Consider the following 56829-nt stretch of genomic DNA (forward strand, 5'->3'; position numbering starts at 1 on the left):
GCCGCCGTGGCCGGCAACGTCGTACCAGTCCAGCCCCGCCGCATCGTCCTGCCCGTTGGCCGCGTTGACCAGCGCCTGCGCGGCCACCGCGCGCTTGCCGCTGTCGTGCCAACCCAGCACCGTGATGCTGTCGGGCGTGCGGCGGCGCTGGCGCACCAGGGCCTGCACGGTGTCGCGCGATTCCGTGGCGCTGGCGCGCTGGAACCGCACGCCGCCGCTGGCCGATTCCGCGTCTTCGGCCAGGCTGCGGCTGTCGGCAAAAATCTGCACCACGTGGCGCGCCGGCACCTCGGCGTCTTCCAGCACGGTCCAGCCCAGGCCGGCCTCGGCCAACAGGCGGCTGATGAAGGCGTAGTCGGTCTCGCGGTACTGCGTGGTGTAGGGGCGCGGAGCCAGGTCGGCCAGCGCGCCTTCGACGTCGGCCGCGATGCGATAGACGTAGCCTTCGTAGGTGTCCAGCACGTGGCGCACGATGTCCAGCACCGGCTTGTTCTCGAACAGGCGGCTGGCGCGCCGCTGCGTGGCCAGCCACAGCCAGGGCGCCACCGTCAGCCGGTAGCGCGCCAGGCCCGCATCGCCAGCCAGCAGTTCCGCTTCGCGCACCACGCCGCTGCGGCCGCTGCGGCTGCCGTCGGCGCGGGTCGTCCAGAGCGTGACGGGACGCGAGATCATGTCCTGCAGCGGCAGGCCGGCGTCATCCGACAGGGCCACCACGCGCAGTTGCGCCACGCCCGACAGCGCCTCGCGGCCGGTCCAGCCTTCGACATGCAGCGACGCCAGCGCGCCCTCGCCTTGCAGGCGGTAGAGGCGGGCGTCGGAATTGAACAGGCCGCTCATTGAAGCGGCCCGACACGCAATAGCACCAATGTCAGCATCAGGGATCTCCCATGTCGCATTGCACCTGCGCGCCGACAACGAGTGTCGATACGCCCCGGGGTCAACATCCCCGGTGGACAGGAAGAAATACCACGACGATCTGGCGTCAATGACAACCAACGTCGCTCAAGTTGCAACAAAAATTGAAAAAACGGCACGAGAATGAAAAAATCGCAGGCTTCCTATCCGTCGTGCCGCCCCCGCGGCGCTTGCCCCACGCCATGCGTCTGCTTGCCGGCACCGCTTCCTGGACCGACCCCACGCTCTTGGCTTGCGGCCGCTTCTATCCGCCCCACGCCAACAGCGCCGAAGCGCGCCTGCGCTTCTACGCCTCGCGTTTCGGGCTGGCCGAGGTGGATTCCAGCTATTACGCCCTGCCCAGCGCGGAAAACGCCTACCTGTGGGCGCAGCGCACGCCGGACGACTTCGTCTTCAACATCAAGGCGTACCGGCTGTTCACCGGCCACCAGACGCCGCTGACAGCATTGCCGGCCGATATCCGCCAGGAACTGGGCGACTGGCCCGAACCGGTGATCTACCACCGCGGCATGCCCGACGACCTGCGCGACGAACTGTGGCGCCGCTACACGCTGGCGCTGGAGCCGCTGCGCATGGCGGACAAGCTGGGCGCGGTGCATTTTCAGTTTCCGCCGTGGGTCCAGCGCGATGCGCGCGGCATGGCGCTGGTTGCCGACTGCGCGCGGCGCCTGGAAGACCATCTGGTGTCGGTGGAATTTCGCCATCGCAGCTGGTTCGCCACCCCCGCGGCAACCGCGGCGACGCTGGCGATGGAACGCGAATTGGGGGTGGTGCATACCGTGGTCGATGCGCCGCAGGGCTTTGACAACAGCGTGCCCGCGGTATGGGAATGCACCCATCCCGACCTGACGCTGCTGCGCCTGCACGGACGCAACACGGCCACCTGGAATGCGTCGGGCAGCGCGTCTTCAGGCCGTTTCCAGTACGAATATTCGGAAGAAGAACTGGCCGAACTGGTGCGCCGATTCCAGCAGGTGGCGCAGCAGAGCGCGCAGGCGCACGCGGTGTTCAACACCAATTACGAAGACCAGGGCATGCGCAACGCCGCGGCGTTCAAGGCCGCGCTGGATGGCCCCGGCGCGCCAGGCGGCTTGCTGTGAACGGGCGTGCGCCGCGCGATGCGCGGCGTGGCGGCGGCACGCGCTAGCCGCCCACCTCGGCCAAGGCCAGCGGCGTCGGCGTGGTGCGCGCCACTTCCGCCAGGCTTTCCAGCAGCACTTCGAATTTGCGCGCGATGTCGTGCTCGGGCACGCAGGCGTAGCCCAGCAGCAAGCCGGGGCGGCGCCCTTCGGCGCTGATGTAGTAGCGCGACAGCGCCCGGGTCAGCACCCCCTTGCGGCGGGCCACGTCCACCACGCGCAGGTCGTCCATGTGCATCGGCAAGGTCAGCACCAGGTGCAGGCCCGCCAGGCTGGCGTCGCGATGCAGCCAGTCGGGCCCCAGGCGCCGTTCGATCAGGTTGACCAGCATGGCGCGGCGGCGGGCGTACAGCATGCGCATGCGGCGGATGTGGGCCGCGTAGTGGCCTTCGGCAATGAAGGTGGCCAGCGCCGCGTGCGTCATCAGGTGGCCTTCGCGGTACAGCTCGGCGTGGGCCGCCTGGAACGCGGCGGTCAGCGGCTTGGGCAGCACCAGATAGCCCACCCGCAGGCCCGGATACAGCGTCTTGCTGAAGGTGCCCATGTAGATCACGGGCGCATCGGGTTCCAGCCCCAGCAGCGACGCGATGGGCCGGCCCGAGAAGCGGAATTCGCTGTCGTAGTCGTCTTCGATGATCCAGCTGCCGTGCTGGTGCGCCACGGCCAGCAGTTGGCGGCGGCGCGCCAGCGACATGACCGGCCCCAGCGGATACTGGTGCGACGGGGTGACGAAGATGAAGCGCGGCGGCGCGCCACCGGGCAAGACGCCGCCTTCCGGCAGGCGCATGCCTTCTTCGTCGACCGGCAGGTGCACCGTGCGCAGGCCGTTGGCCTGCAGCACCGTGCGCGCGCCCCAATAGCCCGGGTCTTCGACCCAGGCGGTTTCGCCCGCTTCGCCCAGGATGCGGGTGGCCAGGTCGATGGCCTGGTGCGACCCTTCGGTGATCAGGATCTGGTCGGGATCGCAGTCGATGGAGCGCGTCAGCGCCAGGTGCTGGGCCAGCGCCTCGCGCAGCGCGGGCAGGCCGCCGCCGTAGGCGTAGGTGAGCAGATCGGGCGTGGGGTTGCGCCACAGCGCGGAAAAGATGCGGCCGAATTTCTTGTGGGGGAATTCGGTCAGGTCGGGCACGCCGGGCATGAAGGCGCCCCACTGATAGGGCGAGGCCGACACGCCGTCGACGATGGCGGCGCCGCGCGCGGACAGCGCCGGACGCGGCTGCGGGGTGGGCGCGCGGCGCGACTGGCGGCCGCTGGCCAGGTACGAATCGGGCAGCGAGGCGTTGACGAAGGTGCCGTTGCCCTGGCGGCTGCGGGTGTACCCCTCGGCCAGCAACTGGCTATAGACGTGCACCACGGTGTTGCGGGCGATGCCGAGTTCGGCGGCCAGGTCGCGCGAGGCGGGCAGGCGCGAGTCCGCGGCGATGGAACCATCGAGGATGGCTTCTCGAATACCCTGGTAGAGCCGCTTGTTCATCGGCCCGCCGGCGGCATCGGCCAGGCGCAGCAGCAGCAAATCCCCAACGATGGACCGCAATTGGTTCTACCTGATTTATAAAAGTGGTTCCCAACAATGGGGCCATAGTAGCATTAAATAAGCTTTTTCCCGCCCACTTGCCATCCGAGGCTGAGATGAAGAATCAGGACCTGAATACCCGCCGTTCCCTGGCCACGCCGCGCGGCGTCGGCGTCATGTGCGATTTCTATGCCGTGCGCGCCGAAAACGCCACGCTGTGGGACGCCAACGGCAAGGAATACATCGATTTCGCGGGCGGCATCGCCGTGCTGAACACCGGCCACCTGCACCCCAAGGTCAAGGCTGCTGTCAGCGCCCAGCTCGACAACTTCACGCACACCGCCTACCAGATCGTGCCCTACGAGGGCTACATCTCGCTGGCCGAACGCATCAACCGCCTGGCCCCCATCGACGGCCTGAAGAAGTCCGCCTTCTTCACGACCGGCGTCGAAGCCGTCGAGAACGCCGTCAAGATCGCGCGCTCGGCCACCGGCCGCTCGGGCGTCATCGCCTTCTCGGGCTCGTTCCACGGCCGCACCATGCTGGGCATGGCGCTGACCGGCAAGGTCGCCCCCTACAAGCTGTCGTTCGGCCCGATGCCGGGCGACATCTATCACGTGCCCTTCCCCAACGCCACGCAGGCCATCACGGTGGCCGATTCGCTCAAGGCGCTGGACCTGCTGTTCAAGGTCGACATCGACCCCAAGCGCGTGGCAGCCATCATCATCGAACCGGTGCAAGGCGAAGGCGGCTTCAACATCACCCCGCCCGAACTCATGACCGCGCTGCGCAAGGTCTGCGACGAACACGGCATTCTGCTGATCGCCGATGAAGTGCAGACTGGCTTTGGCCGCACCGGCAAGCTGTTCGCCATGGAACACCACTCGGTGCAGGCCGACCTGATCACCATGGCCAAGAGCCTGGGCGGCGGCTTCCCGATCTCGGGCGTGGTCGGCCGCGCCGACGTCATGGACGGCCCGGCCGCGGGCGGCCTGGGCGGCACCTACGCCGGCAACCCGCTGGCAGTGGCCGCGGCCCACGCCGTGCTGGACGTGATCGCCGAAGAAAAGCTGTGCGAACGCTCGGTCACCCTGGGTGACAAGCTGCGCGCCCACCTGGAAGGCCTGCGTGGCAAGGTGGCCGGCATCGCCGACGTGCGCGGCCTGGGCTCGATGGTGGCGCTGGAACTGAACGACGCCAATGGCAAGCCTGACGCCGAAGCCGTCAAGCGCGTGCAGGCCCGCGCCCTGGAACGCGGCCTGATTTTGCTAAGCTGCGGCGTATACGGCAACGTTCTGCGCTTCCTGTACCCCTTGACCATTCCCGATGCCCAGTTCGATCGCGCGCTGGCCATCCTGACCGAGTCGCTGGCCGCTTAAGGCCAAGTCGGCCCAGGTCAAGTCGGGTCCCGGCCCGATGATCCGGTTTTCCGGCCGCCGGGCACGGCGATTGCGGGCGTAGCGGATTTCCGCTGCGCCCGCGTCAATTCCGCCCCGGCGGCCGCGTTCCTATTAGGAGACTTTTGCAATGACGTCTTTGACCCATCCCCTTTCGCGTCCCGACCTGCTGCGTGACGCCTGCTACATCGACGGCAAGTGGGTTGCCGCGGGCAATGGCCCGTCGATCCCCGTCGACAACCCGTCCACCGGCAAGACCATCGTGTCCGTGCCCAAGCTGGGCCGCAAGGAAACCGAACAGGCCATCGCCAGCGCCGAGGCCGCCCTGCCCGCCTGGAGCGCCAAGACCGGCAAGGAACGCGCCGCGATCCTGCTGAAGTGGTCCCAGCTGATGATGCAGAACCAGCAGGACCTGGCCGCCATCATGACCTCGGAACAGGGCAAGCCCGTGACCGAGGCCGCCGGTGAAATCGCCTACGCCGCGTCGTTCCTGGAGTGGTTCGCCGAAGAAGCCAAGCGCATCGACGGCGACGTGCTGCAAAGCCCCAAGGCCGGCCAGCGCCTGCTGGCGCTCAAGCAGCCCATCGGCGTGACCGCCGCGATCACGCCCTGGAACTTCCCGGCCGCGATGATCACCCGCAAGGTCGGCCCGGCGCTGGCCGCCGGCTGCACCATGGTGGTCAAGCCTGCCCAGCAGACCCCGCTGACCGCGCTGGCGCTGGCCGTGCTGGCCGAAGAAGCCGGCGTGCCGGCCGGCGTGTTCCACGTCATCACGGGCAGCTCGCGCGACATCGGCGCCGCGCTGTGCGAAAGCGACGTGGTGCGCAAGCTGAGCTTCACCGGTTCGACCGAAGTCGGCCGCACGCTGATGGAGCAATGCGCCCCCACCATCAAGAAGCTGTCGCTGGAACTGGGCGGCAACGCGCCGTTCATCGTGTTCGACGATGCCGACCTGGACCGCGCCGTGGACGGCATCCTGGCGTCCAAGTACCGCAACGCCGGCCAGACCTGCGTGTGCGCCAACCGCATCTACGTGCAGGCCGGCGTGTACGAGGAAATCGCCAAGCGCCTGGTGGCCAAGGTCAACGCCATGAAGGTGGGCGACGGCTTTGCCGACGGCGTGACGCAGGGTCCGCTGATCGATGCCAACGCCGTGGAAAAGGTGCAGGAACACATCGCCGACGCCACCTCGCACGGCGCCAAGGTCATCGCGGGCGGCAAGCCGCATGCGCTGGGCGGCACGTTCTTCGAACCCACCGTGGTACGCGACGTGACGCAGTCGATGCGCTTTGCCACCGAAGAAACCTTCGGCCCGGTCGCGCCGCTGTTCCGCTTTGAATCCGAAGACGAAGTCATCGGCATGGCCAACGACACCATCTTCGGCCTGGCCGCGTACTTCTTCACCCGCGACTATGCCCGCATCTGGCGCGTGTCCGAAGCGCTGGAATACGGCATCGTCGGCATCAACACCGGCCTGATCTCGAACGAAGTCGGCCCGTTCGGCGGCGTCAAGCAATCGGGCCTCGGCCGCGAAGGCTCGAAGTACGGCATCGAAGAGTACCTGGAGATCAAGTACCTCTGCGTCGACCTGGGCGCCTGAGCCCCGGTATCCCACGAGCGCCGCTCGGCGCCCGTCCTGGCCGGATAAACGGGGCTCGGGTCCCGTTTATCCCCAGGAATTGTGGACAACCTGGCAGATAACTCCTGCACAGGTACAAAATTCCCTTTAAGTTCATACGGTTATAAATCGCGATCAATTGCCGCCCAGGCGTGATAGATTTGCGCGTTCCCTGGACGAGCGATTATGAGCAGATCATTTACCCGCGAGGACACCCGCCGGCTGGCGAGCATCCTGGCAGACGCGGCGCAGGCGGAAGTCATGCCGCGCTTTCGCAACCTGCCCGAGGGGTCCGTGCGCGACAAGACCTCGCCGCGGGACCTGGTCACCGACGCCGACGAGGCCGCCGAACGCCTGATCGCCGCGCGCCTGTCCAAGCTGCACCCCGGCGCCGTGCTGATCGGCGAAGAAGCCTCGACCCGTAACCCGGCGCTGCTGAACATGCTGGTGGACGCCGACCTGGCGTTCCTGATCGACCCCATCGACGGCACCCGCAACTACGTCGCCGGACTGCCGCTGTTCGGCATGATGATCGCCGCCTGTCATCGCGGCGACGTGATCGCCGGCGTGATCTACGACCCCGTCAATCGCGACAGCGCGCTGGCCGTGCGTGGCGAAGGCGCGTGGATGGAATATGAAAACGGCAAGCAGGCCGCGCTGGCCGTGGCTGCCCCGGCGCCGCCCGAGGACATGGACGGGCTGATTTCCACCGGCGCCCTGCCCGAGCCGCTGCGCACGACCGTCAACAGCAACCTGTCGCGGCTGGGCAGCACGGCCAGCCTGCGCTGCGCTGCGCACGAATACCGCATGCTGGCCGCCGGCCACAGCCATGTGGCGCTGTACAACCAGCTGACCGCGTGGGACCACGCCGCCGGCTGGCTGCTGCACCGCGAAGCGGGCGGCTACGCGGCGCGCTTTGACGGGTCGCCCTACAAGCCCACCCACCGCAGCGGCGGCCTGCTGTATGCCCCGGACGCGGGCAGCTGGCACGCGGCCCGCAAGGCCCTGCTGGGCGACGCCATCCAGGACGCCGAGGGCTGAATCCCGGCGATCACGGCCTTAAAAGTCGCTAAAAATCGGGGTTATCCCTAGGATTTATCCACAGTATCTGTGGACAACCCTATGGAAAGCTCTGTAACCGCGAGAAAAAACCCTTACAGGGCAGGGACTTGGTTAAACCGGTCAAAAACCGGCCGGTCTCTGTCCCCGTTATAGGGCGTCCAGCGCCACGGCGCAGGGCAGTTCCACCTTGAGCGTGAGCAGGTTGTCGGCCCGGGTGCGGCCCAGGTTGATGGCGGCGATCGGCATGCCGTTGCGCGATGCCGCCGTCACAAACCGGTAACCGGAATAGACCATCAGCGACGAACCAGCCACCAGCACCGCGTCGGCAGCCATGAGGCCGGCGTTGGCCCGGTCGACCCGGTCGCGCGGCACGGTTTCGCCGAAAAACACGACGTCGGGTTTGACGATGCCGCCGCAACGCGGACAGGGCGGCACGCGGAACGACGCGAAATCCACGCCATCGAGGTCGGCGTCGCCGTCGGGCGCATCGTCGGCCTCGAAGGCGATCCAGTCGGGATTGCGTTCGTGCAGGGCTTCCTGCCAGGCCTGGCGGCCGCCGCGCCAATCACAATTCATGCAGCGTACTTCGTCCAGCCGGCCGTGCAGGTCGACCACGTCGCGGCTTCCGGCTGCCTCGTGCAGGCCGTCGACGTTCTGGGTCACCAGAATGGACACCAGGCCGCGATGCTGCAGCCGCGCCAGCGCGCGGTGCGAGGCATTGGGCTGCACCTGGCCGAAACGGCGCCAGCCGACCATGCTGCGGGCCCAGTAACGGGCCCGGGCCAGGTCGTCGCCCATGAACGTCTGCAACGTCATGGGCGGTTTGCGCTTCCATTCGCCGTCGGTGTCGCGGTAGTCGGGAATGCCGGAATCGGTGCTGACGCCCGCCCCGGTCAGGACGAACAGCCGCGGGTGGCGGTCGACGAAGCCGCGCAGCGCGGCCAGATCCGAAACTCGTGTGTCCATCGTGGCTCCGAGGGCGTTTGGGCCGCGGGCGTCAGCCGCCCAGGCCGCAATCCGGCATGTCGCTGACCAGGCTGGCCTGGGTGACGTTGCTGCCCGGCGGCACGCTGCGCGTGAGCCAGACGTTGCCGCCGATGGTCGAGCCCTTGCCGATGGTGACGCGACCCAGGATGGTGGCGCCCGCGTAGATCACGACATCATCTTCGATCAGCGGATGGCGCGCCAGGCCTTTCTTGAGCTCGCCGTTTTCGCCCGGCGGAAAGCGCTTGGCGCCCAGCGTGACCATCTGGTAGAGCCGCACGCGGTCGCCGATGATGGCGGTTTCACCGATCACGACACCGGTGCCGTGGTCGATGAAGAAGCTGCGGCCGATGGTGGCGCCGGGATGGATGTCGATGCCGGTGTCGGCATGGGCGATCTCGGCCACGATGCGCGCCAGCATGGGCACGCCCAGCCGGTACAGCACGTTGGCCAGGCGGTGGTGGATCATGGCGGCCACGCCGGGATAGCAGAGCAGCACTTCGTCGACGCTGTGCGCGGCCGGGTCGCCCTGGTAGGCGGCGGTCACGTCCAGGTCGAGCGCGGCGCGCACGCGCGGCAGCTCGGCACCGAACTGGCGCACGATGTCGATGGCGCGCTGCTGCGAGTCGGCCTGCTGCGCCGGATCGTGGCGCCCGACGTATTGCAGTTCCAGGCCAACCTGGTGCAGCAAGGCGTCCAGCGCGGCGCCGATGGTGTGGCCGACGTAGAAGTCTTCGACTTCCTCGCGCAGGTCGATGGGCCCCAGGCGCATGGGGAACAAGGCGCCACAGAGGTCCTTGATGATCTGGCGCAGGCTTTCCTGGGACGGGAATTCACGCAGGCCGGCGTCTTCGCGCAGGCGGCCGCGCGGGCCGCGCCAGGCGACGCGGGCCTCGCGCAGGCCGGACACGATGCTGTCCAGGTTCCAGTGGGCGGGCGGCAGATAGGACGGGCCGCTCATTGGGGCCGTCCCGTCGGGATGGAAAAGCCGGCGCGCAGGCCGGCCTGGGAATGAGAGTCGAACATGAGGGTGCCTCGCTGACGGTGCATCGCCGGATGACGGCCGGGCCGCGCGGCGATGCTGCTTCGCAATATATCCGTCAACTGTAACCGCTTGCGCGGCATTCGCGGAATTCGTCCGACAGGCTGTTGGGGTTATGCCGCAGGCGGATCGGCGTCGTAGCCTTCGGGGTTGCCCTGCTGCCAGCGCCAGCCGTCGGCGCACATGGCGTCCACGCCGTGGCGGCTGCGCCAGCCCAGCAGCGAGGCGGCCAGCGCCGGGTCGGCCCACATGCGCTCGATGTCGCCCGGCCGGCGCGCCACGGTGCGCAGCGGAATGCGGCACTGGTTGACCCGTTCGAACGCGCGCACCAGTTCCAGCACGCTGGTGCCCTGCCCCGTGCCCAGGTTGACCGCGACAAAGCCGGGATGGCCGGCCGCATAGGCCAGGGCCCGCACATGCCCCTGGGCGAGATCCATGACGTGCAGGTAATCGCGCACGCCGGTGCCGTCCGCGGTGGCGTAGTCGTCACCGAACACGTTCAGGAAGGGCCGCCGCCCCACCGCCACCTGGGTGATGAAGGGGAACAGATTGTTGGGCACGTCGCGCGGGCTTTCGCCGATCTGGCCGCTGGGATGCGCGCCGATCGGATTGAAGTAGCGCAAGGTCACCGCGCCGAAATCGGGCTCGGCCGCGCACAGGTCGCGCAGCATCTGCTCGACCATCAGCTTGGTGCGGCCGTAGGGGTTGGCGGGGGCCAGCGGGTGGGCTTCGGTGAACGGCAGCGACTGGGGCTCGCCGTAGACCGTGGCGGACGAGCTGAACACCAGCCGCGCCACGCCGGTTTCGCGCATGGCGCGCAGCAGCGCCAGCGAGCCCGCCACGTTGTTGTCGTAGTACTTGAGCGGGTCGGCCACCGACTCGCCCACGGCCTTGCAGCCGGCCAGGTGCAGCACGGCCTGCACCGGGTCGCCGTCGGCCGCCGCCTGCGCCAGCAAGCCCTGCACCTGGCCGGGCTGGCGGATGTCCCCTTCGACCAGGGGAATCCGCGCACCGCACAGGCGTTCGACCCGCCGCACCGCCTCGGGGCTGCCGTTGCTGAAGTTGTCCAGCACCAGCGGCCGCTGGCCCGCGGCCAGCATCGCCACCAGCGTGTGGGCGCCGATGTAGCCCGCGCCGCCGGTGACCAATACCCGCATGTCCGCCATCGCCAGGCTCCGTCAGAGATGGGCGGCCACGCCGGGCACCCAGGCATGGCGCGGACGCGGCGCCTGCGCATGGCCGCGATAGCGGTCGATCCAGTACGAGGTCGAGGCATCGTGGCCCCAGTCGACCACGCCGGCCGACACGGGCACCGCCAGCTCGCGCTCGATGCCGGTGGCCAGCCGCTTGCCAAGTTCCACGCCCCATTGATCGAAGGGGTTGATGCCCCAGACCACGCTCTGCACGAACACCTTGTGCTCGTACAGCGCCAGCAGCGCGCCCAGGCCGCGCGGGTCCAGCTGGCGCAGCACGATCAGCGTGGACGGCCGTCCGCCCGGGTGCACCTGGTGGCGGGCCAGGCTCAGCGCCTTGTCCGGGTCATCGACGTGGGCGACGTCCAGCAGCGCCTGTTCCAGCGATTTGCCGCGCAAGAGCGCCTGGCGCTGCGCCAGGCAGTTGGCCAGCAGCATGCGATGGGCATCCGGGCTATCGGCATGGCCTTGCAGGCTGGCGATGAAGTCCACCGGCGCGCCCTCGGCGCTCTGGTGCAGCCACTGGAAGAAGGTGTGCTGGCCGTCGGTGCCCGGCATGCCCCAGATGATGGGAGCCGTGGGCACGCCAACCTCGGCGCCGTCACCGGCGACGCGCTTGCCCAGCGATTCCATTTCCAGCTGCTGCAGGTAGGTCACCAGGTGCAGCAGCCGGGCGCTGTAGGCGGCGATGTTCAACGAGGTATGGCCCAGCACGCTGCAGTTGACCAGCCCGGCCAAGGCAAGCTGCACCGGCGCGTTGGACGCCAGCGGCGCCTGCTGGAAGTGCTGGTCCATGGCTTCGGCGCCGGCGCGCATGCCGATCAGCACCTCGGCGCCGACGGTCAGCGCGATGGACAGGCCGGCAACCGACCAGACGGAATAGCGTCCGCCGACCCAGTCGCACATGCGGAATACCTGGCTGGACGGCACGCCCAGCGCGCGGGCCGCGGGCACGTTGGCGGTCACGGCCGCCAGGTGCGCGGACACGTCGGCCACACCGCCCTGCTTGAGCCAGGCGATGGCGGCGCGGGCGTTGTGCAGCGTCTCGGCGGTGGTGAAGGACTTGGACGACACCACCACCAGGCAGCGGCGCGGGTCCAGCCCCGCCACCGCATCATGAAAGGCATGGCCGTCGATGTTGGACACGAAGCGGATCTGGCGGCGCTGGCCCGCGCCGCCAAAGGCCTGGATGGCCAGGCGCGGCCCCCAGTCGCTGCCGCCGATGCCGATATGCAGCACGGTCGAGAAATCGGCCGTCTGGTCGGTGCGGCGCACGAAGTCGGCCATGCGCGAATATTCGCAGACCGAATCTTCGTCCTGCCCGTCCGGTTGTTCGCGGGTGCGGCCGGCCCGCAGCGCCGTGTGCCAGGCGGGCTTGTCTTCGGTCCAGTTGACCGGGCCGCCCGCGAACAGCGCCTGGCGCGCCGCATCCAGCCCGCGGGCGCGCAGCAGCGCCAGCGCGGCCGCGTCCAGCGCCGGCGATTGCCGCTGCATGGTCAGGTCCACGCACAGGCCCGCGGCCTCGATCACCTTGAGCGCGCTCGCATCCAGCGGCGCGTCGCTGGCGGCCTGCGCGTACGCCTGCCATTCGGGGCTGTCGGCCAGCCCTGCCGTCTCGCTGTCGGCCGGGGCCTCTATCGCAAAATTCGCCTTTCCCATCGCGTGATGCTCCTTAGAACGGTAAACGGATATGAGGTGCAATGCGCCGGAACGCGTTGCGAAAGTCCTCCTCGATGCGGGCCAGGGCGGCCACGGTGTCTCCTTCAAAACGCAGCACCACCGTCGACGTGGTGTTGGACGGCCGCGCCAGGCCGAAGCCGTCGGCGTAGTCGACCCGCACACCATCCATGTCGTTGATGGAGAGCGCGCCCGGGAATTCCCCGTTTGCGCGCAGTGCCTCCACCAGTTCGACGTGTTCGCCTTCGGCGGTTTCCAGCTTGATTTCGGGGGTAGCGCAGGACTGCGGCAGGCTTTCGAGCAGGGCCGAGGGGTCCGGCGCCGCGGACAGGATCTCGAGCAGCCGGGCGGCGGCATACAGGCCGTCGTCAAAGCCGTACCAGCGTTCCTTGAAGAAGATGTGGCCGCTCATCTCGCCGGCCAGCAGCGCGCCGGTTTCGCGCATCTTCGCCTTGACCAGCGAATGGCCCGTGCGGCACATGGTGGCCTTGCCGCCCGCTTCGACCACGGCGCGGGCCACGTGGCGGCTGCACTTGACGTCGTACAGGATCTCGGCGCCCGGGTTGCGCGCCAGCACGTCGCGGGCGAACAGGATCAGCTGCCGGTCGGGCCAGATGATCTGGCCGGACTTGCTGACCACGCCCAGCCGGTCGCCGTCGCCGTCGAACGCCAGGCCGACCTCGCAATCGGAATAGCGCAGGCAATAGATCAGGTCCTGCAGGTTCTGCGGGTCGGCCGGGTCCGGATGGTGGCCGGGAAACGAGCCGTCGACCTCGCAGAACAGCTCGGTGACCTCGCAGCCCAGCGCGCGGAACAGCGCCGGCGCCACCGCGCCGGCCACGCCGCTGCCGCAGTCGATCGCGATCTTCATCGGCCGCGTCATGCGGATGTCGCCCAGCAGCCGCGCGGCATAGCACGGCTGCATCTGCATCTGGGTGCGCCCGCCCGCCACGCTGGCCGATTCGATCGGCAGGCGCATGGCGTCGCGCAGCGCCGTGATGCCCTCGCCGTACAGCGACGCGCCATCGAGCACGATCTTGAAGCCGTTGTAGGCCGGCGGGTTGTGGCTGCCGGTGATGGCGATGCCGGCGCCGGTGTCCATCAGCCGCGCAGCGAAATAGACCATCGGCGTGGTCGCCATGCCGATGTCGATGACGTGCATGCCGGCCGAGCGCAGCCCGGCCTGCAGCGCCGCGGCCAGTTCCACGCTGCTCAGGCGGCCGTCGCGCCCCACCACCACGGCGCGTGCGCCCAGATCGCGCGCCCGCACGCCCACCGCCATGCCCAGGCTATGGGCGAAGCGCGCGTCGATCTCGTCCGGCACCGTGCCGCGTATGTCATAAGCCTTGAAGACCGCATCCAGGATCTGCGGGGATTCCCAGCCAAAAGTTCCATGCATGCCAGTTCTCCGCGGAGGTTACTTGGGGCCGTTCTGCTTGAAATCGCCGTAGTACGCCGCCCGCGAATATCGGTAGCCGCCGTATTTGGACCGAAAGCCGAACCGCTCGGGCATCAGCTTCAGGCCGTTGAACAGCACCCCGTCCACCGGCGCCCCCGCCTGGATCAGCCGCTTGGCCGTCTCGCGGATTTCGCCCACGGTATTCATGCCCGACCGCACCACCACCATGACCGCCGCCGCATGCGTGCCGACCACGGCGGCATCCGGCGAGGACAGCACCGGCGCGGTGTCCAGGATCACCATGTCGTACTGGCTGGACAGCTCACGCAGCGTCTGGCCGAAGATCGGCGACGCCAGCAGTTCCGACGGATCGAAGGTGACCGCGCCCGTGGCAATGAAGTCCACGCCTTCGGACACGCTGTGCTTGCGCACGCGTTCCAGCGGGATGGTGCCCGACAGCACTTCGAACAGGCCGTCTTCCTTGGGCACGCCGAAATAGCGGTTCAGCTGGCCCTTGCGGAAGTCGGCATCGATCAGCAGCACGCGCTTGCCCACGCCGCCCTGGATGAAGGCGAAGTTGGCCGACAGGAACGACTTGCCCACGCCCGCCACCGGGCCGGTGAACATGACCATGTTGTTGGCCGACTGGCGCAGCGACGCCTGCAACACGTTGCGGAACGACCGCAGGCTTTCGATGGGCGGCGCATTGCCCTGGCTTTGCGCCAGCAGCGCCGGCACCATGGCGTTCTTGCGCCGGCTGCGGCGCCACAGCTTGTCCTGCAGGTCGCTGTGGGGAATGGCGGCCAGCACGGGCAGGCCGGTGTAGCGTTCCACGTCGTCCGGCTCGGACAGGCCGCCGAACAGCGCATTACGCACGAAGGCGCACAGCACGCCGAAGATCAGGCCGATGGCCGTGGCCACGCCGATGATGATGGCGGCCTTGGGGCGCACCGGCTTGTCCGGCTGCACCGCGGCATCCAGGATGCGCACGTTGCCGACCTTGCCCGCGCGGATCAGGCGCAGCTGCTGCGCATTGTTCAGCAGCCCCGTGTACAGCTCGGTGTTCACGCGCACGTCGCGCACCAGGCGCACCACGTCCTGTTCCAGGTCGGGCAATTGCTTGATGTTGTTGCCGATGCGGTTGACGTCACCCGTCAGCGAGGCGATCTGGCGATCGATGGCCACGATGCTGGGGTGGGTCGGCGCGAAACGGGTGATCAGTTCCTGGCGCTTGGCGCGCAGTTCCATCACCTTGGTCTGGGCGTCGACCGATTGCGCCAGGATAAGCTTGGCTTCTTCGCTCAGGTCGATGGTGCCGCGCTTGTTGCGCAGCGAGTTGTACTTGGTTTCGGCCGCGTCCAGTTCCTGCTTGAGCTGCGGCAATTGCTTGTCCAGGAACGCCAGCGACTTCTCGGCCTGGGCCGACTTGCGGTTGACGTTCTGCTGCACGTATTCCTGGCCGATCTGGTTCAGCACGGCGGTGGTCAGCACGGGATCATTGCCTTCCATCGTCACGCCGATGACGCCCGACGTGCGGCCGCGTTCAAAGATGCCCAGGCGCGACTGCACGTCCTCGATGGCCGCCAGGCGCGAGCTGCGCGACACGGTGAATTCCGTGCCCGGGCGGCCGCTGAGCGCATCGATGTGCACGTCCATCGCCCCGCCGCCCGGCAAGAGGAAATGTTCCGGCTTGCCCACCGTGCCCTTGAAGGTGGACCCGGTGACCTTGTCGAACAGCGTGTAGGCGCCCTCGCCCTGGGTCGTCACGCGGAAAGGCTTGCCCAGCCATTCGTTGGGCACGTCCAGCTGCGAGATCGAAATGGATTCGCCGCCCCAGGCATAGCCGCCGCGCGGCAGGCCGGAGGGGTACGGCAGGCTTTCATGGCGCTGCGCCAGCCATTCGCCCACCACCGGGAAATAGCGCGGCTTCGCGTGGATGTACAGCATGAACTTGTCGACGGCCGGCCCCACCACCATGCGCGAACGCAGCACTTCCATTTCGCCGGAGGTCTCGGCCTTGGTGTCGAAAATGGCCGAGACGTCGCCCAGCAGGCTGCGGCTCTGGCCTTGAGGCAGTTCCTCCTCCACCTGGACGATGATGTCGGCCTGGTAGACCGATGGCGTCACCATCACGTAGAGGGCGGCGCCCAACAGCGCGACCAAAGTGATGGCGATGATCAGCCATCGGTTGGAGAAGATGGCGTCCACGTGCGAGGACAGCGGGGTTTCCTGCTGGCGAGCCGGGACGGAGGGCTCGAACGATTCGATAGGCAACGACATGCAGCTCTCCAAGAATAGGCGCCGCCGCGGTCGCGGCGCCCCCAAAGGCGTGGGTCGGGGCCCGCACGCGCCCAGCGGCGCCGGGCGGGCCCCGGGTCGATTACTTGATGGAATGCACGGTCTGCACCGTTTGCGCGCTGGGGAACAGGTTGCTGATGAAGCGGTTCCACCGCACCAGGGCCGCTGTATCCACGAACACGACGTCTTTGGGTTGCAACTCGAACTTCTCCGCCACCGCGTAAGCCTGCGGCGATGCGGCGTTCAGATGGAACACCAGCGGCGTCGCCTGCTCGGTACTGCGCACCACAAACACCTGTGACGAGTCCGCAGTCAACTGGTTGGGTCCTCCGGCCACACCCAGCGCTTCGTTCAGCGTCAGCCTTCCATCCCTCATCACAATCGAGGCGGGCGTAGTCACTTCGCCCGTCACGAACACCTTGCTGTCGTCTCGCGGCGTCACCCGGACGATGTCGCCGGACTTGAGCATGACCTGGTTCAGGTCCTGCCCGCGGTCGATCAGGGCGGGCAGGTTGACGCGGGTCGGCTTGCCTTCGCGAATGACATAGACGCTGCTGCGATCGCCGGTGGGCAGGATGCCGCCTGCGCGATTGATCGCTTCCAACAGGGTCATGGGAATGTCGTTGATCGCGACGGTGCCCGGCGTCTTGACTTCGCCCTCGACGTAGACTCGCTTGCTGCGGTAGCCCAGCACCCGCACCGTGATCTGCGGATCCTGGATGTATTTACCCGAACTGTTGACTATGAGATTGCGCGCCTGAAGTTCCGTCAAGCCCGCCACTTTCAGCAGTCCTGTATAGGGAAATTGGATGTATCCAGTGGATGAGACCGTATAGCCCGGAATGCCCGAGGCGGTATCCCCGAAGGCTAGTTCGGTCACCCCAGTGCCGATGGCGTAGGTTTGCGTCGGAAGCACGAGCTCGGGGTGATCCCACACGACGATCGAAAGGATGTCGCCGGGTCCGATGCGGTACGGCTCGGTCTTGTCGACCAGCTTGGACACGCCGTCGTTGTCCAGCAGCGCCTGACGGGCGCGGTTGTCGGCCAGCACCAGGCTGGGCGTGATTTCCCGGATCTCGGCGACCGAATTCGGATCGAGCGGATCGACGCGATGCTTGGCGTCGAAGGTCATGCCGGGGGAAAGGGCGCAAGCGCCTAGCGAGGACACGAGCGCGATGGCAGCAATGGCTCGGCTCAACGTTCCGAAAAATGTCGTCATGGCAAATCCACAGTGAATGACTTCGTTGCTTGGAAAGGAGCCCGATGCGTAACGGGTTGCGACATTCCACTCTCTTTTCCAGGCCCCGCACATTCGACGGATGCCCTAAGCCTTCTCCTACATCGTTTGGAGGTTTCGGGTGGCTCTTGCACTCAATAAGATTCCCACGGTAGCCACATGCTTTGCGGCAGTGCACCGTTGTTTTCCACGCGGCCGCAGGGCGACTCCCCCCACCCAGGAGTTCGCGATGGATTCGTCCCACTCGGACACGTCGGCAAGATTCAATCGTTCCAGCTATCTGTACCGCATGCTGGACGCCGCGATCGTCGTCATCTGCGGCCTGGCCGTCACCGAACTGAAGTTCGCCGACGAGACCCTGGCGGACCCGCCGCAGATCCACCTGTTCCTGATCTATCTGTGCGGCCTGGGCGTCATCGCGCTCTTTCCCGCCTTCCGCCTGTATGTGTCGTGGCGCGGACGGATGCTGACCGATCTGGTGGTGCGCAGCCTGGCGGCGTGGGCCACCGTGTTCGCGCTGGGCATCCTGGTCAGTTTTCTCATGCATCAGAGCGCGGCGGTATCGCGCATGTGGGCGGCCACCTGGTTCGGCACCGCCGCCCTGGCGCTGGCCGGCGTACGCCTGGCGGTCTACGCCGTGCTGGGCGCGGCGCGCGACCGCGGACTGAACCAGAAGCGCGTGCTGCTGGTGGGCTTTGGCGCGCTGGGCCATGACCTGTGGCGCCGGGTGGAACGCTACCGCGAGGCCGGCTACGAGGTGGCGGGCATCTACGCCGAACCGCACGAAAGCCTGCCGCCGCAAGTGCGCCGGCTGCATCAACTGGACGCCCTGCACGGCTTCGTGCGCGAACACAACGTGCGCGAAGTGTGGATCGTGCTGCCGATGGAGGCGGGCCAGGAACTGCGCGAAGTGCTGTATCACCTGCGCAATGACCTGGTGGACATCCGCTGGATTCCCGACGTGATGTCGATCCAGCTGCTGGGCCATCGCATCGGCGAATTCCTGGGGCTGCCCGCCATTCAGCTGAACAGCCTGCCGGCCGCCGGCGTGCGCGGCCTGGCCAAGGAGGCCTTCGACCGTACCTTCGCCTTGTGCGCCCTGATCGGCCTGTCGCCGCTGATGCTGGGCGTGGCCTGCCTGGTCAAGCTGACCTCGCGCGGGCCGGTGCTGTTCACCCAGCCGCGCCTGGGCGTGGACGGCAAGGTCTTCCATGTCTACAAGTTCCGCACCATGACCGTGCACCAGGAACACGGCGTGGTCACCCAGGCCACGCGCAACGATGCCCGCATCACCCGCATCGGCGGCTTCCTGCGCCGCACCAGCCTGGACGAGCTGCCGCAGTTCTTGAACGTGCTGCGCGGCGACATGTCGGTGGTCGGCCCACGCCCCCACGCGCTGGAACACAACGAGCTGTACAAGGACCTGGTGCAGCGCTACATGATGCGGCACCGCGTCAAGCCGGGCATCACCGGCTGGGCGCAGGTCAACGGCCTGCGCGGCCAGACCGACACGCTGCGCAAGATGAGCGACCGGGTCGAGCACGACATCTATTACATCCAGCACTGGACGTTCCGGATGGACCTGATGATCATCGCCCGCACGGCGGTCTCCGGATGGACGGGCCGAAATGTCTACTGAACCCCTGGGCTGGCCCGCCCTGGCCGGCGTGCGCGCCCGCCCTGCCCCCCGCCCCGCCCCGGCCACCCCCGGCCTGTTGCCCGAGGATGACTTTCGCCGGGCGGTGCAGATGCTGCCGCTGGTGTCCATCGACCTCTTGCTGCGCGACCCCGCCGGGCGCTACCTGACCGGGCTGCGCTGCAATCCGCCCGCCCAGGGCGCGTGGTTCGTGCCCGGCGGGCGCGTTCGCAAGGATGAAACGCTGGCCCAGGCGCTGCGCCGGCTGGCCCGCGAAGAATTGGGCCTGACGCTGCCGCCGCAGGCCTGGCGCCCCCGCGGCGTGTACGAACACTTCTATGGCACCAATTTTGCCGGCGAGAACGGCCGCTCCACCCACTACATCGTTCTCGCCTACGAAGCCCAGCTGGCGCTGGATACCGCCAGCCTGCCGCTGGGGCAGCACCGACGCTACCGCTGGCAGCCGCCGGCGGCCATTGCCGCCGATCCCGGCGCGCACCCGTACACCCAGGCCTACTTCAAGGAGTCAGCGCCATGACCAACCCCCATCCCCCGTACCGGGCTGTCATCCTTTGCGGCGGCTCGGGCTCGCGCCTGTGGCCGTTGTCGCGGGAGCTGTTGCCCAAGCAGTTCATCCGTTTGACCGATGACCGCAGCCTGCTGCAGAACACCCTGCGGCGGCTGGGGTCGGCCGGCGCCCAGGCCCGGCCGATGCTGGTCTGCAACGAGGCGCACCGCTACATCGCCGCCGAGCAAGCGCTGGAGCTGGACATCCAGGACGCCGAGATCGTGCTGGAACCCTTTGCCCGCAACACCGCCCCGGCGATTGCCGCGGCCACCCTGCGGGCGATGCGCGACGGCGAAGACCCGGTGATGCTGATCATGCCGTCCGACCACGTGCTGGAAGACGGCCCGGTGCTGGCCGAGGCCTTTGCCCAGGCCTACCAGGCGGCCCGCCAGGGCGCGCTGGTGACCTTCGGCATCACGCCCACGGCGCCGCTGAGCGGCTATGGCTACATTCAATCCGCCGAACCGGATGACCTGGCCCCAGCCCGCCGGGTGCGCCGTTTTGTCGAAAAGCCGTCGCCCGAAGTCGCCCAGCGCTTCATCGAGGACGGCGGCTATTACTGGAACAGCGGCATGTTCGCCTTCCAGGCCTCGGTGTTCCTGGCGGAAATGGAGCGGCTGGCGCCCAAGATCCTGGCCCAGGTGCGCCTGGCCGTCAGCGCCGGCCACGGCGAAAGCGCCCTGTTCCAGCTGGACGGCGCCGCCTTCGAGGCCTGCCCCAGCGACTCGATGGACTACGCCATCATGGAACGCACCGACAGCGCCGTGGTCATTCCGCTGGCGGCCTCCTGGAGCGACGTCGGCGCCTGGGACGCGGTCTGGGGCATCGCCCAGAAGACGGCGGAAGGCAATTCCACCACCGGCGACGTCATGGTCGAGGACTCGCGCAACTGCCTCATCCATTCGACCAGCCGCCTGGTGGCCTCGGTGGGGCTGGACGACATCGTGGTGATCGAAACGGCCGACGCCGTGCTGGTCGCCCACAAGACGCGGTCGCAGGACGTCAAGCGGCTGGTCGAAGTCTTCAAGACCCAGCATCGGTCGGAAATGAACCATCACCGCGAAGTGCAGCGCCCCTGGGGTTCGTACGACTCGGTGGGCCACGGCCCGCGCTATCAAGTCAAGCGCATCACGGTCAAGCCCGGCGCCCGGCTGTCGTCGCAGATGCACCACCACCGCGCCGAGCACTGGGTGGTCGTGTCGGGCACTGCCCGCATCTACAACGGCGACAAGCAATACCTGCTGACCGAGAACCAGTCGACCTACATCCCGCTGGGCGAGGTCCACAGCCTGGAGAACCCCGGCAAGATTCCGCTCGAAATCATCGAGGTGCAATCCGGCGCCTATCTGGGCGAAGACGACATCGTGCGCTTCCAGGACATGTATGGCCGGGTATGACGCAGGGGGCGAGGCCTCATCCTTTTGGCGTCCCGGCGTGGCCCGCTACTGCCTGCCCGCCGCCGCAGCATTCTTCGGCGTGCTGATCACGGTGGGCAACCTGCCGGGCCTGGCGGCCCAGATGTCCGACACCTTCGGCGACAAGCGGCTGCACCTGGCCGCCTACGCCTTCCTGACCCTGCTGATCTACGCCTCGGTGCAGCGCCGGCCCGGGCTGACGGCCCTGCTGGCGGTGACGGCGCTGGGTGCGCTGGACGAATGGATCCAATCCTTTTTTGCCTATCGCCAAGCTGAACTCTTAGACCTTTTGGCCGATATCTCCGCGGCGGGTGCGACAGTAATCTCGTTGAACATCGGTTCCGCAGCCTTCGGCTCTTTTCGTGCAATGACTAAGTCTTAAGGATAAAACCATGCCAAAACGGGCACTGATTACCGGCGTTACTGGGCAAGACGGCGCATACCTGGCGGAGTTCCTGCTGGCCAAGGGCTATGAAGTCCATGGCATCAAGCGGCGCGCCTCGCTGTTCAACACCGCGCGCATCGACCACCTGTACCAGGACCCCCACGACCAGCCGCGCAACTTCGTGCTGCACCATGGCGACATGACGGACTCGTGCAGCCTGATCCGTATCGTGCAGTCGGTGCAACCCGACGAGATCTACAACCTGGCCGCGCAGAGCCACGTAGGCGTGTCGTTCGAAGAACCGGAGTACACCGCCAACGCCGACGGCCTGGGCACGCTGCGCCTGCTGGAGGCGATCCGCATCCTGAAGCTGGAAGACAAGGCCCGCTTCTACCAGGCGTCGACGTCGGAGCTTTACGGCCTGGTGCAGGAAACGCCGCAGAAGGAAACCACCCCCTTCTATCCGCGCAGCCCCTACGCCGCGGCCAAGCTGTACGCCTACTGGATCAGCGTGAACTACCGCGAAGCCTACGGCATGTATGCCTGCAACGGCATTCTGTTCAACCACGAATCGCCCAAGCGCGGCGAAACCTTCGTGACCCGCAAGATCACCCGCGGCCTGGCGCGCATCGTGCTGGGCCTGCAGGAATGCCTGTACCTGGGCAACCTGTCGGCGCTGCGCGACTGGGGCCATGCCCGCGACTACGTCGAGATGCAGTGGCTGATGCTGCAGCAGGACACGCCGGAAGACTATGTGATCGCCACCGGCATGCAGTACAGCGTGCGCGAATTCATCAATACGGCGGCGCGCGAGCTGGGCATCCTGCTGGCCTGGGAAGGTGAAGGGCTGGAAGAAACCGCCACGGTGCTGTTCAGCCCCGTGCACGACATCAAGCCCGGCCAGGTCATCGTGCGCGTCGACCCGCGCTACTTCCGCCCGACCGAGGTCGAGACCCTGCTGGGCGACCCCACCAAGGCGCGCGAAAAGCTGGGCTGGTCGCCCCGCACCACCTTCGCGCAGCTGGTCAAGGAAATGGTCGAGAGCGATCTGAAGGACGCCCGGCGCGATGCGCTGGTGGAGCAGAACGGCTACGAAATCTACGCCTACAAGGAGTAGTGCGCCATGACCAACCTGGACCAACGCGTGTTCGTGGCGGGCCACCGCGGCATGGTGGGCGCCGCGCTGGTGCGCGAGCTGCAACGGCGCGGCTACCGCAACGTGCTGACGCGCAGCCACACCGAGCTGGACCTGGAAAACCAGAACCAGGTGCACCGCTTCTTTTCCACCACCCCGGTGGACGTGGTGTACCTGGCCGCGGCCAAGGTCGGCGGCATCCTGGCCAACCAGAACCATCCGGTGGACTTCCTGTACCGCAACCTGATGATCCAGTGCAACGTGATCCGGGCCGCGTACGCGGCCGGAGTGCGCAAGCTGCTGTTCCTGGGGTCCTCGTGCATCTATCCGCGCGAAGCGCCGCAGCCTATCCGCGAAGACGCGCTGCTGACCGGTCCGCTGGAAGCCACCAACGAGCCGTACGCCATCGCCAAGATCGCCGGCCTGAAGCTGTGCGAGGCCTACCAGCGCGAGCACGGCGCGCGCTTCATCTGCGCCATGCCGACCAACCTGTACGGCCCGCACGACAACTATGACCTGCACAGCAGCCACGTGCTGCCCGCGCTGATCCGCAAGTTCCATGAAGGCCGCGAGGCCAGCCAGGACAGCGTGACGCTGTGGGGCACCGGCACGCCGCTGCGCGAATTCCTGTACGTGGACGACCTGGCGCAGGCCTGCCTGATGCTGATGGAATCGCCGTCCGCCGAAGGCATCTACAACATCGGCGCCGGGCAGGACCTGTCCATCGCCGACCTGGCCCGAGTGGTGGCGCAGGTGGTGGGCTTTCAGGGCGCCATCGTGTACGACACCAGCAAGCCCGACGGCACGCCGCGCAAGCTGCTGGATTCGTCGCGGGTGCGGGCGCTGGGCTGGAAGCCGGAGATTTCGCTGCACCATGGCGTGACGCTGGCCTACGGCCATTTCCTGCGCGAGCAGGCCGGCCAACCGCTGCCCGTGGCCTAAGGCCGATCAACAACCGACAACAGGCTATCCGATGGTCCGATTCATCAGGAAGCACATCGCCGGCAATGCCTCGTTCTGGGGGCTGGTGGAATACGGCATCGGCCCGGTCGCGGCGCTGGTGGCCCTGCCCTTGTTGTTTCGCCAGCTGGGCACGGTGGGCTTCGGCCAGTATTCCATGATCATCGCGCTGGCCGGCTTCGGCAACGCCGCCAATCTGGGCGCCGCGGTCACCGCCACCAAGCTGGTGTCCGAACGCATGCACGAACCGGGCGGCGCGCTGCGTGCGGCCGGCGTGGCCATGTCGCTGATCGGCTGCGCGCTGGGCGTGGTGACGCTGATGGCCATGGTGCTGTGGCTGGCGGTGGACCTGGGCTGGCCGGCTGCCACCTTCGGCGGCGTGGCGGTGACGCTGCTGGCGATGCCCGCGCTGGCCATCTACCTGACCCAGCAGTATGACCAGTTGATGTCCGGCTGCCTGAAAGGCCGGGAAGATTTCCGCGCCACGGCGCTGTGCGAGGTCGTCAGCCGCAGCGGCACGATGGCGCTGGCCTGCGCCACGGCGTGGCTGACCGCCTCGCCCACCTGGACCGGGCTGGCCCAGGCTGTGGGGCTGCTGCTGGCCGGTTCGGTGAAGATGCGCGTGTTCGCCCGCCGCTATGGCCGCGTGCTGGTGCGCCCGGTGCGCGACCGTGGCGCCATGGCCGATGCCTTCCGGTTTTCGCGCTGGTCGTGGCTGAACAGCCTGAGCGCGCTGGCCTTCGGCTCGGTCGACCGGGTGCTGGTGGGCAGCCTGATGGGGCCGGCGGCGCTGGCGATCTACACCGTCGGCGTGCAGGTGGGCCAGATGATCCACACCGCGTCGGTGGCGATCTTCCAGAAGGCCATGCCGCGCGTCAGCCGCCTGTCGGTGTCGCCGCCCTACCCCGGTGCGGCCGAGGCCGAAATCCGCCGCATGATGCTGTGGAACCTGGCGTTGTCGGCCAGCGCCACGCTGGCGGTGCTGGCCGTCAGCCAGCCGCTGCTGGACCTGCTGCTGGGCGACGCCGTGGCCCACGGCCATCTGGGCACCTTCCGCCTGCTGATCGTGGCGTCCGGCCTGCTGTCGCTGAACGCGGCCGCGCATTTCTCGCTGCTCGGGCTGGGCAATTCCCGCGCGGTGGCCATTCTCAATGGCCTGGGCGGCCTGGCCATGCTGTGCGTCATGGCGGGCCTGGTCCAGGCCGCCGGAGAACATGCCGCGGCCTGGGGCCGCATGGCTTACGCGGCGATCACGCTGGCCGGCGTGGCCCTCGCCATCCGTCAATCCCGACCAGACTACCCGGGCGCATTGCCTGCGGCCACCCGGTAGCCATCATGTTGAGGTTCTATATGCGCAAGCGCAACAACGAGTTTTCGCGTCAGCTCATCGACTTCGTCAGCGAGCTGCGCCCGCCCGCGCCGATCGCCGGGGGCCTGTTGCCCAAGGTGACCATCGTGACGCCCTCGTTCAACCAGGCCCGCTTCCTGGAACGCACCATCATCTCCGTGCTGAACCAGGGCTATCCGCGCCTGGAATACATCATCATCGATGGCGGTTCCACCGACGGCAGCGTGGACATCATCCGCAAATACGAGCGCTACCTGACCTATTGGGAAAGCGCGCCGGACCGCGGCCAGTCGCATGCCATCAACAAGGGTTTCGAACGCGCCACGGGCGACTATGTCGGCTGGCAGAATTCCGACGACCTGTATTACCCGGGCGCCCTGCGCAAGCTGGGCGCGGCGGCCGCCAAGGGCCGCGCGCCGATCGTCAGCGGCAACCTGTTCGTGGCCGACGCCAATAACCGCATCTTCCGCAAGATCCACTACACCCCCGTCAACCGCGGCACGCTGACGGTGGTGAAGGCATCGATTCCGAACCAGGCCGCCATCTTCCGCCGCGACCTCTTGCGCAAGCACGGGTTGCTGCAGGAAAGCATGCGCTACTGCATGGACCTGGAACTCTGGAGCCGGCTGCTGCGCGACGGCAAGAACCTGATCGTGCCCGACGCGATGGGCGTCTACACCACACACGACGAAACCAAGACCGCGCTGATGCAGGACGTGCTGCTGGAAGAACGTTCGCAGATCGTGGACCGCATCCGCCGCACCGAACCCGGCCTGGGCAAGCTGTTCGAACTGTCGTGCCGCGCGTCCAAGGTGGCCGCCCACGCCCGCCAGGGTGACCTGTCGTACCTGTTCGAGAAGCTGACCACCAAGCTGCTGGGACGCGACGACTGGGCCGCGCATTGACGCCTGCCACCCGCCATGGAGACGCCATGCAACCGCACCGCCGCCTTTCCACCTTGCATCTGCTGGGGCTGTTCGCCTTCACCGCGCTGGCCCTGAACGATGACCGCTTCATCCTGGGCGTGGGCAGCTTCAAGCTGTCGCCCTTTGACGTGCTGTTCGTGGCCATCGTGTTCGTCAAGATGCTGCGCCTGGCGGACCCCGGCGCCTACGCCTTGCCGCGCGGCGCGCTGGGCATGCTGCTGGGCTTGCAGACCCTGTCGGTGATCTACCTGCTGCTGGTGTCGTTGCACCATCCTGGCATCGAGACCGGCGACGTGGCCCGCGACCTACGCATCGTCTTCTACTTCCTGTGCACGCCGTTCCTTTGCTACAAGGACATCGACAGCCCCGCAGCCTACGCGGTGCTGCAGAAGTACATCGTGGCGGCCTGCCTGGCGGTTGCCACGCTGATGCTGCTGGAACAGCTGCAAGGCTTCAACGTCGCCAATCCGCTGCGCAACGTACGGCTGGGCGTGTGGGCGATTCCGTTCGGCGTGGTGTCGCTGCTGTACTTTCGCAAGACGTTGAATGTATCGGGGCCCAAGGCCTACATGTTGACGCTGTACATGCTGCTGGCGCTGGTGTTTTCGCTGAACCGCAGCCAGTACCTGCAATTGGCGGTGTCCGTGCTGCTGGCCGTGATGCTGGCGTCCGGGTCGGACATCCGGCGTCGCGTGGTGCTGATCTTTGCGCCGGCCGCGGTGGCCGGGCTGCTGGTGTTCGCCAGCATCGGCTACCTGGACGTGCTGACCAATCGCGTCTTCAGCGTCGAGCGCCTGGACGAAGATTCCAGCTACGGCGCCCGCATCCAGGAGATGCAGGGCCAGATGGATTCGTTCGCCGAAAGCCCGGTGTTCGGCAAGGGCGCGGGCTTTCGCAGCTGGGTCATGGGCGAGAACGGCTTCGAGCTCAGCACCTTCGCCCACAATTCCTGGGCCTTCTATCTGATGAAGTTCGGCATCGTCGGCACCATCATGATCATGCTGCCGCCGCTGTTGATCCTGCTGCTGACGTTGTTCCGGCGCTATGCGCATCCCGGGCTGGAGCTGCACCGGCGCTACCTGCTGGCCACCGCGCCGATGTACATCTTCGTCGATTCGCTCTCCGGCGGCCTGGCGTATGCGCCCAAGACCGCCTTCACCGGTTTCCTGCTGTGCTATTGCCTGTCGCTGATGCGCAATGCCCGCGCCATGCCCGTGCCGCGGCCCGCCGCCGTGGTTCCCAGCCCTCGCCCGGACGCCGAGCGCCGGGCGCTACCGCGAGTCATGCCCCATGCCTGATGTCCTGTTCGTGGCGCCCGATCTGCACGGCGGCGTCGGAAGATGCGTTGCCTTCATCGCCGATGCCCTGCCCCAGCGCGGCGTGCCGGCCGCGCTGTTCCTGCTGCGTTCGCGCAACCGCGAATACCCGGTCGCCAATCCGCGGGTGACGCGGGCGCTGCCGGTGCTGGAATCGCCCAGCGCGCTGCGGCTGCAGCTGCCGCTGGCGTTTGCGCGCCTGGTCGCGCAGATCCGGCGCGACAAGCCCGCGGTGGTGTGTTCGCACGGGCTGTTGTGCAACATGCTGGTGGTGCTGGCCAAGAAGGTGCTGCGCGGCCAGTTTGCGACTGTCGCCTTCGAACACAGCAGCCCGGCCATTCATTACGGCGCCTCGCGCATGCGCCGCCTGAAGTGCTGGCTGGTCAGCCAGACCTACCGCCGCCATGACGCCGTGGTCGGCGTGTCGCGCGGGGTCAAGGAAGACCTGGTCAGCATGTTCCCGCCGCTGCGCGGCAAGGTGCGCACGATCTACAACGGCGTGCCGCTGGAAGATGTGCGCGAGCAAAGCGCCGCCTGGCCCGGGCCGACGCCGCCCGACGGCGCGGCAGCGCCTTATCACGTGGTCGCGGTGGGGCGCCTGGAAGCCGTCAAGGACTACGCGACCCTGATCGACGCGGCCGCCCTGCTGGACGACCCGGGCATCCGGTTCACCATCCTGGGCGAAGGGTCCGAGCACGCGGCGCTGCAAAAGCGCATCGATGCCCGCGCATCGCGCAGCCCGGTGACGCTGGCCGGCCATATCGACAACCCCTTTCCCGTGATCGCCGGCGCCGGCGCCTTTGCCCTGACCTCGCTGCGCGAGAGCTTCGGCAACGTGCTGGTCGAAGCCCTGTGCCTGGGCGTTCCGGTGATTTCCACCGATTGCCCGCATGGCCCGGCCGAGATCCTGGACTCGGGCCGATACGGCCTGCTGGTGCCGGTGGGCGACGCAGCGGCGCTGGCCGCCGCGGTGCGCCGCCTGGCCTACGACGGCGAGATGCGCGAACGGCTGGCCGCCCAGGGCCCCGAGCGCGCCGACGCCTTTTCACTCGAACGGCATTGCCACGATGTCATCGCGCTGTTCCAGCCGCTGCTGCGGCGCGGCGCGCCCTGAACAGGAAAGCACCATGTCCAAGATACCGGTATCCGTCGTCGTCATGACGAAGAACGAGGAACGCAACATTGCCAAGTGCCTGAAGGCGCTGGCCGACTTCGACGAAGTCTTCGTGGTCGACTCCAACAGCACCGACGCCACCTGCGCCATGGCCACGGCGCTGGGCGCCAGGGTGTCCAACTTCCAGTGGAACGGCAAGTACCCCAAGAAAAAGCAGTGGTGCCTGGAACAACTGCCCTTCAGCCATCCCGTGGTGCTGTACGTGGACGCCGACGAGGAAATGACGCCGGCGCTGGCCGACGAGATCCGGGCCGCGTTGCCGCGCTTCGCGGCCGGCGCGGGCGGCGCCTTCGTGCCGTTCGACTACGTGTTCTGCGGCAAGAAGCTGCTGCATGGCCACCGCGTCTACAAGCTGGCGCTGCTGGCCCGCGACCGGTCCCGCTTCCTGGATTACGACGATCTGGACGTGGCCCACATGTGGGAGGTGGAAGGCCACTACCAGCCCCAGGTGCAGGGCGACACCTTCGCGCTGCGCGCCCGCATGGTGCACAACGACCACGATTCGCTCTACCACTACTTCGACAAGCACAACCGCTATTCCGACTGGGAAGCCAACCTGCGCATCAAGGGCCTGATGAACGACCCGCGCGAGGCCAACGTGGGCGCGCGGGCGTTGCTCAAGCGCATCTTCCAGGCCATGCCGTTCAAGGCGCCCATTTCGTTCCTGCATTCCTACGTGCTGCGGCTGGGCTTCCTGGACGGGCGCGCGGGCTTTGACTACGCCGTGGCCCGCGCCATGTATTACTGGCAGATCCGCATCAAGACCGAAGAGATCCGCAAGGCCCGCCAGGCCGATGCCGGGCAGGCGCGCAGCGACGCCCTGCCGGGAGCCGCCAAATGAGCACGCTGCAACGGCTGGACCAGTTCGCGCTCGCGCCCGGCCAACGCGGCCGCTCGGCGCTGACCGTGCAGCTGTGGTGGCTGGTGCAGGGGTCCCTGTTCCGCTGGTCGCCGCAGGTGGCCTATGGTTTTCGCCGCTGGCTGCTGCGCCGCTTTGGCGCGCGGGTGGGCAAGAAAGTGCTGATCCGCCCCAGCGCCACGGTGACCTATCCCTGGAAGGTGGACATCGGCGACTACGCCTGGATCGGAGACGATGCGGTGATATACAGCCTGGGCCCCGTCCACATCGGCGCGCACGCCGTGGTGTCGCAGCGCAGCTACCTGTGCGCCGCCGACCACGACGCGGCGCAGCCCGACTTTCCGCTGCGCGAGCGCGCCGTGCGCATCGAGGATGGCGCCTGGGTCGCCACCGACGTGTTCGTCGGCCCCGGCGTCACCGTCGGCCGCGAAGCCGTGGTGGGCGCGCGCAGTTCGGTGTTTCGCAGCCTGCCGCCCGCCATGGTGTGCCACGGCAACCCCTGCCGGCCCGTCAGGCCCCGCGTGGCGCCGCCGGCATGAAGATCCTTCTGTACGGCATCAACTACGCGCCGGAACTCACCGGCATCGGCAAATACAGCGCCGAGCTGGCTGAATGGCTGGCCGCCCGCGGCCACGAGGTCAGCGTGGTCACCGCGCCGCCCTACTATCCGCAATGGCAGGTGCACGAAGGCTATCGCGCCGGCCGCTACCGCAAGGAAACGCGTGCCGGCGTCACGGTGCGGCGCGCCCCGCTGTGGGTGCCCAAGCGGCCTGGCGGCGCCAAGCGCCTGCTGCACCTGGCCAGCTTCGCGCTGTCCAGCCTGCCTTCGCTGCTGCGCGCCGCGGCCGGCCGGCCCGACCTGATCGTGGTGGTCGAGCCCGCCCTGTTCTGCGCGCCCGCCGCGTGGCTGGCGGCGCGGCTGTGCGGCGCCAAGGCCTGGCTGCACATCCAGGACTACGAAGTGGACGCGGCGTTCGACCTGGGCCTGCTCAAAGGCGCCGGGCTGCGCGCGGCGGTGCTGCGCGCCGAACGCTGGCTGATGCGGCGCTTCGACCGGGTCTCGACCATCTCCGGCCGCATGCTGGACCTGGCGCTGTACAAGGGCGTGGACCCCGATCGCGCGGTGCTGCTGCCCAACTGGATCGACGTCAACGCCATCACCCCCGACGCCGCCCACCACTTGCGCGCCGAACTGGGCATCCCCGCCGACGCCGTGGTGGCGCTGTATTCGGGCAACATGGGCGGCAAACAAGGCCTGGGCACGCTGGCGCAGGTCGCGCGGCTGCTTGAGCAGGAAGACAGGCTCTGGTTCGTCTTTTGCGGCCAGGGCCCCGAAAAAGCGCCGCTGCAGGCCCAATGCGAGGGCCTGGCGCGCGTGCGCTTCCTGGACCTGCAGCCAGCCGACCGGCTGGGCGCCCTGCTGAACACGGCCGACATACACCTGCTGCCGCAACGGGCCGGCGCGGCCGACCTGGTCATGCCATCGAAGTTGACCGGCATGCTGGCCAGCGGCCGCCCGGTAGTCTGCGGCGCGGCGCGCGGCACCGAACTGGCCGGCGTGGTGGCGCGCTGCGGGCTGGTCACCCCGCCCGAAGACGCCCCCGCCATGGCCGAGGCCTTGCGCAAGCTGGCCTGCAATGGGCAGATCCGCGAAACGCTGGGCGCCGCTGCGCGCCGTTATGCGCTGGACCACCTGCATGTGGATGCGGTGCTGGCGGCGGCCGAACGCGAGTTCGCCGCCGTGGCCGGCGGCCCCGCCCGCCTCATTCCGCGTCGCCGCCCTTGACCCCGCCCGGCAGCGCGGGCGCGCTGCCGCTGCGCACCAGTCCCATCTGCACCGCAATGTAGGCCGCCTCGGCCTGGTTGCGCGCATTGAGCTTCCAGTACAGCGTGCGGGCATGGCTCTTGACGGTGGCCACCGAGATGCCGACCTGCTGGCCGATCTCACGCATGGTCTTGCCCTGCACCAACAGTTGCAGGATCTCTTCCTGGCGCTGGGTCAGTTCCCGCAGTTCCTGCAGCGGCGCCGTCGATGACGCCATCGGCCGGCCGCTGGGCTGGGGATAGCATTCGCCGCCCGCCAGCACCAGGCTCACGGCCGCGGCCAGCGCATCCGGGCTGGATGCCTTGGGCAGGTAGCCCGCCACGCCTGCGCGGGCGCAGGCAGCCATCACCTGCGGGTCCAGCACCGAATACAGCACCAGCACCAGGCGCGGCATGAACAGCGCCATGGCTTGCGACAGCAGCCCGATGTCCGGCTCGGCCACGCCGCTGCAACCGACCACCAGCAACTCCACGGGCCGGTTGATCGAGCTGGACATATTAAGGAGATGGGCTGGCGAAATGGCCAGGATTTCCTCGGCGTTCCGGACACGTTCCAGCACATGCTGGATGGCGACACGAAGCAGAGCGTAGTCTTCGATTAGAACGGTTGTCATCCCGGGGGGAACCTTGTGACGCGGAGCCCAGACACGGTTCCCATGACCAGGCTGCGCCACACTGCAACGGCGGTTTCAGCGCGTTGCCAGACTCACGGGAATCTCGTCCACTGCGTGGCATCGCTCTGGCGGGCATTGTGATTCGCCATCTCAACCCATGCTTGCGGACACAACCCATGCTATCAGCGGCTACGTTTGCTGAATCTCGTGCAGGAGGATGATTGGAGGAGGAAGGCCGCGGCACGGCGACCGCCGATGCTGCGTTGGATGCCCTAGCCGGGATGGCCGGGTGCAGAAAGACAGCGGGCGTCCGGCTGCCGGGCCGGGATGCCGATACGCCCTTGCTATCCGAGCTTGCGTCCGTAAAGCTGACCGGCATCCACGTCGCGGCCGTTCGGTTCATGCCACTCCAGCGTCGCGCCGCGTTGCAAGGCCGCGTAAACCGCTTCGCCCTTGTTCTTGACGTGCAGGCGCTGGTACAGCGTGCAGGCATGCGTCTTGGCCGTCGCGACCGAGATGTTGAGCATGCGGCTGACGGTCTTGATGGGATAGCCCCTGGCCAGCAGCACCAGCACCTCGTATTGGCGCGGCGTGATCTGCAGCAGTTGCGCTCCCGCGCTCATCGGCATCGAACCCCTGGCCGCGCCATCATCCAGCTCGCGCGTCGGCAATGCGCAAGCCGCCTGGGCCGGCGCTTGCAGCGCCTGTTCGCTGGGAAAGCACTGCCCGCCCGCCATGACAAGGCGGATGGCCGCTTCCAGGATCTCGACCGAAGCCGTCTTCATCAGGCAGCCATAGACGCTGGCGCCCGGCAACCCCTGCACCGGCATCGGCAACGGCATGACATCCGTCAGCAGCAGGATCCGCTTCGGGCTAAGCACCCGCTGAATCTCGTGCAACGTACTCCAGGCCTCTTCGTTGTCTACCGGCAAGCCGTAGATCAACAGGTCTGCGCCGGCATGCGCGCCATCCGCCTTGGAGACGTCGGCGAGCCCCATCCCTTCGATTTCCCACACATCATCCAACTTGCTCAGAATCTGCCATAACCCCAGCCGCAAGAGCGGGTGGGCTTCAATCAGGACCATCTTGGCCATGGTGTCCTCCTGGTTGTTCAACAGGCCTAGAAGGGATCTTCGCTGTGCTGAAGACTTGTTTTTTTTCCAGCCCCGCGGGGGTGGTCCGCGTATCCCGGAATATCTAATGAAGCCGCACCGGGTCGTTTGGGCTGGGAGACTTTCGTAGCCAACATAACGGATGGCATGAAACCAATCTTATGGTTCGAAATTGGCAAAATCAAGACGCTTCGACTCGATATAATCCGACAAAAACAGAAATCATTCGTTAGCCTTAATCAGCCTCGTAAATCAGGATGAGACGGCCCCATCATCCTTTCATCCGCTAGGGTTTTCACCCCCCTTGCCCATGGGCCGGGCGGCCGTCTCCCTCTAGGGAACAGCCATAAAGGCGGGGTGTGGGGCCTGAATTCAGGCGGGTGAAAGACGGCTGCAAGCGCCGGTGGCGCAGGCCGTGGCGACGGCAAGAATCGGTCGAATTTGCCGGCAGGTCTGTCTATATGTTTCCGTGGACACATTAAGCCCCGGCACGCCGGCGGCAATCGAAATATAGGTAACATTTTTATTTTCAATTACGCCGCGTCATTTACTCCATATAGGCGAAGTCAAATACCGTGTGACCCCCCTGATGGTGCCAATGGTGCATTGAAGCATGACGCTTTCTCAGGAAGCTGGCGTAGTGAATTTCGCCATCCGTCTCGACGTAGGTGGAGGGCGACAGCTCTTCGATGCGGTTCAGCGACACGCCCTTGCCGTAGTGGCAGAAGCCTTGGTACTGCGCGCAGCGCATGACCTCTCCCCCAGGCGAGACAACGATTCCCGCGTTGCGGGCCCGCATGGGGTTGCGCACGATGGGGTTGCTGGCGTGCGGCGTCCAGTGCGTGGAGCGCGGCGAGTCGGCAAAGAAGGCGAACAGTTCGTCGCAATGATTCTGGCCGTCGGTGCGGTCGATATTGGTTAATAGCCACCAGTATTCTCCGCGTTTGAAAATAATGGTATCGACAGCCGAAATATTGGTCATCAAGGTTAAATCCAATTCCCATTTAAACGGAAATTCCGTGCATTTCCATAATTCGATGCTGCGGTTTCCGCACGTTTCCGGAACCATGTAGGTCACGCCTTCATATTCGAACACATACGGAAAGGATAAATGGTAAGGCAGGTTCAAGGCCGTCCCCAGAAAGCGGAAAGCCCCGTCCTCAAAGGTTGCCACGGAGATCGTGCCCTTGCGGGAGGTGAAATCGTAATCTTCGAAAAATATATAAGGATGCTGATCTTTGGTATATACAAACGGATCGGCAAAAAACCTGCCTTTCGGGGGCTGCAATACCATTGCCTCGGATACCACCGCTTGTTGCCTGGCCGACGGAAACATACCAATCCGCCAGCGCACATTGCGTTTCATGATGCGGCGCACAATCAAATCGGTCATTAACCAGGCCTGGCGGGCAATATAGGCCGCGCTGTCCCACTCGGCCGGATCGTCGCGGCGCTGCCCGCTCATGATCTGCATGCCGGGCGGCGTGACGCCGGGCCGCGCGCGCGCCAGCGCCTGCAAGGCGTCGTAGACCATGAAGTTGCCCAGGCTGAAGGCGCGCGTCTGGTTCTTGAGCCAGAACACTTCGGTATTGAAACTGCGCTGGTCCAGCAAGGTGTCCGCATCCGCGTCCAGGCCCACGCGCCACAGCTTCACCGTGGTGTGGTCCTCGCGCTGGTAGACCTCCCAGAAACCCGCATAGCGGCTGGTGGCAACGGCAATGTCGGAATAGCTCAGGCGCCATAATCCCAGCCGCGCCCAGCCCGCCATGCGCGCCCGCACCGGCGGCAATGCGCCCAGCAGAATCACCAGGTCCAGCCCCAGCGCGGCCACGCCATCGTCGTCGGCCGCATCCTGCGCCAACGCCAGCACCGCGGTGGATGCGGGCACGCTGGCACGCATGTCGCGGCACGTCAGCATCTGGCGCTGCCGGTTGGGCAACAGGCGCGATTCCAGGCGCGACAGCGTGCCGAACAGCGCCTTGGCGCCCAGCCGCGGCTTGCGGTCGGCCGGCGCCTTCGGCATCACCAGCAGCGCGGACAACTCGAAATCCTGGCTGCGCGCGAGCCACTCAGCCATGTCGTGGATCCACCCGGGCTGGTCCGTCCCGTCCAGCAACAGCCCCACTCTGTAGGTCTTCATGTCTCCTGCTCCTGTGTCAGGGCGAAATGGCCTCTCTGCACCGGAACGGCGATCGGGCTCGCCAGGTGCATACGCGGTGCAACGCTTTCAAGTCCTCGCGCTGATACTGAGGCGTTTCGGCGAGGGCTTCCAGACGGCTTTCATCCTAGGGCGGGCGTCCGAGGACAAACGGCTGGCTGCCATTCGGATGAGGTGCGAACCCCACAACGCCATTCGGATGAGCTTCTCGGACGTTAGGGGTAAACCCTATTCGGGATTGCCGGGATCGCATCCCTGCACCGGGACGCGCATACTCCTTTCAAACGAACGTTTGAATTCAACCCGATGCAAGAACTCAGATCCTCCACGACCCGCGAATCCATCCTGGACACCGCCGAAGCCCTGTTCGCGCAACAAGGGCACGACGGCACGTCCATGCGCCAGATCACCGGCGCGGCGGGCGTCAACCTGGCGTCCGTGAATTACCACTTCGGCTCCAAGGAATCCCTGGTGCAGGCCGTGCTCAAGCGGCGCCTGGAAATCCTGAACCGCGAACGGCTGCGCCTGCTCGATGAACTCGAAGCCCAGGCCGACGGCAAGCCGCTCAAGCCTTCGCAGATCGTCGATGCCTTCTTCGGCACGCTCTTGCGCCTGGCGGCCGACCCCGACCAGGCCGGCAGCACTTTCCTGCCGCTGCTCGAACGCACCATGACGGACCCGTCCGACTTCATCCGTGCGCTGTTCGCCGAGGAATACGCCGACGTGCTCGAACGCTACCGCAACGCGCTGTTCGCCGCCCTGCCCGACGTGCCGCGCGCCGAAATCGTTTGGCGCTTTCAATTCATGCTGGGCGCAACCTCCTACGCCATCATCGGCACCGACCTGCTGCGGTCGGTAACGGGCTGGACGCTGGACGAAGCCGAGCAACCCGACAACCCCGGCCTGCTGCTGCCCCGCCTGATGAGCTTTCTGCTCGGCGGGCTGCGCGCGCCCTTGCCGCCGCACTGCGCCACCTAGGGCGAACGCGCGCGGCAGGTCCAAAAGAACATAGAGAAAGGAGACAAGGAAATGAACGCAGTCATCGTCGCGCTGGTCGTCATCGCGCTCCTGGTTGCCGTCCTGCTGGGCGTGCGCCCGATCAGGCGGGCCTTGCTGTCCGCCCCCATCTTCAATCTCTACCGCAAGGTGCTGCCGCAGATGTCGGACACCGAGCGCGATGCGCTGGAAGCCGGCACGGTCTGGTGGGAAGGCGAACTGTTCCGCGGCCGCCCCGACTGGAGCCGCCTGCTGGCCTATCCGCGCCCGCGCCTGACGGCAGAAGAACAGAGCTTTCTGGACAACCAGGCCGAAGAGGCCTGCCGCATGGTCAATGACTGGAGCGTCACGCAAGAGCGTTTCGACCTGCCCGCTGACGTCTGGACCTACCTGAAGCGCAGCGGCTTTTTAGGCATGATCATCCCCAAGGAATACGGCGGCCTGGCGTTCTCGGCCTATGCCCATTCCGAAATCGTCACCAAGCTGTCGACGCGCTCGTCGGCGCTGGCCGTGTCCGTCATGGTGCCCAACTCGCTCGGCCCGGCCGAGCTGCTGCTGCACTATGGCACCGAAGAACAGAAGAACCACTACCTGCCGCGCCTGGCGCGCGGCGACGACGTGCCCGCCTTTGCGCTGACCAGCCCCTGGGCCGGGTCCGACGCCGCCGCCATCCCCGACAGCGGCATCGTCTGCAAGGGCGAATGGCAGGGCCGCGAAGTCATCGGCATGCGGGTCAGCTGGGACAAGCGCTACATCACGCTGGCGCCGGTCTGCACCTTGCTGGGCCTGGCGTTCCGCCTGTATGACCCGGACGGCCTGCTGGGCAACAAGAAAGACCTGGGCATCACCTGCGCGCTGGTGCCGCACGACCATCCCGGCGTGGACACCGGCCGCCGCCACTTCCCGCTGAACGCCATGTTCATGAACGGCCCCACCCGCGGCCAGGACGTGTTCATGCCGCTGGACTTCATCATCGGCGGCCCGGCCATGGCGGGCCAGGGCTGGCGCATGCTGATGGAATGCCTGGCCGCCGGCCGCTCGATCTCGCTGCCGTCGTCCAACACCGGCATGTCCAAGCTGACCGCGCGCGCAGTCGGCGCCTATGCCCGCGTGCGCAGCCAGTTCCGCACGCCGGTCGGGAAGTTCGAAGGCGTGGAAGAAGCGCTGGCCCGCATCGGCGGCCACACCTACATGATGGACGCCGCGCGCAGCATGACGGCGGGCGCGGTGGACCTGGGTGAAAAGCCCTCGGTCGTATCGGCCATCGTCAAATACCACGTCACCGAACGCGCAAGGCAAGTCGTCAACGACGGCATGGACGTCATCGGCGGCAAGGGCATCTGCCTGGGGCCGTCCAACTTCCTGGGCCGCGCCTACCAGCAGATTCCCATCGGCATCACCGTCGAAGGCGCCAACATCCTGACCCGCAGCCTGATCATCTTCGGCCAGGGCGCGATCCGCTGCCATCCCTATGTGCTGGCCGAGATGCAGGCGGCCCAGTCGCCCGACCGCAAGCAGGGCCTGCACGACTTCGACCGCGCCTTCTGGGGCCATGTCGGTTTCGTGACACGCAACAAACTGCGCGCGCTGGGCACGTCCCTGACCGGCGGCCGCTGGGTCGGCATCAATGCCGACGTGGCGCCCGAGATGAAGCGCTACTACCAGCTGCTCAGCCGTTATTCCGCCGCCTTCGCCCTGCTGGCCGACACCTCGATGCTGGTGCTGGGCGGCAGCCTGAAGCGCCGCGAGCGCCTGTCGGCGCGCCTGGGCGACATCCTGTCGCAGATGTACCTGATCAGCGCCACGCTCAAGCGCTTCGAAGACGAAGGCCGTCAGGCCAGCGACGCGCCGCTGGCCCACTGGTCGATCCAGGACGCGCTGTTCCGGCTGCAGGACGCCTTTGAAGGCGTGCTGGAAAACTACCCGAACCGCCTGGTGGCCTGGAGCCTGCGCCGCATCGTCTTCCCGTGGGGCCATGCGCAATCGCTGCCGTCCGACCAACTGGGCCAGGACGTGGCGCAGTTGCTGATCAACCCGGGCGCCGCCCGCGACCGCCTGACCGCCGGCTGCCACCTGCCCGCCACCGCCGACGAACCGGTAGGCGCCATCGAACTGGCGCTGGCCGCCACGCTGGAGGCCGAACCCATCGAATCGAAGATCCGCGCCTTCGAGAAAAGCGGCGCGCTGGAAGGCAATCCGCAGGCCAATGTGCGCGACCTGGCTGACGCCGCATTTGCCGCCGGCGGCATCACCGCCGAAGAATATGCGGTGGTCAAGCGCCGCAACACCTTGCGCGATACCGTGGTGAAAGTGGATGATTTCCCCTTTGACTTCGGCATCACCGGCGCGGTCAAGCCGGCCGCCGAACGCAAAGCGGCCTGAACCAGGGAGGGATCGGATGGCATTCAAACCGGTATACGTGGTCGACGGCGCCCGCACGCCCTTCCTGAAGGCGCGCACGGGCCCCGGCCCGTTTTCGGCCGGCGACCTGGCCGTGCAGGCCGGCCGCGGCCTGCTGCTGCGCCAACCCTACGCGCCCACGGACCTGGACGAGGTCATCGTGGGTTGCGCCGCGCCTTCGCCCGACGAAATCAACATCGGCCGCGTCATCGCGCTGCGGCTGGGCTGCGGCGACAAGGTGCCCGGCTGGACCGTGATGCGCAACTGCGCCTCGGGCATGCAGGCGCTGGATTCGGCCATTGCCAACATCCAGACCGGCCGCTCGCAACTGGTGCTGGCCGGCGGCGTCGACGCCCTGTCGCGCGCGCCGTTGCTGTTTTCCGACAACATGGCGCGCTGGCTGGCGGGTTGGTACGCGGCCCGCGGCATGGGCGCCAAACTGGCCGCGCTGCGCCGCCTGCGCCTGCGCGACCTGGCGCCGGTGATCGGCCTGCTCAAGGGCCTGACCGACCCGGTGGTGGGCCTGTCCATGGGCCAGACCGCCGAGAATGTCGCCACCCGCTTCGGCATCAGCCGCCAGGCCATGGACGCCTATTCGGCGCAAAGCCACGCCCGCGCGCTGGCCGGCCGCGCCAATGGCGCCTTCGCCGAGATCGCGCCGCTGATCGACACCCAGGGCAAGGCCTACCCCGACGATGACGGCGTGCGCGAAGACTCCACGCCCGAAAAACTCGCCAAGCTCAAGCCTGTGTTCGACAAGCCCTGGGGCAACATCACCGCCGGCAACAGCTCGCAGGTGACCGACGGCGCCGCGATGCTGGTGCTGGCGTCCGAAGAAGCCGTGCAGCGCTGGAACCTGCAACCGCTGGGCCGCATCCTGGACAGCCAGTGGGCCGGCCTGGACCCCGCGCAGATGGGCCTGGGCCCGGTGCACGCGGCCACGCCCATCCTGCAACGCCATGGGCTGGGCCTCAATGACCTGGACTTGTGGGAAATCAACGAGGCCTTCGCCGCCCAGGTGCTAGGCTGCCTGGCGGCCTGGCAAGACGACGCCTACTGCCAGGAACACTTCGGCACCCCCGCCTGGGGCGCGCTGGACCCTGCCCGCCTGAACGTGGACGGCGGCGCCATCGCCATCGGCCACCCGGTGGGCGCATCCGGCGCCCGCATCGTGCTGCACCTGCTGGACGCGCTCAAGCGCCGCGGCGCCAAACGCGGCATGGCCGCGATCTGCATCGGTGGCGGCATGGGCGGCGCGATGCTGGTCGAAACACTAGGGCCTGTTCACACTGAAAGGAGCCTCGCATGAGCGCCCAAATGAGTGACTATCAAGGCGCGAAGCGCAGTCGTGGCAGGCCCCCGGCGAGCATTCGCAACGCTGAGAGGCGCTCATTTGGGTGCTCACCCTTCGGGCAGGCCGGTAATCGGCTGCCAGGCGTCGTTGCGCTCACCTTGCGTGGCACAGCCACGCGGCGGCGACCGCGCCTAGCCTGGCAGCCGATTACCGGCCTGTGCGAGGCTCCTTTCAGTGTGAACAGGCCCTACGAGGACCGCCAATGACCGCTCTGGAATCGCTTTCGCACTGGCGCCTGGAGCGCGACGCCGACGGCCTGGCGTGGCTGATCTTCGACCGCGCCGGCAGCGCGGTCAATGCCTTGTCGGCCGACACCATGGCCGAACTGGCCACGGTGCTGGATGCGCTGGACGCCCAGCCGCCCAAGGGCCTGGTGATCCGCTCGGGCAAGTCGTCGGGTTTCATCGTGGGCGCCGACGTCAATGAATTCGCCGAACTCACCACGCCGGAACAAGGCCGGGCGCTGGTGGCGCGCGGCTGGAACCTCTTCAACCGCCTGGCCGCGGTGCGCTACCCGACGCTGGCCCTGATCCAGGGCCACTGCCTGGGCGGCGGCCTGGAACTGGCGCTGGCCTGCCGCTACCGGCTGGTCGAAGACGCGCCCGGCGCCTCGCTGGCGCTGCCCGAAGTGATGCTGGGCATCTTCCCCGGCTGGGGCGGCATGCTGCGCCTGGCCGAAGTCATCGGCGCACCCGCCGCGCTGGACATGATGCTGACCGGCCGCGGCGCCGACGCGCGCCGCGCGGCCGCGCTGGGCCTGGTCGATGCCCGCGTGCCGCCGCGCCTGCTGCTGGCCGCGGCGCGCGCCACCGTGCTGTCGGGCAAGCCGCCGCGCCGCGCGCGCGGCCTGGGCGCCTGGCTGAACCGCTGGCCGCTCAAGACCGTGGCCGCCAACCGCGCCCGCAAGCAGATCGCCGCCAAGGACCCGCAGGTGCACTACCCGGCCGCACCGGCCATCGTCGAGATCTGGGAAAAACATGGCGGCAACGCCTTGCAGGCGCCGCAACTGATCGACGGCATCATCGCGTCCGACACCGCCCGCAACCTGCTGCGCGTGTTCCGCCTGCAGGAACGCCTGAAGGCCAATGGCCGCCAGGCCGGCGCGGCGCCGGTGCGCCACGTGCACGTGGTGGGTGCCGGCGTGATGGGCGGCGACATCGCCGCCTGGTGCGCCCTGAAAGGCATGACCGTCACGTTGCAGGACCAGGACCTCGCCCGCATCGCCCCTGCCATCAAGCGCGCCGCGACGCTGTTCTCGCGCCGCCTGAAAGACCCGCGTGCGGCCCGCGCCGCCTTCGACCGGCTGGTGCCCGACCCCGCGGGCGGCGGCGTGCCGCTGGCCGATCTGGTCATCGAAGCCATCAGCGAGCAACCCGAGGCCAAGCGCGGCCTCTACCAGACGCTGGAACCGCGCATGAAGGCCGACGCCCTGCTGGCCACCAACACGTCCAGCCTGTCGCTTGAAACGCTGCGCGTCGGCCTCGCCCACCCCGAACGCCTGGTGGGCATCCATTTCTTCAACCCCGTGGCCAAGATGCCGCTGGTGGAAGTGGTGCACGCCGATGGCATCGCCGACGCCACGCTGGCCCGTGCCTGCGCCTTTGTCGGCCAGATCGGCAAGCTGGCGCTGCCCGTCAAGAGCGCGCCCGGTTTCCTGGTCAACGCGGTGCTGGCGCCGTATATGCTGCAAGCCATGCGCAGCGTCGACGAAGGCCTGTCGCCCGCCACGGTCGACGCCGCCATGGTCGCGTTCGGCATGCCGATGGGGCCGCTGGAACTGGCCGACACCGTGGGCCTGGACATCGCCCGCGCCGCGGGGCAGGAACTGGCCGGCGGCGCCGAGCCGCCGCGCTGCCTGGCCGAACGGCTGGCGCGCGGCGACCTGGGCAAGAAAAGCGGCCGCGGCTTCTATGAATGGCGCGACGGCAAGCCGGTCAAGGACAAGGCGGGCGGCCCGCCCGCGCCGGCCGGCCTGGCCGAACGCCTGATCCAGCCGCTGATCGACGCCACCCGCGAACGGGTCGATTCCGGCGTGGTCGCCGACGCCGACCTGGCCGACGCGGGCGTGATTTTTGGAACCGGGTTCGCACCGTTCACGGGCGGGCCCCTGCATTACCAGAGCAGTCGCAGTACGTAGCACAGCAGACAACCGGCCAAGGGCCTTTTACCCCTGAGCCGAATAGACCGGGACACGAGACCGGCAGTGCCATAGAGACACACTCATCCAACACGAGGAGGCAGTACCATGAGCAGACGTTCATTGTCCCTGAGCACCCTGTCGGCCATTGTGGTCGGCCTGGGCGCGACCAGCGCCGCCCACGGCGCCGGCTTTCAGCTCCTTGAGCAGAATGCCAGCGGCCTGGGCAACGCCTACGCGGGCTCGGCGGCAAATCCGGAAAACGCCAGCATCATCTACTACAACCCGGCAGGCATGACCTACCTGCCCGGCATCAACGTCTCGGGCGGCGTCAACCTGATCAAGCCCTCGTTCAAGTTCTCGGACAACGGCAACAGCCGCAACCCCACGGCGCTGGGCGGCACCCGCCCCACCGGCGGCGACGGCGGCGATGCCGGCAACCTGGGCGTCGTGCCCAACCTGTACGGCTCGTGGCAACTGAGCGAAAAGTGGTTCGTCGGCCTGGGCGTCGGCGCCCCCTTCGGCCTGATGACCGAATACGACAAGGGCTGGGACGGCCAGTACCACTCGAACAAGTTCGAGATCAAGACGATCAACATCAATCCGTCGATCGCCTACAAGGTCAACGACAAGTTCTCGATGGGCTTCGGCGTGAACTGGCAGCACATCGACGCCACCTACAAGAAGAAGACGGTCGTGCCCGTGGCCCTGCCCAACGGCGCCACGGTCTTCACCAACGGCGACGCCGACCTGAACCTGAAGGGCGACGCGTGGGGCTGGAACGTGGGCTTCATGCTGCAACCCACCGAAGACACCCGCATCGGCCTGTCGTACCGCTCCAAGATCAAGCACACCGCCAAGGGCGACACCGACATCGACAACATCGGCCCCACCGGCCAGTCGGTATCGTTCGACGCCAAGGCCTCGGTCGACCTGCCCGACACCCTGATCCTCAGCGCCACCCACCAGCTCAACGAGAAGTGGGAACTGCTGGGCGACATCTCGTGGACGGGCTGGAGCAGCATTCCCGACCTGAAGATCCGCAACTCGGGCACGGGCGCGCGCGATGACGACCTGCCGCTGAACTTCCGCGACACCTGGCGCATCGCCGTGGGTACGTCGTACAAGTTCGCGCCCGACTGGAAGTGGAAGTTCGGCCTGGCCTACGACCAGTCGCCGGTCCACAAGGCCGAGGACCGCCCGACGTCCCTGCCCGACAACGACCGCTACTGGTTCTCGACGGGCGTGCAGTGGGCCGCCACCAAGAGCACGACGATCGACCTGGGCTACACCTATCTGTACCTGCGCAAGACGGACATCGACACCACGTCCGGCAACCAGCTGACCAAGGGCCGCGTCGCGGGCACCTATGACAGCAGCGGCCATATCTTCGGCCTGCAACTGTCGTCCCGCTTCTAGCCTTGCCTAGGGCGGCGGGCGGGCCGGTCCCGCCTGCCGCCTGCATTTTCAGGAGACTTCCTTGAGCAAGTTCGTCGTCAAACACGTCGCCGTGCTGGGTGCCGGCGTCATGGGCGCGCAGATCGCCGCCCACCTGGCCAATGCCGGCGTGCCCGTCACGCTGTTCGACCTGGCTGCCCCCGAAGGCGACCGCAACGGCATCGTCAAGAAAGCGCTGGCCGGCCTGAAGAAACTCGAGCCCGCGCCCCTGGCCGGCGCCGCCCGCCTGGCCCTCATCACCCCGGCCAACTACGACGACCACATCGAGCGCCTGCGCAGCTGCGACCTGATCATCGAAGCGATCGCCGAGCGCATGGACTGGAAGACCGCGCTGTACGAGCGCATCGCGCCCCATGTCGCCCCCGGCGCCATCGTCGCGTCCAACACGTCCGGCCTGTCGATCGACGCGCTGGCCAACGCCTTGCCCGCCACGTTGCGCGAACGCTTCTGCGGCATCCATTTCTTCAATCCGCCCCGCTACATGCGGCTGGTGGAAATCATCGCCACCTCGCACACCCAGCCCGCCGTGCTGGACGAGCTGGAAACCTGGCTCACGTCCACGCTGGGCAAGGGCGTCATCCGCGCGCTGGACACGCCCAATTTCGTGGCCAACCGGATCGGCGTGTTCTCGATCCTGGCCGCCATCCACCACACGCAGCGCCTGGGCCTGGGCTTTGACGAGGTCGACGCCCTGACCGGCCCCAAGATCGGCCGCCCCAAGAGCGCCACCTACCGCACCGCCGACGTGGTCGGCCTGGACACCCTGGCCCACGTGATCGGCACCATGGACAAGGGCCTGCCCGAAGACCCGTGGCACCGCTACTTCACCCCGCCCGCGTGGCTGTCGGCGCTGATTGCCAAGGGTGCGCTGGGCCAGAAGGGCGGCGCCGGCGTCTACCGCAAGGCGGGCCGCGACATCCTGGTGCTGGACCTGAAAGCGCAAGACTACCGGCCCAGCGCCGGCAAGCTGGCCGACGAAGTAGCCGCCCTGCTCAAGGAACGCGATCCGGCCAAGCGCTTTGCCGCGCTGCGCGCCAGCAGCCACCCTCAGGCCCAGTTCCTCTGGAGCCTGTTCCGCGACATCTTCCACTACAGCGCCGTGCAGCTGGGCCAGGTGGCCGACAACGCGCGCGACGTAGACCTGGCGATGCGCTGGGGCTTCGGCTGGGCCCAGGGCCCGTTCGAAACCTGGCAGGCCGCCGGCTGGCAGGACATTGCCCGCGCCGTGGCCGACGACATCAAGGCCGGCCAGGCCATGAGCGACGCACCGCTGCCGGCCTGGGCCCTGGAACCCGACCGCAAGGGCGTGCACACGCCTGATGGCTCGTATTCCGCGCGCAGCGGCACGCTGCATCCGCGCTCGACGCTGCCGGTGTACCAACGCCAGCTGTTCCCCGAACGCGTGTTCGGCGAAGGCGCCGACGACCGCGGCGTCACCGTCTGGGAAAACGAAGGCGTGCGCCTGTGGAACCTGCCCGAGGTGGATGCCGGCATCGCCATCCTGTCGGTCACGTCCAAGAACCACACGCTGGGCGCCGAGGTGCTCGAAGGCATCCTGCAATCGGTCGCCCGGGCCGAACGCGACTTCGACGGCCTGGTGATCTGGCATGACGCCCCCTTTGCCGTGGGCGCCAACCTGCAACAGGTGTCCGAAGCCTGCGCGGCGGGCCAATGGGACATGCTGGAAGCCACCGTCGAGAAATTCCAGCGCACCTCGCAATCGTTCAAGTACGCGCAGATCCCCACCGTGGCGGCCGTGCAGGGCATGGCGCTGGGCGGCGGCTGCGAATTCCTGATGCATGCCTCGCACCGCGTGCTGGCGCTGGAAAGCTACATCGGCCTGGTCGAGGCCGGCGTGGGCCTGATCCCGGCCGGCGGCGGCAGCAAGGAATTCGCCGGCCGCGCAGCCGCCCTGGCCGCCAGGACAGCCACGCCCGGCGAGGTCTTCCCCTACCTGCAGCCGGTGTTCCAGACCATCGCCATGGCACAGGTCGCCAAGAGCGCGCGCGAGGCCGTCGACGCCGGCTTTGCCCGCGAACACGACATCGTGCTGTTCCACCCCGGCGAACTGCTGTTCGTGGCCATCGGCCAGGCCCGCGCCGCGGCCACCGCCGGCTACGTGCCGCCGCCGCGCCTGAAGGACATTCCCGTGGCCGGCCGCAACGGCATCGCCAACTTCGAGATGGTGCTGGTCAACATGCGCGAAGGCGGCATGATCAGCGCGCACGACTACCGCGTGGCGCGCAGCGCCGCCGTGGCCCTGTGCGGCGGCGAAGTCGAGACCGGCGCGAAGGTGGACGAAGAGTGGCTGCTGGCGGTCGAGCGCAAGGAATTCGTGGCGCTGCTGCGCACGCCTGAAACCCAGGCCCGCATCCGCCACACGCTGGACACCGGCAAGCCCCTGCGAAATTGAGGAATTGACATGAGCAAGCAGATTCAAGAGGCCTACATCGTCGCCGCGACGCGCCTGCCGGTGGGCAAGCGCAATGGCGCCTACGCCACCACCCGGCCCGACGACCTGCTGGCCGCCGCCCTGCAGGGCGTGCTGGCGCAGACGCCGTGGCTGGACGCGGCCAGGATCGACGACGTCATCACCGGCTGCGCCATGCCGGAAGCCGAGCAAGGCATGAACGTGGCGCGCATCGGGCTGCTGCTGGCGGGCCTGCCGCAAAGCGTGGCCGGCGTGACCGTCAACCGCTTCTGCGCGTCCGGCCTGCAAGCGGTGGCCGATGCCGCCGCCCGCATCCGCACGGGCGAAGCCGACATCATGATCGGTTCGGGCACCGAGTCCATGAGCGCCATGCCGCAGATCATGGGCAACAAGGTATCGCTGAACCCGGCCATCTTCTCGCACCCCGAGAACATCGGCATGGCCTTCGGCATGGGCCTGACCGGCGAAAAGGTCGCCGAGCAATGGAAGGTGTCGCGCGAAGACCAGGACGCCTTCGCCCTGGCCTCGCAGCAGAAGGCCAGCGCCGCCATCGCGGCCGGCCACTTCCGCGCCGAGATCACGCCGTTCGAAGTGGTGACGCGCCTGCCGGGCGGCTCCGACGGCAACGTGCGCGAGACCCGCCGCCTGGTCGAAGTGGACGAAGGCCCGCGCCCGGACAGCACCGCCGAGGCGCTGGCGCGCCTGAAGCCGGTGTTTGCCGCGCGCGGCAGCGTCACGGCCGGCAACAGCTCGCAGATGTCCGACGGCGCCGCCGCCGTGGTGCTGGTGTCCGAGCGCGTGCTGCGCGAGTTCAACCTCAGCCCGCTGGCGCGCTTTGTCGGCTTCGCCGTGGCCGGCGTGCCGCCCGAAGTGATGGGCATCGGCCCCATGGCCGCCATCCCCAAGGTGCTGACCCGCGCCGGCATCCGCCAGGAAGACCTGAACTGGATCGAACTGAACGAAGCCTTCGCCGCGCAGTCGCTGGCGGTGATCCGCGAACTCAAGCTCGATCCGTCCAAGGTCAACCCGCTGGGCGGCGCCATCGCGCTGGGCCATCCGCTGGGCGCCACCGGCGCGATCCGCACGGCCACGCTGACCCACGGCCTGCGCCGCACCGGCGGCAAGTACGGGTTGGTGACGATGTGCATCGGCACCGGCATGGGCGCGGCCGGCCTGTTCGAGGCCCTGTAAGCCGGTGAAGCCCTATTGGTTCAAACGGCTATCGCCGGCCTGGCGTGCACGCCTGATGCGGGTGGGATTCAACCTGCATCCGGCGTTTCGCGCCACCGGCGGCCGGGTGTTGCACGTGTCGCCGGATTTCCAGCACATCCGCATCAAGCTGCCGCTGCTGCGGCGCACGCGCAACATCGTGGGCTCCATGTACGGCGGTTCGCTGTTCGCGGTGACCGACGGCGCCCATCCCACCATGCTGATGGCCGCGCTGGGCGCGGACCACATCGTGTGGGACAAGGCGGCGTCCATCCGCTACCGCAAGCCCGCCTACACCACGCTGTACGTGGACTTCCGGCTGCCGCCGGGAGAAATCGCGGACATACGCAGGATTCTTGCGCAGGACCACGAGACCACCCGGACGTACACCGTGGAATTGAAGGACAAGGACGGCGTCGTCTACGCCGTCGTGGAACGCACGATCTACATCGCCGACAAGAAGTACTACAAGCAGAAAACGACTGGAGGAGACACATGCGTTGCATCCCTGGAGGGCGAGCCACCGCCCTGAGCCTTATTCTGGCCGCCTGCCTGGCAGGCGCCCCGGCGCTGGCCGCCGACATGGAAGTGGCCGGCGTGCGCGTGCCGGAACAATTGTCCGAAGGCGGCCACACGCTGGTGCTGAACGGCGCCGGCCTGCGTACCAAGTTCGTGGTCAAGGTCTACGTGGCGGCGCTGTACGCCAGCGCCAAGAGCCAGGACGCCGCGACCTTGATCAACAGCAATGAACCGCGCCGCATGCGGCTGCAACTCTTGCGCGATGTCGACAGCAAGAGCCTGGACGCCGCATTGCAGGACGGATTGAACGACAATACCCACAAAGCGGAACGCGCCGCCCTGCAGGTGCACGCCGACCGCCTGTCGGCGCTGATGGCCGAGATCGGCTCGGCCCGTGAAGGCGATGTCATCGACCTGGATTTCGATGCGCGCGGCGTCACGGTCACCGACAACGGCAAGCAGCGCGGCCGCATCGACGACCCCGCCTTCGCCCGCGCGCTGCTGCGGGTCTGGCTGGGCGACAACCCGGCACAGTCTTCCCTGAAGAAAGCCCTACTGGGAACTCCGTAAAGATGGAACGAATCTGGCAAAAGAGCTACCCCCCGGGCGTGCCCGCGGAGATCGACCTGGACCCGGGGGCCACGCTGGTGTCGATCGCCCGTGACAGCTGCCGGCGGTTCGCCGACAAGACCGCGTACCTCAGCATGGGCAAGTCGCTGTCCTACGCCGAACTGGACCGACTGACCCGCGACTTCGCCGCCTGGCTGCATGCCAACGGGCTGCGCAAGGGCGACCGCGTGGCGTTGATGATGCCCAACCTGCTGCAGTATCCGGTCTGCCTGTTCGGCGCGCTGCGCGCCGGCTGCATCGTGGTCAACTGCAACCCGCTGTACACGGCGCATGAACTGGAACATCAACTGGCCGACTCGGGCGCGCGCGCCATCGTGGTGGCCGACAACTTCGCCGCCACGCTGCAAAAGGCCTTGCCCAACACGGCGATCGAACGCGTATTGGTCACCTCCATCGGCGAACTGCTGGGCCCCGTCAAGGGCCGGCTGGTCGACTTCGTGGTGCGCCGTGTGAAGCGCATGGTTCCCGCCTGGTCGATTCCCCATGCGCTGCGGCTGGGCGACGCGCTGCGCGCCGGCCACGATGCGCCGTTCAGCGAAGTGGCCTTGACGCAGGACGACCTGGCCTGCCTGCAATACACGGGCGGCACCACCGGCGTGGCCAAGGCCGCCATGCTCACGCACGGCAACCTGGCGGCCAACGTCACCCAGGCCTATACGTGGGTACGCCCGCTGGTCAAGGAAGGGCAGGAATGCATCGTCACCGCACTGCCGCTCTACCATATCTTCGCGTTGACGGCGAACTGCCTGACCTTCATGAAGATCGGCGCCAGCAACCTGCTCATCATCAATCCGCGCGACATTCCCGGGCTGGTCAAGGAAATGGCCAAGGTGCCGTTCAGCGCCTTCACAGGCGTGAACACGCTGTTCAACGCGCTGCTGAACAACCCTGAATTCGCCAAGCTGGATTTTTCTCGGCTGCGGCTGACGATGGGCGGCGGCATGGCCGTGCAGCGTGCCGTGGCGGACCGCTGGCTGTCCGTCACCGGCAAGTCGCTGGCGCAGGCCTATGGCCTGACCGAAACCTCGCCGGCCGTGACCATCAACCCGCTGGACGTGCAGGTGTTCACGGGGTCCATCGGCCTGCCGGTGCCGTCCACCGATCTGTCCATCCGCAACGACGACGGCGAGGAACTGGCGGTGGGCGAAGCCGGCGAGATCTGCGTGCGCGGGCCGCAGGTCACGCAGGGCTACTGGAACCGGCCCGACGAGACCGCGCTGGTGATGTACCCCGACGGCTTCCTGCGCACCGGTGACATCGGCTATGTCGACGAAACCGGCTACGTCTACCTGATCGACCGCAAGAAAGACATGATCCTGGTGTCGGGCTTCAACGTCTATCCCAACGAGGTCGAGGACGTGGCCGCGCTGCACCCCGGCGTGCGCGAAGTGGCGGCCATCGGCGTGCCCGACGAACGCTCGGGCGAGGCCGTCAAGCTGTACGTGATCCGCAAGGACCCCAACCTGGATGCCGAGACGCTGATCGCGCATTGCCGCAGCCAGCTCACCGGCTACAAGGTGCCGCGCTACGTCGAGTTTCGCGACGACCTGCCGCGCACCAACGTGGGCAAGATCCTGCGGCGCGAGCTCAAGCCGGCCGCCCAGCCACAGAAGGACACGGCCGGCGCCTAGCCGCCGGCGCGGGCGCTGTCGCCAGGCCGTGGCCTGGCGACAGCCCTTTCACCACTGCCCGAAGAACACCCCGGCGCGCTTGTGCGCGTTGGTGCCGCGTTCGACCGCCTCGTCGGCCATGGTCGTGCGGCGTTTGCCGCGCAGCATCCAGTCCAGCAGGCGCTGGCGCAATTCTGCACGCACCGCGGCATGGGCGCTGCTGGTGCCCAGGTCCTGGAATTCGTCGGGGTCCGCGTGCAGATCGTACAGTTGCTCCGGCTCGTCCAGCCAATGCACGTAGCGCCAGCGGTCCGTGCGCACGGACCAGGCACGCGCGTTCTGCGGCGTCTTGCCGCGCAGCAGCCGCGCCTGGCGAAAGCTGTAGTCCAGCTCCGAGAACACGCAGTCGCGCCAGGGCTCGTCGGCCGCGCGGCCGTGCAACACGGACTGCAATTCGCGCCCTTCCAGGCGGTGCCAGGGCCGTTCCACATCCAGCGCGCGCAGCACCGTCGGCACCAGGTCCACGCTTTCCACCATGTCGGCCAGCGCCTGGCCGCGAGTGGCATCGGCCGCGGCCGACGGGTCCATCACGATGAACGGCACCCGTTGCACGGTGTCGTAGAACAGTTCCTTTTCGCCCAGCCAATGGTCGCCCAGAAAATCGCCGTGGTCGGCCGTGAACACGATCAGCGTGTTCTGCATCAGCCCGGCGCCTTCCATGTAGTCGAACAGCCGGCCCAGGTGATCGTCCAGCTGGCGGATCAGCCCCTGGTAGGCGGGCCGCACTACTCGCACGCACTCGTCGGTCGAGAAGCTGACGCTTTCCTCGTGCTGGCGGTAGGCCGCCACCACGGGATGCGCGTTGGCCAGTTCCTCGCGGTTGCGGCGTACCGGCAGGCATTGGTCCGCCGTGTAGCGCGCGTGGTAAGGCGCTGGCGCCATGTAGGGCCAGTGCGGCTTCACGTAGCTCAGGTGCAGCACCCAGGGCTGATCACCGCGGCGCTTCATGAAATCCAGCGCCTGGTCGGTCATGTAGGCGGTTTCGGAATGCGGCTCGGCCACGCGCGCCGGCAGGTGCACGTTGCGCATGTTCCAGCCGCTGGCCACGCGGCCATGCGCGTCGACCCCGGCGATGACGTAGTCGGTCCAGGGGTCGGGGCTGTCGTAGCCCTGGCTGCGCAGGAAGGCGGGGTAGCCGCTTTCCTTGCCGGGTTCGTGATGGCCGTCGTAGCGGTCCGCTTCGATGAAGCCGCCGCGCGACAGCAGCGCACCCAGTTCCGAGCCGCCGTCGATGGACAGGCGTTCCATGCCGGCCCGGTCGGGGATGACGTGGGTCTTGCCCGCCAGCACCAGGTCACGCCCCTGGCCGTCCAGGTACTCGCCCAGCGTGATCTCGTTGATGGACAGCGGCACGCGGTTCCAGGTCGCGCCGTGGCGCGACGGGTAGCGGCCCGTGTAGTAGCTCATGCGCGACGGCCCGCACACGCCGGAATTCACGAACGCCCGCTCGAAGCGCGCGCCGCGCGCGGCCAGCGCATCCAGGCTGGGCGTTTGCAGGTAGGGATGGCCATAGCAGCTCAGGTGGTCTGCCCGCAGCTGGTCGGCCATGATGAACAACACATTCTGCACCGTGCTCATCGGGGTCTGCTCCTATTGGGTGGCCGTGAAGCCGGACGCGCGCACCACCGGCTCCCATTGCTTGCGGTAGGCGTCCAGTTCGCCCGTGGTGGCGGCCACATCGGCCGACACGGGTTCCAGGTACGACTCGCGCACCGCCTGCTGCATGGCCGGTTCGCGCATCAGCGCGGCGATATCCGCGCCCAGGCGCTCGGCCTTGGCCGGCGCCATCGACGATGACGCGAAGAACGCGTTCCAGCCGTCGGCCGCCAGGTTCACCCCCGCTTCGCGAAAGGTCGGCACGTCGGCCAGGTCGGCGTCGCGCGCGTCGCCCGAGGTCGCCAGGATGCGGATCTTGCCGGCACGGTGCTGCGGCAGCAGCGTGTCCAGCGTGTCGACCGCCTGCGGCAGGATGCCGCCGATCAACTCGGAAATCAGCGGCGCAGAGCCCCGGTAGCCGACCACCTCGGGCTCCTGCCCGATCTCGCGGCCCAGCATCAGTGCAAAGAAATGCGGCAGGCTGCCGGTAGCCGGCACGCCTACCGTGAACTGGCGCGGATGTTCCTGCAGCCACTGACGCAGTCCCGCCACGTCGCGGATGGACGAACTGGCCGGCACCGCCAGCGCGAACTTGTAGCGGCTGACCAGCGATACCGGTTTGAAGTCGCGGCGTGCGTCGTAGCCGGGTTCGGCGTAGACCAGCGGCGCCACCACCATCACGGCGGGATTGGCCAGCATCAGCACGTTCTGGCGGGCGGCCAGGGCATGCAGCCCCTGGGCCGCGATGCGCCCGCCAGCGCCGGTCTTGTTTTCCACCACCACCGTCACGCCCAGGCGGTCTTTGAGGCGGTCGGCCACCAGCCGCGCAATGCGGTCGGAACTGCCGCCGGGCGGGTAGCCCACCACGATGGTCAGGGCGCCGTCCAGCGGCGCGGACTGGGCACAGGCCGGGGCGGCGGCAACCGCCGCAAACGCCGCGAACGCGGCGCCGGATATCCATTTACGCACGGTAATCTCCTTGGCGACAGCGGCTGCGCTGTCGGTTATGGTTCTTGTAGTGTCAACCGGCCCGTAGACAGGCGAGACGACTGTAGCGCCGCGAAGATTGCTTGATCTAATCCAGTACCTGGCATAACGATATGACCCCTCGAGAACCCGTCGAACACCCGCTGGCCGAGATGCTGATGTACCGGCTCTACCAGGCCTGGTCGCAATCCAACCCTGTTTTCGTGCGCCTGTGCGAGGGCCGCTTCGGCATCACCCGGCGCGAATGGCGCCTGTTGGCCTGTGCGGTGGAAGGCGGCATCATGACGTCGGCCGAGCTGGCGGCGGCCGCCAAGCTGGACCTGGCGCGCACCTCGCGCACGCTGGGCGCGCTGTGCGAAAAAGGCTGGCTGCGGCGCCTGCCCGACAGCGCCGACCGCCGGGTGGTGCGCATCGAGGCCACCGAACATGGCCTGAACCGCTACCGCGCCCTGCTGCCCGAAGTGCTGCACCTGAACGACCTCCTGGTGCAAGACCTGGACGCCGCCGAAGTGGCGCAACTGCGCGACCTGCTGGCCCGCATCGAGCAACGCGGCCGACGCATGGCGCAAGACAACATCGTGGCCGAGAAGGCCAGCCGGCGCGAAGGCGGAACACGGCGCGCGCAATACACCTGACGGCGCGGGACGCCTTTATTTTTAAGGGGTTTCCCTGATACGCTTGGCCGGCCTGTCTCTTACGGACCTGCCATGCCCGGCGACAAACCGAATCCCGTTTTCCGCTACTTCGAGAACCTGATCGACCCGTTCCGCGACGCCCCCGACGTCACGCCGCCGGGGCGGGTCCTGCGGTTCTATGCCTATTACCTGCTTCAGGTCTGGCCCATCTTTGCCGTACTGCTGCTGGTGGGCCTGGGTGGCGCCCTGGTGGAAGTGGCGCTGTTCAGTTTCCTGGCCGATCTGGTGGACATGGCGCAGCACACGGCGCCGGCCGATTTCTTCCGCGAACACGCCTACACGCTGGCGTGGATGGCGTTCGTGGTGATCGTGCTGCGGCCCCTGTCCATCGGCCTGCACGACCTGCTGTCGCACCAGACCATCTCGCCCAGCCTGACCACGCTGGTGCGCTGGCAGAACCACCGCTACGTGCTGAACCAGGGTTTGGCGTTCTTTCACAACGACTTCGCTGGCCGGGTCGCCAACCGGGTGCTGCAAACCGGCTATTCGCTGCGCGATTCGGCCGTGCAGTCGGTCGACGCCCTGTGGCACGTGATCCTGTACGCGGCCAGCGCGCTGTACCTGTTCGCCGAGGCCGACTGGCGCCTGGTGATTCCCCTGGTGCTGTGGATCGCCATCTACTGCTGCATGCTGGCCTACTTCGTGCCGCGCATGCAGGCGCGCGCCGTGATCGCCTCGGAAGCCCGTTCCAAGCTGATGGGCCGCATCGTGGACGGCTACACCAATATCTCCACGCTCAAGCTGTTCGCCCATACCCGCCAGGAAGAGGACTACGCCCGCCAGGCCATGACCGAGCAGACGGAAAAGCAGCGCCTGTCGACCCGCGTCATCACGGCAATGGACGTGTCCATCAATACGCTCAACGGCGTGCTGATCGTCAGCACCGCCGGCCTGGCGCTGTGGCTCTGGAGCATCGGCAGCATCAGCCTGGGGGCCATCACGCTGGCCCTGGGCCTGGTGATCCGCATCAACAACATGTCGGCCTGGATCATGTGGGAGGTCAACGGCATTTCGGAAAACGTCGGCATGGTGCAGGACGGCCTGACCACCATCTCGCAGCCGCGCCAGGTGCTGGACGCGCCCGATGCGCAGCCGCTGCGCATCACCCGGGGCGAGGTGCGCTTTGACGACATGTCGTTCCACTACGGCAGCGGCCGCGAGATCATTTCGCACCTGGACCTGACGGTGCGCGCAGGCGAGAAGATCGGCCTGATCGGCCCGTCCGGCGCCGGCAAGTCCACCCTGGTCAACGTGCTGCTGCGCCTGTATGACCTGGAAGGCGGCCGCATCCTCATCGACGGCCAGGACATCGCCCACGTCACCCAGGCCAGCCTGCGCTCGCAGATCGGCGTGGTCACGCAGGACACCTCGCTGCTGCACCGGTCCATCCGCGACAACCTGCTGTACGGCCGGCCCGGCGCCACCGAAGCCCAGCTGCTGGACGCCATTCGCCGCGCCCGCGCCGACGAATTCATCGGCGCCCTGGTCGACGGCGATGGCCGCCGCGGCCTGGACGCGCACGTCGGCGAACGCGGCGTGAAGCTGTCGGGCGGCCAGCGCCAGCGCATCGCCATTGCCCGCGTGCTGCTCAAGGACGCGCCCATCCTGATCCTGGACGAGGCCACCTCGGCGCTGGATTCCGAGGTCGAAGCCGCCATCCAGGAAAGCCTGGAAACGCTGATGCAGGGCAAGACCGTCATCGCGATCGCGCACCGCCTGTCCACCATCGCCCGCATGGATCGCCTGGTGGTGCTGGACCGCGGCCAGATCGTCGAGGCCGGCACCCACGCCGGCCTGGTCGCGCAAGGCGGCTTGTACGCACGGCTGTGGAGCCACCAGACAGGAGGCTTCGTGGGGCTGGATTGATCCCGCCGCCTCAGAGACGCGCGGCCCGAAGCCCTGGGGATAACCTGTACGTACAGCATGTACGTACAGGTGTACACTGTCGGTTTTCAACCCCGACAGACGCGCGTACGAACGTCTGCGCCCCAGAACATCCCTCCTGGAGACTCCGATTGTGACGACCGAATCCACCCGCTCGCCTTTCTTTGGCACGATGCAGAAAATCCCTGGCGGCCTGATGCTGGTGCCGCTGATCCTGGGATCGCTGATCGGCACCTTCGCGCCCGACGCGCTGGCCATCGGCGGCTTCACCACCGCGCTGTTCAAGAACAGCGCCCTGCCCCTGATCGCCCTGTTGATCTTCGCCACCGGCACCCAGGTCAACACTCGCACCGGCGGCCCGATCCTGGCCACCGCCGGCACCATCCTGCTGATGAAGACGCTGGTGCCCGCCACCCTCATCATCATCCTGGGCAGCTACGTGGGCCTGGACGGCGTGCTGGGCGTGTCCATCCTGGCGATGCTGGCCGCGTTCGACAACAGCAACGGCGGCCTGTGGCTGGCCTACACGGGCCAGTACGGAGATGCCCGCGACCGCGGCGCCTATGTCGCCAGCGCGGTCAATGACGGTCCCTTCTTCAGCCTGCTGTTCCTGGGCGCGTCTGGCCTGGCCGACATTCCGATGATCGCCCTGGTGGCGGCGCTGGTGCCCTTCCTGCTGGGCGTGGTGGTCGGCAACCTGGACCCCAAGTGGCGCGACGTGCTCAAGCCCGTGCCCAACATCGTGATCCCGTTCTTTGCCTTCGCGCTGGGCACCGGCATCAACCTGGGCGCCGTGGTCAGCGGCGGCATCAGCGGCCTGATCCTGGGCCTGATCATCAGCCCCATCACCGGTGGCCTGGTCTACCTGGGCTATCGCCTGATCCTGCGCCGCGGCGGCAAGAGCGGCCTGGGCTTTGCGGCCGGCACCACCGCCGGCAACGCCATCGCCCCCCCCGCCGTGGTGGCCGCGGCCGACCCCAACTTCCAGCAATACGTGTCTACCGCCACCGCGCAGGTCGCCGCCTGCGTGCTGATCAGTTCGATCCTGGCACCGATTCTTGCGTCGTACTTCCTGAAGCGCGCCGGTGAGCTCAAGTCCGAAGACGAAAGCGCTGCCGCGCCGGCACCGGGCCTGCGCGAGGCGCGCGGAGAGGCCTTGTGAAACCCACGATCGCCATCGTCGCCGATGACCTGACCGGTTCGGGCGATACCGCCGTGCAGTTCGTGCGCGCCGGCTGGAACACGCATCTGTCGATCGACGGCGCCGACGCGGCCCTGGCCGGGCCAGCCTCGGACGACGTCGAAGTGCTGGCCGTCACCACGCACAGCCGCGCGCTGCCGGCGGCCGAGGCCGGCAACGTGATCCGCCATAACGTCGAACGGCTGCGCGCCGCGGGCGTGACGCGGCTGTACAAGAAAGTGGATTCCACGCTGCGCGGCGCGTTCAAGGCCGAGATCGACGCGGCCCGCGGCGCCTGGCGCGGCGATGCCATCGCGGTGATCTGCCCGGCGTTTCCCGCCACCGGCCGCACGCTGGAAGACGGCGTGCTCAAGGTCAACGGCAAGCCGGTCACCGAAACGTCTGCCGCCACCGACCCGGTCACCCCCGTCACCGAAAGCCACGTGCCGACGCTGCTGGGCTGCGCCCACGTCGCGGCGCAAGGCGATGAAACGCCCGAATCATTGGCCGCCCGCATCGAACAGGCCGGCCACACCGTGGTGGTGGATGCCCGCGACGACGCCGACCTGGAACGGCTGGCCCGCGCCATCGCCCTGCTGGGCGACCGCGCGCTGCCCGTGGGCGCGGGCGGCCTGGCCGTGCCGCTGGCCCGCGTCTGGGCCGGCGCCGACCAGAGCGCCGCGGTGGTCGTGGTAGTGACCTCGCAACACAGCGCCGCGCGCGCCCAGGCCGCCGCGCTGCAGGCCGCCGGCGCCCACACCTGGGCGCCCGGCCTGGCG

General features: G+C 67.6%; 45 protein-coding genes. 31 read left to right on the plus strand and 14 right to left on the minus strand.

Translation table 11 applies throughout. The annotated features are described in order from the left end of the window. Positions 1-837 (minus strand): type VI secretion system Vgr family protein (locus HV798_RS28285; protein ID WP_246289261.1); only part of this gene is annotated, 837 nt, incomplete at its 3' end. 260 nt (positions 838-1097) lie between these two features. Here HV798_RS28285 and HV798_RS28290 point away from each other — a divergent pair. After that, a complete protein-coding gene (locus tag HV798_RS28290; protein ID WP_175196215.1) occupies positions 1098-2015 on the plus strand; it encodes a DUF72 domain-containing protein in 918 nt (305 codons plus the stop codon). A 43-nt stretch (positions 2016-2058) separates the two neighbouring features. On the opposite strand, the gene pdxR is transcribed toward HV798_RS28290, so the two are convergent. Next, complete coding sequence (pdxR, locus tag HV798_RS28295; RefSeq protein WP_367647029.1) at positions 2059-3588, minus strand: MocR-like pyridoxine biosynthesis transcription factor PdxR; 1530 nt, start codon at positions 3586-3588, stop codon at positions 2059-2061. 95 nt (positions 3589-3683) lie between these two features. Here pdxR and gabT point away from each other — a divergent pair, with 95 nt between their 5' ends. From gabT to HV798_RS28310, 3 genes are all read left to right on the plus strand, one after another. Beyond that, positions 3684-4946 carry a 4-aminobutyrate--2-oxoglutarate transaminase gene (gene gabT / locus HV798_RS28300; protein ID WP_175196213.1) on the plus strand — a complete coding sequence of 421 codons (1263 nt, stop codon included), beginning with the start codon at positions 3684-3686 and terminating at the stop codon, positions 4944-4946. Between the two features lie 148 nt (positions 4947-5094). Then, positions 5095-6564 carry an NAD-dependent succinate-semialdehyde dehydrogenase gene (locus HV798_RS28305; protein ID WP_175196211.1) on the plus strand — a complete coding sequence of 490 codons (1470 nt, stop codon included), beginning with the start codon at positions 5095-5097 and terminating at the stop codon, positions 6562-6564. 204 nt (positions 6565-6768) lie between these two features. Next, a complete protein-coding gene (locus HV798_RS28310) occupies positions 6769-7623 on the plus strand; it encodes an inositol monophosphatase family protein (protein ID WP_175196209.1) in 855 nt (284 codons plus the stop codon). 168 nt (positions 7624-7791) lie between these two features. On the opposite strand, the gene HV798_RS28315 is transcribed toward HV798_RS28310, so the two are convergent. From HV798_RS28315 to HV798_RS28345, 7 genes are all read right to left on the minus strand, one after another. Then, positions 7792-8610: an NAD-dependent protein deacetylase gene (locus HV798_RS28315; RefSeq protein WP_025140093.1), complete on the minus strand. Its 819-nt coding sequence runs from the start codon at positions 8608-8610 to the stop codon at positions 7792-7794. A 31-nt stretch (positions 8611-8641) separates the two neighbouring features. Continuing rightward, the gene (epsC, locus tag HV798_RS28320) at positions 8642-9589 is read right to left on the minus strand and encodes a serine O-acetyltransferase EpsC (RefSeq protein WP_175196207.1); all 948 of its coding nucleotides are present in this window, start codon (positions 9587-9589) and stop codon (positions 8642-8644) included. A 194-nt stretch (positions 9590-9783) separates the two neighbouring features. Next, on the minus strand, positions 9784-10836 hold the full coding sequence (gene galE, locus HV798_RS28325) for a UDP-glucose 4-epimerase GalE (RefSeq protein WP_175196205.1): 1053 nt from the start codon (positions 10834-10836) through the stop codon (positions 9784-9786). 12 nt (positions 10837-10848) lie between these two features. Then, complete coding sequence (pgi, locus tag HV798_RS28330) at positions 10849-12522, minus strand: glucose-6-phosphate isomerase (protein ID WP_175216606.1); 1674 nt, start codon at positions 12520-12522, stop codon at positions 10849-10851. A 13-nt stretch (positions 12523-12535) separates the two neighbouring features. Further along, on the minus strand, positions 12536-13939 hold the full coding sequence (locus tag HV798_RS28335) for a phosphomannomutase/phosphoglucomutase (protein WP_175196203.1): 1404 nt from the start codon (positions 13937-13939) through the stop codon (positions 12536-12538). A gap of 18 nt (positions 13940-13957) precedes the next feature. Beyond that, complete coding sequence (locus HV798_RS28340; protein WP_025140088.1) at positions 13958-16219, minus strand: GNVR domain-containing protein; 2262 nt, start codon at positions 16217-16219, stop codon at positions 13958-13960. 100 nt (positions 16220-16319) lie between these two features. Continuing rightward, positions 16320-17456, minus strand: coding sequence for a polysaccharide biosynthesis/export family protein (locus HV798_RS28345; protein WP_175196201.1), 1137 nt, complete (start codon positions 17454-17456; stop codon positions 16320-16322). Between the two features lie 247 nt (positions 17457-17703). Here HV798_RS28345 and HV798_RS28350 point away from each other — a divergent pair, with 247 nt between their 5' ends. The 13 genes from HV798_RS28350 to HV798_RS28410 are packed head-to-tail and all read left to right on the plus strand — an operon-like array spanning position 17704 to position 30982. Next, positions 17704-19113: an undecaprenyl-phosphate glucose phosphotransferase gene (locus HV798_RS28350; RefSeq protein WP_175196199.1), complete on the plus strand. Its 1410-nt coding sequence runs from the start codon at positions 17704-17706 to the stop codon at positions 19111-19113. Continuing rightward, positions 19103-19648 (plus strand): GDP-mannose mannosyl hydrolase, encoded by a 546-nt coding sequence (locus HV798_RS28355; protein WP_175196190.1) that lies wholly within the window; start codon positions 19103-19105, stop codon positions 19646-19648. Before HV798_RS28350 ends, HV798_RS28355 begins: the two co-directional genes overlap by 11 nt. After that, complete coding sequence (locus HV798_RS28360) at positions 19645-21075, plus strand: mannose-1-phosphate guanylyltransferase/mannose-6-phosphate isomerase (RefSeq protein ID WP_025140084.1); 1431 nt, start codon at positions 19645-19647, stop codon at positions 21073-21075. Before HV798_RS28355 ends, HV798_RS28360 begins: the two co-directional genes overlap by 4 nt. 37 nt (positions 21076-21112) lie before the next feature. After that, positions 21113-21475 (plus strand): VanZ family protein, encoded by a 363-nt coding sequence (locus tag HV798_RS28365; protein WP_246289263.1) that lies wholly within the window; start codon positions 21113-21115, stop codon positions 21473-21475. A 10-nt stretch (positions 21476-21485) separates the two neighbouring features. Then, the gene (gene gmd, locus HV798_RS28370; protein ID WP_025140082.1) at positions 21486-22595 is read left to right on the plus strand and encodes a GDP-mannose 4,6-dehydratase; all 1110 of its coding nucleotides are present in this window, start codon (positions 21486-21488) and stop codon (positions 22593-22595) included. A 6-nt stretch (positions 22596-22601) separates the two neighbouring features. Further along, positions 22602-23555 carry a GDP-L-fucose synthase family protein gene (locus HV798_RS28375; RefSeq protein ID WP_175196186.1) on the plus strand — a complete coding sequence of 318 codons (954 nt, stop codon included), beginning with the start codon at positions 22602-22604 and terminating at the stop codon, positions 23553-23555. 31 nt (positions 23556-23586) lie between these two features. Beyond that, positions 23587-24903 (plus strand): lipopolysaccharide biosynthesis protein, encoded by a 1317-nt coding sequence (locus HV798_RS28380; protein ID WP_175196184.1) that lies wholly within the window; start codon positions 23587-23589, stop codon positions 24901-24903. 5 nt (positions 24904-24908) lie between these two features. After that, entirely contained in the window at positions 24909-25826 is a 918-nt protein-coding gene (locus HV798_RS28385; protein ID WP_246289265.1) for a glycosyltransferase family 2 protein, read from the plus strand. Between the two features lie 26 nt (positions 25827-25852). Continuing rightward, the gene (locus HV798_RS28390; protein WP_175196182.1) at positions 25853-27145 is read left to right on the plus strand and encodes an O-antigen ligase family protein; all 1293 of its coding nucleotides are present in this window, start codon (positions 25853-25855) and stop codon (positions 27143-27145) included. Next, positions 27138-28277: a glycosyltransferase gene (locus HV798_RS28395; protein ID WP_025140077.1), complete on the plus strand. Its 1140-nt coding sequence runs from the start codon at positions 27138-27140 to the stop codon at positions 28275-28277. The genes HV798_RS28390 and HV798_RS28395 overlap by 8 nt, the downstream gene beginning before the upstream one ends. 13 nt (positions 28278-28290) lie before the next feature. Continuing rightward, complete coding sequence (locus tag HV798_RS28400) at positions 28291-29178, plus strand: glycosyltransferase family 2 protein (RefSeq protein ID WP_175196181.1); 888 nt, start codon at positions 28291-28293, stop codon at positions 29176-29178. Further along, positions 29175-29735 (plus strand): putative colanic acid biosynthesis acetyltransferase, encoded by a 561-nt coding sequence (locus tag HV798_RS28405; RefSeq protein ID WP_175196179.1) that lies wholly within the window; start codon positions 29175-29177, stop codon positions 29733-29735. The genes HV798_RS28400 and HV798_RS28405 overlap by 4 nt, the downstream gene beginning before the upstream one ends. After that, the gene (locus tag HV798_RS28410) at positions 29732-30982 is read left to right on the plus strand and encodes a glycosyltransferase WbuB (RefSeq protein ID WP_175196177.1); all 1251 of its coding nucleotides are present in this window, start codon (positions 29732-29734) and stop codon (positions 30980-30982) included. The genes HV798_RS28405 and HV798_RS28410 overlap by 4 nt, the downstream gene beginning before the upstream one ends. Here the strand turns inward: HV798_RS28410 and HV798_RS28415 are convergent. The 3 genes from HV798_RS28415 to HV798_RS28425 all read right to left on the minus strand — a co-directional run bounded on the left by HV798_RS28415 (position 30960) and on the right by HV798_RS28425 (position 34886). Next, a complete protein-coding gene (locus HV798_RS28415) occupies positions 30960-31634 on the minus strand; it encodes a response regulator transcription factor (RefSeq protein ID WP_175196176.1) in 675 nt (224 codons plus the stop codon). The two genes, HV798_RS28410 and HV798_RS28415, sit on opposite strands and share 23 nt — an antisense overlap. 344 nt (positions 31635-31978) lie before the next feature. After that, a complete protein-coding gene (locus tag HV798_RS28420) occupies positions 31979-32728 on the minus strand; it encodes a helix-turn-helix transcriptional regulator (protein ID WP_025140072.1) in 750 nt (249 codons plus the stop codon). Positions 32729-33293: 565 nt separating this feature from the next. Then, positions 33294-34886 (minus strand): glucosamine inositolphosphorylceramide transferase family protein, encoded by a 1593-nt coding sequence (locus tag HV798_RS28425; RefSeq protein ID WP_175196174.1) that lies wholly within the window; start codon positions 34884-34886, stop codon positions 33294-33296. A 324-nt stretch (positions 34887-35210) separates the two neighbouring features. On the opposite strand from HV798_RS28425, the gene HV798_RS28430 reads away from it, so the two are divergent. From HV798_RS28430 to HV798_RS28475, 10 genes are all read left to right on the plus strand, one after another. Further along, positions 35211-35882, plus strand: coding sequence for a TetR/AcrR family transcriptional regulator (locus tag HV798_RS28430; RefSeq protein ID WP_175216607.1), 672 nt, complete (start codon positions 35211-35213; stop codon positions 35880-35882). A gap of 51 nt (positions 35883-35933) precedes the next feature. Continuing rightward, positions 35934-38282 (plus strand): acyl-CoA dehydrogenase, encoded by a 2349-nt coding sequence (locus HV798_RS28435; RefSeq protein WP_175216608.1) that lies wholly within the window; start codon positions 35934-35936, stop codon positions 38280-38282. A 16-nt stretch (positions 38283-38298) separates the two neighbouring features. Beyond that, a complete protein-coding gene (locus HV798_RS28440; RefSeq protein WP_175196172.1) occupies positions 38299-39609 on the plus strand; it encodes an acetyl-CoA C-acetyltransferase in 1311 nt (436 codons plus the stop codon). A gap of 247 nt (positions 39610-39856) precedes the next feature. Then, positions 39857-41791, plus strand: a complete 1935-nt coding sequence (locus tag HV798_RS28445) for a 3-hydroxyacyl-CoA dehydrogenase NAD-binding domain-containing protein (RefSeq protein WP_175216609.1) — start codon at positions 39857-39859, stop codon at positions 41789-41791. A gap of 108 nt (positions 41792-41899) precedes the next feature. After that, the gene (locus tag HV798_RS28450; protein ID WP_175196619.1) at positions 41900-43210 is read left to right on the plus strand and encodes an OmpP1/FadL family transporter; all 1311 of its coding nucleotides are present in this window, start codon (positions 41900-41902) and stop codon (positions 43208-43210) included. A 61-nt stretch (positions 43211-43271) separates the two neighbouring features. Then, positions 43272-45662, plus strand: coding sequence for a 3-hydroxyacyl-CoA dehydrogenase/enoyl-CoA hydratase family protein (locus HV798_RS28455; protein WP_175196617.1), 2391 nt, complete (start codon positions 43272-43274; stop codon positions 45660-45662). Between the two features lie 9 nt (positions 45663-45671). Beyond that, the gene (locus HV798_RS28460; RefSeq protein ID WP_175196615.1) at positions 45672-46871 is read left to right on the plus strand and encodes an acetyl-CoA C-acyltransferase; all 1200 of its coding nucleotides are present in this window, start codon (positions 45672-45674) and stop codon (positions 46869-46871) included. Between the two features lie 4 nt (positions 46872-46875). Beyond that, positions 46876-47421 (plus strand): DUF4442 domain-containing protein, encoded by a 546-nt coding sequence (locus HV798_RS28465; protein ID WP_025140063.1) that lies wholly within the window; start codon positions 46876-46878, stop codon positions 47419-47421. After that, entirely contained in the window at positions 47385-47978 is a 594-nt protein-coding gene (locus tag HV798_RS28470; protein ID WP_025140062.1) for a chalcone isomerase family protein, read from the plus strand. Before HV798_RS28465 ends, HV798_RS28470 begins: the two co-directional genes overlap by 37 nt. A gap of 2 nt (positions 47979-47980) precedes the next feature. Further along, positions 47981-49669 (plus strand): AMP-binding protein, encoded by a 1689-nt coding sequence (locus tag HV798_RS28475; protein WP_175216610.1) that lies wholly within the window; start codon positions 47981-47983, stop codon positions 49667-49669. A gap of 48 nt (positions 49670-49717) precedes the next feature. Here the strand turns inward: HV798_RS28475 and HV798_RS28480 are convergent, their stop codons facing one another. Beyond that, positions 49718-51286, minus strand: a complete 1569-nt coding sequence (locus tag HV798_RS28480) for a sulfatase-like hydrolase/transferase (RefSeq protein WP_175196611.1) — start codon at positions 51284-51286, stop codon at positions 49718-49720. Positions 51287-51298: 12 nt separating this feature from the next. Then, positions 51299-52261, minus strand: a complete 963-nt coding sequence (locus HV798_RS28485) for a Bug family tripartite tricarboxylate transporter substrate binding protein (protein ID WP_025140059.1) — start codon at positions 52259-52261, stop codon at positions 51299-51301. A 143-nt stretch (positions 52262-52404) separates the two neighbouring features. On the opposite strand from HV798_RS28485, the gene HV798_RS28490 reads away from it, so the two are divergent. From HV798_RS28490 to dtnK, 4 genes are all read left to right on the plus strand, one after another. Further along, positions 52405-52926 carry a MarR family winged helix-turn-helix transcriptional regulator gene (locus HV798_RS28490; protein ID WP_175196610.1) on the plus strand — a complete coding sequence of 174 codons (522 nt, stop codon included), beginning with the start codon at positions 52405-52407 and terminating at the stop codon, positions 52924-52926. Between the two features lie 72 nt (positions 52927-52998). After that, positions 52999-54852: an ABC transporter ATP-binding protein gene (locus HV798_RS28495; RefSeq protein ID WP_175196608.1), complete on the plus strand. Its 1854-nt coding sequence runs from the start codon at positions 52999-53001 to the stop codon at positions 54850-54852. A gap of 151 nt (positions 54853-55003) precedes the next feature. After that, the gene (locus HV798_RS28500) at positions 55004-56032 is read left to right on the plus strand and encodes a 2-keto-3-deoxygluconate permease (protein ID WP_175216611.1); all 1029 of its coding nucleotides are present in this window, start codon (positions 55004-55006) and stop codon (positions 56030-56032) included. Then, positions 56029-56829: D-threonate kinase (gene dtnK, locus HV798_RS28505; RefSeq protein ID WP_175216612.1), on the plus strand; the 801-nt coding region annotated here is incomplete at its 3' end. The genes HV798_RS28500 and dtnK, both read left to right, overlap by 4 nt.

It is taken from the genome of Achromobacter deleyi (genome assembly GCF_902859705.1).
GTDB lineage: Bacteria > Pseudomonadota > Gammaproteobacteria > Burkholderiales > Burkholderiaceae_B > Achromobacter > Achromobacter deleyi.

Bases quoted from the DNA above. Each gene is read 5' to 3' on its own strand.
- HV798_RS28290 (WP_175196215.1), top strand. From the start codon at position 1,098: ATGCGTCTGCTTGCCGGCACCGCTTCCTGGACCGACCCCACGCTCTTG.
- gabT (WP_175196213.1), top strand. From the start codon at position 3,684: ATGAAGAATCAGGACCTGAATACCCGCCGTTCCCTGGCCACGCCGCGC.
- HV798_RS28305 (WP_175196211.1), top strand. From the start codon at position 5,095: ATGACGTCTTTGACCCATCCCCTTTCGCGTCCCGACCTGCTGCGTGAC.
- HV798_RS28310 (WP_175196209.1), top strand. From the start codon at position 6,769: ATGAGCAGATCATTTACCCGCGAGGACACCCGCCGGCTGGCGAGCATC.
- HV798_RS28315 (WP_025140093.1), bottom strand. From the start codon at position 8,610: ATGGACACACGAGTTTCGGATCTGGCCGCGCTGCGCGGCTTCGTCGAC.
- epsC (WP_175196207.1), bottom strand. From the start codon at position 9,589: ATGAGCGGCCCGTCCTATCTGCCGCCCGCCCACTGGAACCTGGACAGC.
- galE (WP_175196205.1), bottom strand. From the start codon at position 10,836: ATGGCGGACATGCGGGTATTGGTCACCGGCGGCGCGGGCTACATCGGC.
- pgi (WP_175216606.1), bottom strand. From the start codon at position 12,522: ATGGGAAAGGCGAATTTTGCGATAGAGGCCCCGGCCGACAGCGAGACG.
- HV798_RS28335 (WP_175196203.1), bottom strand. From the start codon at position 13,939: ATGCATGGAACTTTTGGCTGGGAATCCCCGCAGATCCTGGATGCGGTC.
- HV798_RS28340 (WP_025140088.1), bottom strand. From the start codon at position 16,219: ATGTCGTTGCCTATCGAATCGTTCGAGCCCTCCGTCCCGGCTCGCCAG.
- HV798_RS28345 (WP_175196201.1), bottom strand. From the start codon at position 17,456: ATGACGACATTTTTCGGAACGTTGAGCCGAGCCATTGCTGCCATCGCG.
- HV798_RS28350 (WP_175196199.1), top strand. From the start codon at position 17,704: ATGGATTCGTCCCACTCGGACACGTCGGCAAGATTCAATCGTTCCAGC.
- HV798_RS28355 (WP_175196190.1), top strand. From the start codon at position 19,103: ATGTCTACTGAACCCCTGGGCTGGCCCGCCCTGGCCGGCGTGCGCGCC.
- HV798_RS28360 (WP_025140084.1), top strand. From the start codon at position 19,645: ATGACCAACCCCCATCCCCCGTACCGGGCTGTCATCCTTTGCGGCGGC.
- gmd (WP_025140082.1), top strand. From the start codon at position 21,486: ATGCCAAAACGGGCACTGATTACCGGCGTTACTGGGCAAGACGGCGCA.
- HV798_RS28375 (WP_175196186.1), top strand. From the start codon at position 22,602: ATGACCAACCTGGACCAACGCGTGTTCGTGGCGGGCCACCGCGGCATG.
- HV798_RS28380 (WP_175196184.1), top strand. From the start codon at position 23,587: ATGGTCCGATTCATCAGGAAGCACATCGCCGGCAATGCCTCGTTCTGG.
- HV798_RS28385 (WP_246289265.1), top strand. From the start codon at position 24,909: ATGTTGAGGTTCTATATGCGCAAGCGCAACAACGAGTTTTCGCGTCAG.
- HV798_RS28390 (WP_175196182.1), top strand. From the start codon at position 25,853: ATGCAACCGCACCGCCGCCTTTCCACCTTGCATCTGCTGGGGCTGTTC.
- HV798_RS28395 (WP_025140077.1), top strand. From the start codon at position 27,138: ATGCCTGATGTCCTGTTCGTGGCGCCCGATCTGCACGGCGGCGTCGGA.
- HV798_RS28400 (WP_175196181.1), top strand. From the start codon at position 28,291: ATGTCCAAGATACCGGTATCCGTCGTCGTCATGACGAAGAACGAGGAA.
- HV798_RS28405 (WP_175196179.1), top strand. From the start codon at position 29,175: ATGAGCACGCTGCAACGGCTGGACCAGTTCGCGCTCGCGCCCGGCCAA.
- HV798_RS28410 (WP_175196177.1), top strand. From the start codon at position 29,732: ATGAAGATCCTTCTGTACGGCATCAACTACGCGCCGGAACTCACCGGC.
- HV798_RS28415 (WP_175196176.1), bottom strand. From the start codon at position 31,634: ATGACAACCGTTCTAATCGAAGACTACGCTCTGCTTCGTGTCGCCATC.
- HV798_RS28420 (WP_025140072.1), bottom strand. From the start codon at position 32,728: ATGGCCAAGATGGTCCTGATTGAAGCCCACCCGCTCTTGCGGCTGGGG.
- HV798_RS28425 (WP_175196174.1), bottom strand. From the start codon at position 34,886: ATGAAGACCTACAGAGTGGGGCTGTTGCTGGACGGGACGGACCAGCCC.
- HV798_RS28430 (WP_175216607.1), top strand. From the start codon at position 35,211: ATGCAAGAACTCAGATCCTCCACGACCCGCGAATCCATCCTGGACACC.
- HV798_RS28435 (WP_175216608.1), top strand. From the start codon at position 35,934: ATGAACGCAGTCATCGTCGCGCTGGTCGTCATCGCGCTCCTGGTTGCC.
- HV798_RS28440 (WP_175196172.1), top strand. From the start codon at position 38,299: ATGGCATTCAAACCGGTATACGTGGTCGACGGCGCCCGCACGCCCTTC.
- HV798_RS28445 (WP_175216609.1), top strand. From the start codon at position 39,857: ATGACCGCTCTGGAATCGCTTTCGCACTGGCGCCTGGAGCGCGACGCC.
- HV798_RS28450 (WP_175196619.1), top strand. From the start codon at position 41,900: ATGAGCAGACGTTCATTGTCCCTGAGCACCCTGTCGGCCATTGTGGTC.
- HV798_RS28460 (WP_175196615.1), top strand. From the start codon at position 45,672: ATGAGCAAGCAGATTCAAGAGGCCTACATCGTCGCCGCGACGCGCCTG.
- HV798_RS28470 (WP_025140062.1), top strand. From the start codon at position 47,385: ATGCGTTGCATCCCTGGAGGGCGAGCCACCGCCCTGAGCCTTATTCTG.
- HV798_RS28475 (WP_175216610.1), top strand. From the start codon at position 47,981: ATGGAACGAATCTGGCAAAAGAGCTACCCCCCGGGCGTGCCCGCGGAG.
- HV798_RS28480 (WP_175196611.1), bottom strand. From the start codon at position 51,286: ATGAGCACGGTGCAGAATGTGTTGTTCATCATGGCCGACCAGCTGCGG.
- HV798_RS28490 (WP_175196610.1), top strand. From the start codon at position 52,405: ATGACCCCTCGAGAACCCGTCGAACACCCGCTGGCCGAGATGCTGATG.
- HV798_RS28495 (WP_175196608.1), top strand. From the start codon at position 52,999: ATGCCCGGCGACAAACCGAATCCCGTTTTCCGCTACTTCGAGAACCTG.